This is a genomic window from Streptomyces sp. NPDC096105, assembly GCF_044763335.1.
Lineage (GTDB): Bacteria > Actinomycetota > Actinomycetes > Streptomycetales > Streptomycetaceae > Streptomyces.
Genome location: NZ_JBIWGC010000003.1, coordinates 450,123 through 493,054, shown reverse-complemented (window position 1 = coordinate 493,054; position 42,932 = coordinate 450,123). Strand labels below are relative to the sequence as shown.

Below are 42,932 nucleotides of genomic sequence, written 5' to 3'. Positions count from 1 at the left end.
ACGACAACGTCCTCCACCCCATGAAAGACGCCCTCAAAGCACGGGCCACCATCGGCGAGGTCTGCAACGCCCTGCGCGAGGTGTGGGGCACGTACGTGCCGAGCGACGCCTTCTGAGCATCGCTCCCGCAGGCCGGGACGGGGCCAAGGAGGGTCGCACGGCGTGCGACACTCCTTGCCATGTTCGGTGTCGTCGACCTTCCCACCTACCTGGCGGGCCTGGTGCTGATCATCCTGCTGCCGGGGCCCAACTCGCTGTACGTCCTGTCCGTCGCCGCCCGCCGCGGGGTTCGAGCCGGCTACACGGCCGCCGCCGGCGTCTGGTGCGGGGACGCCGTCCTGATGACGCTGTCGGCCGCCGGGGTCGCCTCCCTGCTCCAGGCGAACGCCGTGCTGTTCGGCATCGTGAAGTACGCCGGCGCCGGTTATCTGGCCTGGCTGGCCGTCGGGATGCTGCGCGCCGCGTGGGGCATGTGGCGCACCCGCGGGGAGGAGCGCGCGGAGCGGACCTCCGCCGCCGGGACGCCCGGTGAGCGTCCGTTCCGCCGGGCGCTGGTGGTCAGCCTGCTCAACCCGAAGGCGATCCTGTTCTTCATCGCCTTCTTCGTGCAGTTCGTCGACCCGGCCTACGCCTACCCGGCGCTCTCCTTCGTGGTGCTCGGCGCGCTCGCCCAGATCGCCAGCGTGCTCTACCTCAGCGCGCTGATCTTCGGCGGTACCCGGCTGGCCGCCGCGTTCCGCCGTCGCCGCCGGCTGTCGGCGGGCGCCACCTCGGCGGCCGGCGCCCTGTTCCTGGGCTTCGCGGTGAAGCTGTCGACGGCGAGCGCGTAGGGCGTACGGGATTCATGGCCCGGGCGCGCCGTCAGCGCCGGCCGAACCGGGCGAGGTAGGCGCCGAGCCCGTCCGGGGTGTCCCCGGCCCAGCCCACGTAGCCGTCCGGGCGGACCAGGAACAGGCCCGTGCCGTACGTCCGGTGGGACGGGCCGCGCACCAGCCGGACGCCCGCGGGCGGTTCGGGGGCGTCCCTGCCCAGCGCCAGCAGGGTCCAGTGCGGCCCCCGGAAGGCGTCGAAGAGGCGCACGCCGTCCGCCCGGCCGTCCGGCGCCCGGTCGCCCGCGCGCACCGGGCCGGGCTCCGTACGCGTCTCCGCGGTGAGCGAGGAGTCGCGGTACCCCAGGTCCAGTTGCAGGGTGGCCCCGCCGCGCCCGGCCTCGCCCCGGTGGATGCGGGTGGACAGGCCGAGCATGTCCGCGGCGACCGCCCGCCGCTCCTCCTCGTAGGTGTCGAGGAGCGCCGGGTCCGCCCCGTCGCACAGCACCGCGCCCAGCTTCCAGCCCAGGTTGTAGGCGTCCTGCACGGAGGTGTTGAGGCCCTGGCCGCCGGCCGGGGAGTGCACGTGCGCCGCGTCGCCCGCGAGGAACACCCGGCCGGTGCGGAAGCGGTCGGCGAGTGCGGCGCGCGGCCGGAAGCCGGAGGCCCACAGCACGTCCGTGACGTCCTCGGCGGCGAGGTGCGTACGGTCGGCCACGATCCGCCGCACCGCGTCGGGGGAGAGGTCCGCCCGGGCGCCCTCGCCGAACCGGGCGACCAGCTGGAAGTCGTCCGTCCCGGCGAGCGGGCAGAGGGTGAGGAACGCGTCCCGGCCCGCGCGGGGCGGGAACATGTGCCAGTGGTCGCGGTCCAGGCCGGTGATCCGCACGTCCGCCACCAGCATCGGCAGCGGGTCCACCGCCTCGCCGGTCATGCCGGCGCCGACCGCCCGGCGCACCGCCGAGCGTCCCCCGTCCGCGGCGACCAGGCAGGCGGCGCGCAGCGGCGGCCCGGAGGCGAAGTGGGCGGTCACGCCGTCCTCGTCCTGGGCGACGCCGGTGACCTCGCGGCCGTGGGCGACCTTGCCGCCCAGCTCCTCCAGCCGGTCCAGCAGGATCCGCTGGGTGCGCCACTGCGGCACCATCCAGCCCTCGTACGGCGCCTCCTCGGTGGGCTCCACCGGGTCCGCCAGGTGGTGCTCGCCCAGCCGCTTCCCGTCGCGCCAGAGCATCCCGACCGGGTAGCGGCCGCCGCCCGCCCGCACCCGGTCGAGCACGCCGAGGTCGTCGAAGACCTCCATCGTGCGCGGCTGGAGGCCCTTGCCGCGCGATCCGGGGAACAGTCCGTCCTCCCGCTCCACGACCAGCGCCGGCACTCCGCGCCGGGCGAGGTCGATGCCGAGGGTGAGTCCGGTCGGTCCCGCGCCCACGATCAGGACAGAGGTGTCGTTCACGGTCCGCCTCCTTAACAGCGTTAAGTGATCCGCCGTCCGAGCGTCTCCCTAACGGTGTTAAGTTGTCAAGCGTGAGCACCGAACGACGCGCGCCGCTGGACCGCCGACGGGTCGTGGGGACGGCACTGGAGTTGCTGAACGAGGTCGGCCTGGACGGCCTGACCCTGCGCGCCATCGCCAGGGAACTGGACGTCAAGGCGCCCGCCCTCTACTGGCACTTCAAGGACAAGCAGGCGCTGCTGGACGAGATGGCGACCGAGATGTTCCGCCGGATGCTCGACGGGGCGGAACCCGATCCGGACGACGGCTGGCGGGAGCGCTTGCTCAGGGTCAACCGGGTGCTGCGCCGGACGCTGCTCGGCTACCGCGACGGCGCCAAGGTGTTCAGCGGCACCCGTTTCACCGGCCTGGAGCACGCCGAGCAGCAGGAGGCCGACCTCCGTCTGCTCACGTCCGCGGGGCTCACCCTCACCCAGGCGGTACGGGCGCTCCAGACGACGTTCCTCTACACGCTCGGCTTCGTGGCCGAGGAGCAGGGCGTCGAACCGCGCCCGGGGGAGCGCCGTGCGGGCTTCGACGTCGAGGAACGCGCCCGCGCGATGGCCGGCCGGCCGCTCGCAGCCGAGGCCGGAGCCGCCCTCTTCGGCGACTACGACGAGCACTTCGAGGAGGGCCTCGCCCTGATCGTCGCCGGCATCGAGGCCCGCTACGGGCCGAGTTGATCAGTCCGCGCGCAGGAACGCCGACAGGGCTGCCTTCCCGAGGTACGTGAAGCGGGTGGCGCCCGCCAGGTGGGCCTCCAGGGCCTCGGCGACCCCCGGCCACTTGGGGTCGCCGAAGTCGTCCAGCACGACGATCCCGCCCGGGGCGGCGATCTCCTCCGCCCACCGCAGATCGCCCGCGACGCCCTCGGCCGAATGGTCGCCGTCGACGACGATCACACCGTAGCGGCGGTCCGAGACGGCGGCGCGGACCGCGGGGTCCTGCGAGAAACCCCGCTCGATCCGCGCGGCCAGGCCGGCCGGACCGGCCAGGGCGAGGTTGGTCCGCACCGTGCGCGCGTCGACCGGGGTGCCGGACGGGTCCGAGCGGCGGGGTGTGCCGGGCTGGAGCTGGATCCCGGCGAACGGGTCGACGATCGTCACGGACGGCTCACGGCCGTCGCGCTCCAGCATCCGGATCAGCCCCGCGCAGAACATGCCGTGGAGCGTGCCGATCTCCAGCACCTCGTCGTTCGGCGGGTCCAGCAGGGGGATCGTGCCGAGCTTGCCGCAGATGTTCATCGTGCCCCCGGCGATCCGCCCGGCCCCGAGCGACTCCAGGCCGACCAGCAGCCGGTAGGCCGTGGCGACGTTGCGCACGGCGGCGTCCCGGTCCCCGGCCAGCTCCGCCACCTCCGCGTGCAGCCGGCCCAGCGGTCCCGGCGACACCACCCGGGACAGGCCGCGCCCGGCGGGGCCGAGCAGCAGGTCGAGGGTGAGCTGCTGGCGCTCCACCGTCCCGGCGATCTCCCGCAGCCGCTCCCGGCCCGCGGCCTCCACGGCGCGCAGCCGCCGTTCGATGCGCCGGTCGACGAGGTCGGCGACCGGCCGCAGCAGCCGCCGGGCGGGGGAACTGGTCAGCAGGGCGTGGCTGTTCAAGGGCACGGGGACCTCGATCCGTCGGAGGGCGGTCGGGAGGGCCGGCGCGGCGTCAGCCGAGCAGGCGGCGCAGGTTCAGCCGGCCCCACAGGAGGCTGGCGGCGAACGACAGGGTCATCACCGTGACCAGCAGACCGGCCAGCAGCAGCGCGGCCGCGGGTCCGCTCAGGTCCGGCGACACGAGGGGGGCGGCGATCTCCTCGACGAACAGCACGTGCACCATGTACGCGCCGAGCGCCGCGCCGGCCAGTCTCCGCAGCGCCGGCCGCCACCGCTCCGGCACCCGCACCCTGCTGACCAGCAGCAGGACGCAGACGCACATGACGGCGACGAACAGGTGCGCGTTGGGCATCACGTAGTGGACCCGCGTGTTGTACCAGAGCGCCCCGGCCATGGAGAGCGGCAGCAGCACGAACAGCGGCCACCGCGGCCGTACCGTCCCGGCCGGCAGGGACAGCAGCAGCGCCCCGCCCACCGCGTAGACGATCGCGTAGAAGGCGAAACCCCAGGAGGAGGCGGGCATCTCCCGGCCCGTCACCTCGGCGGCCGTGGTCAGCACGCTGGGCGTCACCGCGATGCCGAGCAGCGCCGCGCCCAGCCCCCAGGGGCGACGGCCGGACCGCAGCAGGACCACGAAGGCCAGCAGCGCGATCACCGGGATGTAGTTGTACATGAACCACAGGTGGTAGGCGGGCCGCACCGAGCCGAAGAGGGAGTCCGCCGCCAGCTCCGTCATGGGCCGCTCGTTGCGGTCGCGCAGCCAGGCCCACGTCAGGTAGACGCCTGTCCACACGAAGAGCGGCACGAGGTTGTGGACGATCCGCCGCCGCATGTGCGCGCCGTCGCGCGGAGGCGCCCCCACGAGCACCGCCCAGCCGGCGACCGCGAAGTACACCGGGACGGCGAACGGGTTGACCGCCTCGGCGACGTGGCCCGCCCAGTAGGAGCCGGCGCCGTTCGCCGGGTCGTTGCCGGTGGCGTGGATGAACAGGGCGCCGACGTGGCCCACCATGATGGTCGCGGAGCAGACCAGCCGCAGAAGGTCGATGTCGTAACGGTGCTCCCGCGCGGCGGTCCGCGCCGGGGGAGAGCCGGTGCCGCTCTTCTGCTGCGGCATGCGTACGGCGATGTCGTCGGTCACCGCGCAACCGTGCACCCCTGGCATGTACGGGAGTTGACGGGACGGTGGCGCGCCCGTGGCCGGTGGGTTCCCGGTGGCACGCGGGACCGCCGGGAACGGCGCGGCGGCCCCGCGTCACCGCTTCCGGGTACCGCGGACCGCCCGCCCCACCTTCCGCCGGGCGCGCGCCGCGCGGACCCGCGCCCGGGTGGCGGGACTGCTGCCGGGCAGCCCCAGCTCGGCCAGGCGCAGGGCGGGGAAGTACGGGGCGGGACTGTCCGCGAGGTGGGCGCGCAGCCACTCCTCCGCGGGCCCCCGCAGCGCCGGATACGTCCGGGGCTGCATGCAGAAGCCCATGGTCCGCACCAGCGGCTCCAGCGACGCGGGCGCCGCGCCCAGCACGGCCGGGGTCTCGTCCCGCTCCAGGTCCGGCACCAGATGGTCGACCAGCGTCAGCGGTATCCGGTTGCTGTTCTGGTACGGCCGCAGCCGGTCCAGCACCAGGGCCGTCCCCACCCGCGCCACCGGCACGTCGTAGTAGGCGGACGCGGTCACCATCGCCGTGGAGAAGCAGCCGACGACCAGCTCGGGCCGGGCGTGGTGGTACAGCGTCTCCGCGAGCAGCGGCGCGTCCAGCACGGTGAGCCGCACGCCCGCGTCGGCCGCCGCCTTGTGCAGCGCCGCCGAGTAGCCGGCGGGGGCGGTCGGGTGGGGCTTGAAGACGATCGAGCGGTGCCCGGCGCGCACGGCCCCGGTGAGCATGCGCACGTGCAGGTCCTCCTCCTCGCGCGCGCTCAGGATGTCGATCGCCGCCAGGTACTGGCCGAGCAGCACGGCCGTCGGCCGCTCCTCGCGCACGGGCGCGAGGAGCGGGTCGTCCGCCGCCTCCCGGGCGACCTCGTCCAGCACCGCGCGGAACGCCCCGTCCGGCACGATCACCGGCTCCACGCCGTACTCGGACAGCAGCAGCGGCCGCAGCCCGGGGACCAGGTCGAGGTGGAGCAGCCGCCGGACGCGCCGGCCGAGGGTCAGCGGCAGCCTCTCCCGGGTCGGGCCGTAGCTCATCAGACCGTCCGCGTAGACGTCGACGGACGCCTCGGAGAAGATCGCGACCAGCGCGCGGGCCGGGTTGGCCTGGATCGACTCGACGGCCAGATCGACCCGTTCGTCCTCGTCGATGTCCCACAGCAGCCGCAGCGCCCGCTGCCACAGCACCGTGTCCGCGCCGCGCGGGCCCCAGGCGCTCGGGTGGTACGGGCTGATCGCCTCGTTCCAGCTCACCACCGTGTCGAAGCGGGCGGCCAGCGGGCCGTAGCCGTGCATCTCGTCCAGGCGCAGCGCGGTCTCCGGGACGGCCGCGTTGTGCGAGACCAGAAGGATCCGGCGGGCCTGGCCGCGCGGTCCGAACAGGCCCGCGTCCAGCGCCGCGGCCAGGGTGGCGGCGCCGTAGAGGGTCGAGACCTGGAACATCTGCGTGGTGCGGTGCATGGGTCAGGCAGCCTTCCGCCCGTCGCGCAGGCGGCCGAGGAGCCTGCTCCGGGTGCTGTCGATGGTGGTCAGGGTCTCCTCCAGCGCGTGCTGGGGCATGCGCAGCAGCGCCTCCCGCGCCTCCTGCCGCAGCCGCCGGGCCGCCGACGGCTCGTACGCGTCCGCCTTGCCGAGGTGGAAGGCGATCATGGCGCAGTAGGTGCGGACGGCCTTCGGGAGGAAGCGGTCGCACTCCGGGTCGCCCTGCACGTCCCGCAGCAGCAGGTCGTACGCCGGGATGAAGTCGAGCTGGCGGGAGTCCTTGATCTGGGTGAGGGAGGTCGCGACGCCCCGCCGGTAGAACACCCCGTGCAGTCCGAGGGACGCGTAGGTGCGCGCCGTCAGGTGCAGCCGCCAGATCCACAGCCGGTCCTCGGCGGTGCGCAGTTCGGTGACGAAGCGCATCCCGCCGTCGTCGAAGAGACGGCGGCGGTAGATGCCCGCCCAGACGAACGGGTAGTCGACCATGGTCTCCGTGTCGACGGGCGTGATCCCGTCGCGCGGGTCCATCACCGCGTTCCGCACCGGGGCCGGGGGCCGCTTGACCACCCGCTCGGTGCCGGTGGCCTGCACATGATCCGTGCGGGCGAAGTCGCAGCCCAGCTCGTCCATCGCCCGCACCATCGCGGCGAGATGCCCCGGGCCGTACCAGTCGTCGCCGTCGAGGAAGGCGAGGTACTCCCCGTCGGCCGCGTCGATGCCGGAGTTCCGCGCCTGGGCGATCCCCCGGTTGGTGTCGTGCCGGATCACCCGCGTGCCCGGCAGCCTCTCCGCCCACCGGTCGATCACCCAGGGCGTGGCGTCCGTGGAGCAGTCGTCGACGATCAGGAACTCGACGTCCGGGTGCGCGTTGGCGGCGAGACTGCGCAGGGTGCTCTCCGCGAACGCCTCCACGTTGTGCATTGGGACGACGACGGACAGTTTCGGCACGGGGTTTCTCTCTTTCGGGACGGGAAGCGGCGGCGGTCGCGGTGGCTCGGGCCGGGCCGAACACCTCCCTCAGCTCGTCGAGGTCCGCCCGCGTGGTCTCCCACAGGGGCCGCTGCGCGGCGTTCACGTCCGCCACGGCGGCCGGGTGGTGGTCGAGGACCGCGGACGCCCGCTCCGGGAACAGCGGGCCGAGGTCCCGGTCGTGCACCGGCGGTCCCCGCTCCTCGCGGCCGGTGCCGGACAGGAAGCAGGCGAGCTTCGGGTGCGGGACCGTCCTCGCTCCGGACGCCGAATGTGCCCCGGCACGGCGGTCCGCCGATGGCGTCCGGGTGGACATCCGGTGAACAGTCATCGGCCAACAGCCGACCCGCGTCCGGGTGTTCGCACGCAGACGGCACCCGGCCGGACCCGGCGCGGATACCCGGACACTTCTGGGCGCCTTCGCCCCGCCGGGCCGGGGCGGGCCCCCGGCACCGTGGTGACCGGCGGAGGGACGCGTCCCCGCCGCGCGCGGGACGGCCTGTGACATCGTTCAGCCCCGCACGGCCGTGCGCACCCGCCGCACCATCCGCCGGGCGATCCGGCTCCGCGACAGGAACACCACCTGCCTCGGCACACCCCCCGGCAACCCCAACGCGGTGAGCCGCCTCCGCGGAAACCACCGCCGGTCCCACGCCCCCGCCGCGAGATACCGCTCCGCGACGGCACGCAGCGAAGGATGCACCTGCGGCCGCACGGTGAAGGCGAGGGTGCTCAGAAGCCCCCGCAGACCGTCGCCGGCGGCCCCGTTCCCGGCGGCGGGCCGAGGACCCGCGGGCGCGTCCCCGCCGCCGCGCGGGACCGGCGGCGTGTCGCCGCCCTCGACCCGTGCGACTTCACCGCCGGACCCGGCACCGGGCACCGTGCCCGCCTCCGGCAGCGCAGGCCCCGCCCCGGACTCCGCCCCCGGCAGCACCGCCTCCGCCAGGACCAGGGCGACCCGGTGCGGATGGTGATACGGCGTCAGCCGGTCCAGCAGGCGCTCCGTGCCGACGCGGGCGACCGGGAGGCCGTACAGGGCGGACGCCGTGAACAAGGCGGTCGACGAGCAGCCGACGACCAGCGCCGGGCGGCACGCCTCGTACAGCGCCTCCGCCGGGACGGGGGTGTCCAGGACCGTGAGGTCCACGCCCAGGCGTTCCGCCTCGGCCCGCGGCGCGCTGCCGTGCCGGACCGGGGAGGCGGGGTGGGGCGCGAACACCACGTGGCGGTGGCCGCGTCCGGCCGCCGCCCGCACCATCTCCGCGTGCAGCGCGTCCTCCCCGCCCGGGTCGGTGATCCCGAGGGCGGAGAGACACTGTCCGGCCACCAGCGCCGCCCCCTCCGGTACGCCCTTCACCGCCGAGGCGATCTCACCCGCCACCGCCCGGAAGGCCTCCGCCGGCACCGCCCGCGCCGGCGCCCCGAACTCGCTCAGCAGCAGCGGTGTCAGGCCCGGCACCAGGTCGAGGTGCAGCACCTGCCGCACCCGCGTGCCGATCAGCGGGTCGAGCTTGCCCCGTGTGGGCCCGTAGTCCGCCGGTCCGCCCGCGCAGACGTGCAGGGGCGCGCCCGTGAACACGCGGGCCACCGCCTGCGCCGGCGGGGCGTCCGGGGCGCCCAGGACCAGCTCCACGCGGTCGTCCCCGAGCGCCCACAGCCGCCGGACGTGCCGTTCGAGCAGCGGGACGTCCTCCGTGCGGGGCGTCCAGACCGCCGGGTGGAAGGGCCGTATCGCCTCGTTCCAGGACAGCACCGCGTCGAAGCGGGCGCGCAGCCGGGCGAAGCCCGGCACCTCGTCCCACGGCGGGGCCGCCTCCGGCACCGGCGCGTCGTCGCACACCAGCAGCATCCGGCACCCCGCGTCCGGCAGCAGCCCCGCCTCGACCGCGGCCGCCATCACGACGACCGCCGACGGAGTGGCCGCACAGAAGATCTGCGTGCCGGCGGTCCTCACGCGGCCCCCTTCCCCGCGCGCAGCGGCGCCCGCCGCAGCCGCCGCAGCCGCGACGCCCGCCCGGCGTCCATCGAGTCCAGCACCTCGTCCAGCACGTCCCGCGGCAGCCGCCGCAACGCGTCCGCGCACAGCGTCCGCAGCCGTGAGGCCACCGCCGGCTCGAACTTGTCCCGCTCGGCCAGATGACGGTCGATCACCGCGCAGTACGTCCGCACCGCCTTCGGCAGCAGCCGGTCCGCGTCCCGGTCCGCCGCCGTCTCCGCCACCACCCGGTCGAAGGCGGGGACGAAGTCCAGTTGCCGTTCGTCCCCGATCCGGGTGAGGGAGGAGGCGACGCCCTTGCGGTAGAACACGCCCAGCAGGCCCACCACGGCGAACGACTCCGCCTCCCGGTGCAGCCGCCAGATCCACGGCCGGTCCTCGGCGGTGCGCAGCCCGTCGGGGAAGTGCAGCAGCCCCCGCTCCAGCAGCCGCCGGTGGTAGACGCCGGCCCACGCCTGCGGGTAGTCCACCGCGGTGGTCCGGTCGGCGGGCAGGATCGCCGCCCGCGGGTCCAGCACCTCGTCCCGCGGCCCGACCGGCGCCCGGTGCACGGTCCGGGCACGCCCGGTGACCCGTACGTGGTCGGTGCGCAGGAAGTCGCAGCCCAGCTCCTCCGCCGCGGCGACCAGCCGGGACAGGTGGCCGGGGGCGTACCAGTCGTCGCCGTCCAGGAAGGTCAGGTACTCGCCGCCCGCCGCGTCCAGGCCGGTGTTGCGCGCGGTGGCGATCCCGCCGGCGCGCTCCCGGCGGATGTGACGGACCCGCGCGACACGGGCCAGCTCCTCGGCGGCCCGCTCGACGAGTACCGGGGTGTCGTCCTCCGAACCGTCGTCGACCAGGACGAACTCGAAATCCGCGCGGGCATTCGCGCGCAGACTTCTGAGCGCGTCCTGCGCGTACGGACGGACATTGCGAAAAGGCACGATCACGGAAAGCTTCGGCACCCGGAAAACATTAGGAGACCGCCCGGAGCGCTTTCCGTCCGCCGGCCGTACGGGCGGTGAACTCCGTGTGTCGGTCCGGTGGATCGCGTCTGACTCCGCCATTTTCCCGGCCGGGTTCGGCTCTCGGTGGGGTGTTGTTAACGTTTCGTTGAGGCGCGGTTGGGCCGTTCGCGGAATTCGCTTCCTAACTTCTCCGGTGTGCCAGCAAGTGCAACGAAGCCCCTCAGGGTGGCGGTCCTCGCGGATTCCGACACCCGCTGGAAATGGGGCACGCTCACCGCGAAACGCATCGCGCCGCGCGACATCCGCCTGGACGGATATCTGCTGCGGGGCCGCGCCACGCCCACCGCCCGCCAGCTCGGCGAGGTCGGCGTCCGCGCGGACTCCCTGCGGGAGGTCACCGCGACCGAGTTCCTGCACGCCCTGCGCGAGGAGACGTACGGGTCGTACGACGTTCTCGTGCTCGCGCTGGTCGGCGGCGGGGTGCAGGCGATGCTGCACGGGCTGGGACGCGTCTGGGCCGGCCGGCCCCGCCGTCCCGTCGTCGTCACCGGCTACGTCGGCGTCGTCTACGAGAAGCTCACCGACGGTCTGCTGCTGCGCCACGGCGCCGACCTGGTGCTGGCCAACTCCCGCCAGGACGCGGAGCGTTTCCGCGCCGTCTACGAGGGGGTCGGCGCCGACGCCGACGCGGTCACCGAGGTCGCGCTGCCGTTCCTCGGCGGCGCGCCCCACACCGGCGACCACGAGCCCTACCGGGTGGTGTTCGCCGCCCAGCCGTCCGTGCCGGACACCCGCGCGGACCGCACGTACCTGCTGAACCGGCTGGTCGAGCACGCCCGCCGCCACCCCGAGCGCGAGGTGCTGCTGAAGCTGCGCTCCCGGCCCGGCGAACACACCACGCACATCGAGGAACTGCCCTACCAGAAGCTGGCCCGCGGCCTCGCCCTCCCCGCCAACCTGCGCCTGGTCTACGGGCACATGGGCGAGGTCCTGGACCGCACCGACCTCCTCGTCACCGTCAGCTCGACGGCCGCCCTGGAGGCGCTGCACCGGCGCGTCCCCACCGCCGTCCTCACCGACCTCGGCATCCGCGAGGCGCTCGGCAACCACCACTTCGTGGGCTCCGGCTGCCTCGCCTCCTGGGACCAGCTCGACGCCGGACACCGCCCGGTGCCCGACGAGGAGTGGCTGGCCCGCCAGGGCGTCGCGGCGGACGGCTCGTACGCGACGGCCTTCGACGCGGCCCGCGCCCGCATCGCCGAGCTGCTCGACGAGCCCGGCGGACTCCCGCCGCTCACCCCGTACTACACGCCCGTCACCGCGCCCGGCTACCTGCCCGGCATCCTCGCCCGCCACCACCTCGGCCCCGACGGGACGCCGCTGCCCGGCGCGCCCGCCGCAGGCCGGGACCCCGGGCCGGTCCGGCGGATCGTGCGCCGCACCGCACGCGGCGCCTACCGCCACGGCGTGCAGCGCGTGGCTCCCGCGATCCGCCGGATGGGCGAGCTGTGACCGCCCCGACCCCCCTTCGAGGAGCTGACCCCATGTCCGACTCTCCGGCGGCCCGCCGGGTGCTCGCCGTGATACCCGCACGCGGCGGCTCCAAGGGCGTCCCCGCGAAGAACCTCGCCCCCGTCGGCGGCGTGCCCCTGGTGGCCCGCGCCGTACGGGAGTGCCGCGCCGCCCGGCACGTCACGGACGTGGTGGTCTCCACCGACGACGCGGCCATCGCCGAGACCGCGCGGCAGGCGGGCGCCGAGGTCGTGCCGCGGCCCGCGGACCTCGCCGGGGACACCGCCACCTCCGAGGCGGCCGTGCTGCACGCCCTGGACGCCTACGAGGCGCTGCACGGCGCGCGGGTGGACGTCGTCCTGCTCGTGCAGTGCACCAGCCCCTTCCTCACCCGCGAGGACGTCGACGGGGTGGCCGCCGCGGTCGCCCACGGCGGCGCCGACACGGCGGTGACGGTCGCCCCCTTCCACGGCTTCGTCTGGCGTCACGGCCCCGGCAGCGGCGACCCGGCGGCCGGCGGCGGACACGGCGTCAACCATGACAAGGCCGTCCGCCCCCGCCGCCAGGACCGCCCCCAGGACTTCCTGGAGACCGGCGCCGCCTACGCCATGGACGCCGCCGGCCTGCGCGAGCACGGCCACCGCTTCTTCGGCCGCACCGACCTCGTGCGCACCGACCCGGCGCGCGTCCTGGAGGTCGACGACCCGCACGACCTCGCACGGGCCCGCGCCCTCGCGCCGCTCCTCGACGCCGGCCGGACCGGCCTGCCCACCGCCGGTGACATCGACGCGGTGGTCCTCGACTTCGACGGCACCCAGACCGACGACCGGGTGCTGATCGACGCGGACGGACGGGAGTTCGTCTCCGTGCACCGCGGCGACGGCCTCGGCGTCGCCGCCCTGCGCCGCAGCGGCCTGAAGCTGCTGATCCTGTCCACCGAGCAGAACCCGGTCGTCGCCGCCCGCGCACGCAAGCTGAAGCTCCCCGTGCTGCACGGCGTCGACCGCAAGGACCTCGCCCTCAAGCAGTGGTGCGAGGAGCAGGGCATCGCGCCCGAGCGCGTGCTCTACGTCGGCAACGACGTCAACGACCTCCCGTGCTTCGCCCTCGTCGGCTGGCCCGTGGCGGTCGCGAGCGCCCACGACGCCGTACGCGGCGCCGCCCGCGCGGTCACCACCCTCCCCGGCGGTGACGGCGCGATCCGAGAGATCGCCGGCTGGATCCTCGGTCCCTCTCTCGAAACCCTCCCCCAGTAAGGAAACCCCTGGTCATGAGCGACTCCCGTATCCGCACCCTCGGTTCCCGCGAGGCCGGCCCCGGCCGCCCCGTCTACGTCACCGGCGAGATCGGCATCAACCACAACGGCGACCTCGAGAACGCCTTCAAGCTGATCGACGCCGCCGCCGAGGCCGGCTGCGACGCCGTCAAGTTCCAGAAGCGCACCCCGGAGATCTGCACCCCGCGCGACCAGTGGGACATCGAGCGCGACACCCCCTGGGGCCGGATGACGTACATCGACTACCGGCACCGCGTGGAGTTCGGCGAGGACGAGTACCGGCAGATCGACGCCTACTGCAAGGAGAAGGGCATCGACTGGTTCGCCTCCCCGTGGGACACCGAGGCCGTCGCCTTCCTGGAGAAGTTCGACGTGCCCGCCCACAAGGTGGCCTCCGCCTCCCTGACCGACGACGAGCTGCTGCGCGAACTGCGCGCCACCGGCCGCACGGTCATCCTCTCCACCGGCATGTCCACCCCGAAGCAGATCCGCCACGCCGTCGAGGTGCTGGGCAGCGACAACATCCTGCTCTGCCACGCCACCTCCACCTACCCGGCGAAGGCGGAGGAGCTGAACCTGCGGGTCATCCACACCCTCCAGCAGGAGTACCCGAACGTCCCGATCGGCTACTCCGGCCACGAGACCGGCCTGCAGACCACCCTCGCCGCGGTCGCCCTCGGCGCCTGCTTCGTCGAGCGGCACATCACCCTCGACCGCGCCATGTGGGGCTCCGACCAGGCCGCCTCCGTCGAGCCGCAGGGCCTGGCCCGCCTGGTCCGCGACATCCGCACCATCGAGGCCTCCCTCGGCGACGGCGTGAAGAAGGTCTACGACTCCGAGCTCGGCCCGATGAAGAAGCTGCGCCGCGTGGCCGGTGTCGTCGCCGAGGCGGAGATCGCCACGGCCGCCGGCGAGCCCGTGGCCGTCTGACCCGCCCCCACCCACCCCTACGACGGGAACGGTCGTACGTCGATGAGCCCCCGCGCCGGCCGCACCGGCCCCCGCACGCTCGCCTTCGTGGAGAGCCCGGTACAGCTGCTCAACGTGCTGGAGTGGGCGCACGCCCACGCGCCCGGCGCGGGACTCGCACTCGTCGTGCTGTCCCCGGTCGACCCGATGACCCGCGGCCAGCTCCGCCGCATGGCGGAGCTGGCCCGCGAGGAGGGGCACGACGTCCGCTGGGAGGAGGCGCGCGGGGGAGCGGGCGCCCCGCTGCGCACCATAGGCGGCCTCGCCGCGCCGCTGCGCCGGGCCCGGCGGGTCGTCCTCGGCGACCCGTTCTCCCGGTACGTGCAACTGCTGCTGACCATCACCCGGGCCCCCGAGGTGGTGGTCGTCGACGACGGCACGGCGACCATGGAGTTCGCCGGCCAGCTCGCCCGCGGCGAACGCCTGGTGCGCTGGCACCGCAAGGGCGGCCGCCCCGGCCCCCGCGACCTGGTCCTCGCCCCGGTGTCCGCCGCCGCCCGGCGCCGGCTCACCCCCGGCGAGGACCGCACGGTGGAGGTCTTCACCTCCATGCCGATGGCGGACGTCCCGCCCGGCGTCACCGTCCGCGCCCACACCTTCGCCTGGACCCGCGACCGCTTCGGACCGCCGCGCGTCACCCGGGGCGCCGACCTGGTGGGCACCTCCCTGGTGGAGACGGGCGTGGTGGACGCCGACGCCTACGTGCGGGCGGTCGGCGTCCTCGCCCGGACGCACGGCGCCCGGCGCTACTTCGCGCACCGCCGCGAGACCACCGAGAAGCTGCACCGGCTGGCCGTGGAGACCGGCCTGGAGATCGTCCGCCCCGAGCTGCCCCTCGAACTGGTCGCCCGCCGCGGTCCCGTCGGCCGTACGGTCGTCAGCTTCCCCTCCACCGTCGTCCACACCCTGCCGCTCGCCCTGGCCGGCACAGATGTGCGGATCGAGGTGTGCGACATCGACCCGGCGTGGCTCACCGCCCACGCCTCCCCGCGCGCCCGGGGCTTCCTCGCCGACGTCGCCGGCACCGCGCGGGACGCCCACCAGCTGCGCGCCGTCGCCCCGCACCGCCGCACGGATCCCGGCCCGGCGGCCCCGCGCCCCTGCTGAACCCGCCCCGGACCCACCCGGGCCCGGCGCCCGCTGTCCGCCGGATGAACCGGTCAGCGTGGGTTGGGCCGAGCGTGGTAACCGTGGAAGTACGGATGGTGCCGACGCCCGCGCGGGGAGTGTGACCGGCCTCATGGCCCGGCAGGCCGGAACGCCCCTACCCTCACAAAAGGGCGGTGAGTGTACCCATCTCACTGAACAGCTATGCGTAGGGCAGCCGGATTTTCTCCCTCCAACGGGCTGATTTTTCTTGATCAGGGGACAGCGGAGCGCTTCGGAGCCCTACTCTTCAAAGGGTGAAGCCACTGATGTCACTGGAGTCCGAGATCGATCTCCCCGGGGGAGCGGTGCTCCCCGGCGCGCTGCCCGAGGCGCTGCGCGCGGAACTCGTGGCGTTCCGGCGAGACCTCCACATGCACCCGGAGCTCGGCAACCAGGAGTTCCGTACCACCGCCGCGATCAAGGAACGCCTGCAGCGCGCGGGCCTGCGCCCCCGGGTGCTCTCCAGCGGGACCGGGGTGATCTGTGACATCGGGACGGACGAGGAGGCCGGCACCGACGCGGCGATGCTCGCCCTGCGCGCCGACATCGACGCCCTGCCCATCCCCGACATGAAGGCAGGCTGCGCCTACCGGTCCACCGTCCCCGACCGCGCCCACGCCTGCGGTCACGACGTGCACACCACCGTGGTGCTGGGCGCCGGCCTGGTGCTGGCCGAACTGCACCGCCAGGGCCTGCTGCCCCGCCCGGTCCGGCTGATCTTCCAGCCCGCCGAGGAGGTGCTGCCCGGCGGCGCCGCCGAGGCCATCGCCGACGGCGCGCTCGACGGCGTGGGCCGGATCCTCGCCGTGCACTGCGACCCGCGCGTCGACGCCGGGAGGATCGGGCTGCGCCAGGGCGCCATCACCTCCGCCTGCGACCGGCTGGAGATCGCCCTGGAGGGCCCCGGCGGCCACACCGCCCGCCCGCACCTGACGACCGACCTGGTCACCGCCGCCGCCCGGGTCGTCACCGACGTGCCCGCGCTGGTCGGCCGCCGGGTCGACAGCCGCAGCGGGCTCGCCGTCACCTGGGGCCGGGTCGAGTCCGGCCACGCGCCCAACGTCATCCCGCAGCACGCCGAGCTCTCCGGCACCATCCGCTGCCTGGACCTGGAGACCTGGCGGCAGGCGCCGGACATCGTGGTCGAGGCCATCGACGAGGTGGCCAATCTGCACCGCGCCAAGTCGCAGATCACCTACGTGCGCGGCGTCCCGCCGGTCGTCAACGAGGCCGGGGCCACCGAGCTGCTGCGCGACGCGATGATCGCCCGGCGCGGCACGGAGTCCGTCGAGGGCACCGAACAGAGCCTCGGCGGCGAGGACTTCTCCTGGTACCTGGAGCGCGTCCCCGGCGCCATGGCCCGCCTCGGCGTCCGCACCCCCGGCGAGCGGATCGTGCGCGACCTGCACCAGGGCGACTTCGACGTGGACGAGCACGCCATCACGGTCGGCGTGGAACTGTTCACCGCCGCCGCCCTGCTGGACGCCCTGCGATAACGGCGCACGCGGGACGAGGGCGGCCGTGTCCCCGGCGGACACGGCCGCCCTCGCGTGCGTCACCTGCCCCGGCTCCCTCCGCTTGCGGCCCGGCCCCGGGGGGTGCAGCGTGGGCCCCGTGCAGACGCGTACGCCCGCCCGGCCCCCCTGCGGCCCCACGGCTCACAAGGGCGTGACCGGCCATCGGCACGAATGGATAACGGCCCCGCACGACCCCGTTCCCAGGAGTGTCTACGCGCGTTAATGTGCGCCGAACCGAGCACCCGCTGCGGGGCTTTGGAGAATGGGGAACTTCAGATGCGTCGGATATCCACACTGACCCGCGTAGCGGTGGGGGTCGCTTCGCTCGCGCTCGCCGCCACCGCCTGCGGCGGAACCAGCAGTGACAACGGTGACAGCGGGGGTTCCAAGGACGACCTCGGCGCCGCCATCGCCTACGACATCGGCGGCAAGGGCGACCAGTCCTTCAACGACGCCGCGTTCGCCGGCCTCGCCAAGGCCAAGGAGGAATTCGGCTTCAAGACCGCCGACGTCGAGCCCACCGAGGGCGAGACCGACGCGGACAAGGAGCAGCGCCTGGCCTCGCTGGCCCGCCAGGGCTACAACCCGGTCATCGGCGTGGGCTTCGCCTACGGCCCCGCGATGGAGGCCGTGGCCGCCAAGTACCCCGACACCACCTTCGGCATCGTCGACTCCGTCGTCGAGGGCGAGAACGTCGCCTCCCTGGTCTTCGCCGAGGAGCAGGCCTCCTACCTCGCCGGCGTCGCCGCCGCCAAGGCCACCAAGAGCGACACCGTCGGCTTCGTCGGCGGTGTGGACATCCCGCTGATCCACAAGTTCCGCGCCGGCTACGAGCAGGGCGTCAAGGACACCGACCCCAAGGTCCGGGTGATCTCCCAGTTCCTCACCCAGACGGCGGAGGAGGGCGGCTTCTCCAGCCCCGACAAGGGCAAGGCCGCCGCCGAGGGCCAGATCGAGAAGGGCGCCGACGTCATCTACCAGGCGGCCGGCCTCTCCGGCCAGGGCGTCATCGAGGCCGCGGCCAAGGCGAAGGTCTGGGCGATCGGCGTCGACTCCGACCAGTACAACCAGGAAGCCCTCGCCGGCTACAAGGACTACATCCTCACCTCCGCCCTGAAGGACGTCGGCGGCGCGGTGTACACGCTGACCAAGTCCGTCCAGGACGGCGAGCCGCTCACCGGCACCCAGGTCTTCGACCTCAAGGTGGACGGCGTCGGCCTCTCCGACAGCAACCCGAGGATGGCCGAGGTCGCCGGCCTGAAGGAGGCCGTGGACGAGGCCAAGAAGGGCATCACCGACGGCGCCATCAAGGTGAACACGGAGTGATCCCCGCGCCGGGCCGTCCCCGGCACTGACCTCCCGTACGAAGCGGGCGGGCGCACACGGCGCCCGCCCGCTTCGCCGTACCCCCTCCGTACCTCTCCGTGCCCCCTCCGTGTCTCCTTCGGGCCCCTCGGAAAGCGCCGGACGCTCACCCAAAGCCACCCTCCGTTCGCGAACAGCAACACCTTGTCCCAGTGGCCGGAACCAGGTTGAACACGGGCGCATAACAAGGTGGACAGAAGGGGTTTTCAGGCAGGTCTACGCGCGTTAATCTGCGGCGAAGCCAGCGCCGTAGCTGTACCGTCCCGGCGCTTTGTACGACTAGGAGCACCACACATGCGCCGGATTTCCCGGATCACGGTCGCAGGCGCAGCGACCGCCTCCCTGGCCCTCGCCCTCTCCGCCTGCGGCGGCACCTCGACCTCCTCGGGCTCCTCGGAGTCAAAGGAGGGCAAGGGCCTCGCCATCGCGTACGACGTCGGCGGCCGCGGCGACCAGTCCTTCAACGACGCCGCCTTCGCGGGCCTGCAGCAGGCCAAGAAGGAGTTCGGCTACGAGACGGCCGACGTCGAGCCCACCGACGGCGAGACGGACGCCGACAAGGAGCAGCGCCTCGTCTCGCTGGCGAAGCAGGGCTACAACCCGGTGGTCGGCGTCGGCTACGCCTACGCGTCCGCCGTCAAGGGCGCCGCGGAGAAGTTCCCCGACACCACCTTCGGCATCGTCGACGACGCCACCGTCGAGGCGGAGAACGTCGCCGACCTGGTGTTCTCCGAGGAGCAGGCCTCCTACCTGGCCGGCGTCGCCGCGGCCAAGACCACCAAGACCGACGTCGTCGGCTTCGTGGGCGGTGTGGACATCCCGCTGATCCACAAGTTCCGCGCCGGCTACGAGCAGGGCGTCAAGGACACCGACCCCAAGGTCAAGGTCATCTCGCAGTTCCTCACGCAGACCGCGGAGGAGGGCGGCTTCTCCAGCCCGGACAAGGGCAAGAGCGCGGCCGAGGGCCAGATGGAGAAGAAGGCCGACGTGGTCTACGCGGCCGCCGGTCTGTCCGGTCAGGGCGTCATCGAGGCCGCCGCCGCCAACAAGGTGTGGGCGATCGGTGTCGACTCCGACCAGTACAAGCAGGAAGCCCTCGCCAAGTACAAGGACTCGATCCTCACCTCGGCGATGAAGGATGTCGCCAAGGCGGTGTACAACCTGGCGAAGTCGGTCGAGGACGGCAAGCCCGCGACCGGTATCGTCAAGGGCGATCTGAAGACGGGTGAGGTGAGCCTGTCGAACTCCAACCCGAAGTTCGCGGACGACGCCGAGCTCCAGAAAGCCATAGAGACGGCCAAGGAGAAGATCATCAGCGGCGAGATCAAGGTCAAGTCGAGCTGAGTCACACCCTGAACCACCGCGGGGTCGCGACCGCTCGACGGGGTGCGAGGAGCCCGGCTCCTCGCACCCCGTCGGCCGGGTGTGCCACCCTTTTGTCTGCCGAAGGGGCGCTACGCGCGTAGACGGCCCCCGTCCCCAGGAGAGTGCGTCATCAACGCGTCCAGCAGCCCTCCGGCCGGAGCGGCGGCCCACACCACGGTGACCGCCGTGGAGCTCGCCGGCATCACCAAGCGCTTCCCCGGAGTCGTCGCCAACCACGACATCCACCTGACCGTCCGCAAGGGCACCGTCCACGCCCTCGTCGGCGAGAACGGCGCCGGCAAGTCGACCCTGATGAAGATCCTCTACGGCATGCAGAAGCCGGACGAGGGGACCATCACGGTCCACGGCGAACAGGTGAACTTCTCCTCGCCCGCCGACGCCATCGCCCGCGGCATCGGCATGGTGCACCAGCACTTCATGCTGGCCGACAACCTCACCGTCCTCGAGAACGTCGTCCTCGGCAGCGAGAAGCTCCACGGCATCGGCGGCAAGGCCCGCCGCCGCATCAAGGAGCTGTCCGAGCGCTACGGCCTGGACGTGCGCCCCGACGTCCTGGTCGAGGAGCTGGGCGTCGCCGCCCGCCAGCGCGTGGAGATCCTCAAGGTCCTCTACCGCGGCGCCACCACCCTGATCCTCGACGAGCCGACCGCCGTGCTCGTCCCGCAGGAGGTCGACGCGCTCTTCGACAACCTGCGCGAGCTCAAGGCCGAGGGCCTGTCCGTCATCTTCATCTCCCACAAGCTGGGCGAGGTGCTGTCCGTCGCCGACGACATCACCGTCATCCGCCGCGGCACCACGGTCGGCACCGCCGTGCCGTCCGAGACCACCCCGCGCCAGCTCGCCGAGCTGATGGTCGGCAGCGAGCTGCCCACGCCGGAGACGGCCGAGTCCACGGTCACCGACCGGCCCGTCGTCACCGTCGACAAGCTGCGCCTGGCCGCCCCCGGCGGCAAGGCCCTCCTCGACGACATCAGCTTCACCATTCACGAGGGCGAGGTCCTGGGCATCGCCGGCGTCGAGGGCAACGGCCAGACCGAACTGGTCGACGCCCTCATCGGCCTGCGCCACGCCGACTCCGGCGTCATCCGGCTGGCCGGCGAGGAGATCACCGCCTGGCCCACGCGCAAGCGCCGCGAGGAGGGCATCGGCTACATCCCCGAGGACCGCCACCGCCACGGCCTGCTCCTCGAAGCCCCCCTCTGGGAGAACCGCATCCTCGGCCACGTCACCGAGCGGCCCAACGCCAAGGGCATCTGGCTGGACCCGAAGGCCGCCCAGGAGGACACCCGCCGGATCGTCACCGAGTACGACGTCCGCACCCCCGGCATCGACGTCACCGCGGCCTCCCTGTCCGGCGGCAACCAGCAGAAGCTGATCGTCGGCCGGGAGATGAGCCACAAGCCGCGCTTCCTGATCGCCGCCCACCCCACCCGCGGCGTGGACGTCGGCGCGCAGGCCGCGATCTGGGACCACATCCGCGAGGCCCGCCGCGAGGGCCTGGCCGTGCTGCTGATCTCCGCCGACCTGGACGAGCTGATCGGCCTGTCCGACACCCTCCGCGTGATCTACGACGGCAAGCTGGTCGCCGACGCCGACCCGGCCACCATCACCCCGGAGGAACTCGGCACCGCCATGACCGGCGCCGCCGAGGGCCACCTCGAACACGAAGAGACACCTGCCGAGACCCAGGCCGACCTGTCCAAGTCCGCCGAGTCTCCGGAAGACGAGGCCCGCTGATGAAGAAGTTCGACAAGGAGCGCGTGCTCCTCGCGGTGGCCGGCCCGGTCATCGCGCTCGCCGTGGCCTTCGTGCTGAGCGCGATCGTGCTGGTCGCCTCCGGCAAGAACCCGGTCGAACCGTTCGCCCTCATGTTCGAGCAGGCCGGGTACTCGGACGTCCAGGTGCTGATCCTCAACCAGGCCTCGATGTACTACATCGCGGCCCTGGCGGTGGCCATCGGCTTCCGGATGAACCTGTTCAACATCGGCGTCGACGGCCAGTACCAGCTCGGCGCGATGATGGCCGCCATCGTCGGCGCGCACGCCAACCTCCCGGCGTTCCTCCAGGTCCCGCTGCTGCTGCTGACCGCCGTGTGCACCGGCGCCTTCTGGGCGGGCATCGCCGGCGTCCTCAAGGTCACCCGCGGCGTCAGCGAGGTCGTCGCCACGATCATGCTCAACGCGATCGCCACCTCGCTGATCGTCTACATGTGGAAGCCGGACGTCTTCGGCGTCAAGATCGGCAACAACAGCACCACCGGCGAGATGTACGAGTCCGGCTGGATCCCGGGCATCGACCTCGGCGCGGCCGGCGAGATCTACGGCCTGGTGATCCTCGCCGTCCTCCTCGGCATCGGCTACTGGATCGTCCTCAACCGCACCCGTTTCGGCTTCGACCTGCGCGCCTCCGGCGCCTCCAGCTCCGCCGCGGCCGCCAGCGGCGTCGACCCCAAGCGCATGGTCCTCACCGCCATGCTGCTCTCCGGCGCCATCGCCGGCCTCGCGGGCCTGCCGATCCTGCTCGGCGACTCCCACACCTACAACCTCAACTTCCCCACCGGCATCGGCTTCCTCGGCATCGGCATCGCCCTGCTCGGCCGCAACAGCCCGGTCGGGATCGTCTTCGCCGCCCTGCTGTGGGCCTGGCTCGACAAGGCGTCGCCCGAGCTGGACTTCCACGGCTACGACAAGGAGATCGCGGTCATCATGCAGGGCCTGATCGTCCTCTCGGTGGTCGTCTCCTATGAGGCCGTCCGCGAGTGGGGCCTGCGCCGCCAGCAGCGCCGGGTCGGCGCCGAACTCGCCGCGGGACACGTCCTGGGCGCCGACAACAACACCACGAAGGAGGTGGCCGGCCGATGACCGCTCCGACCACAGCGACCGACGTCAACCAGCCGTCGCTGGAGCACGCCCCGCAGACCGGCCGCCGCATGTCGCTGCCCGTCCTGATGCTCGTCATCGCCGGAGGGCTGGCGCTGACCTCGATCGTGCGCCTGATCACCGGCGCCGACGGCATCACCAACGTCAGCCAGATGTCCACCGCGCTCCAGCTCGCCGTGCCGATCGGCCTCGCCGGCCTCGGCGGCCTGTGGGCCGAGCGCGCGGGCGTGGTGAACATCGGCCTCGAAGGCATGCTGATCCTGGGCACCTGGTTCGGCGCCTGGGCCGGATTCCAGTGGGGTCCGTGGACCGGCGTCCTCGTCGGCATCATCGGCGGCTGCCTCGGCGGCCTGCTGCACGCGATCGTGACCGTCACCTTCAACGTCAACCACATCGTCTCCGGTGTGGCGATCAACATCCTCGCCCTCGGCGCCACCCGCTACCTGGCCCCGCTCGCCTTCGAGGGCCACCAGGGCGGCTCCGCCAAGCAGTCCCCGGCGGTCGAGTCCCTCGGCCACTTCACCGTGCCGGGACTGTCCGACTGGCTGACCGACCTCAACGCCAAGGGCTGGTTCTTCGTCTCCGACATCGCCGGCCTGCTCGGCGGCCTGGTCACCGACGTCTCCTGGCTGACCCTGATCGCCGTCGCGCTCATCCCCGCCACCTGGTGGATCCTGTGGCGCACCCCGTTCGGCCTGCGGCTGCGCTCCTGCGGCGAGAACCCGGTGGCCGCCGAGTCCCTCGGCGTCAACGTCTACAAGTACAAGTACCTCGCCGTGATCATCTCCGGCGGACTGGCCGGCCTCGGCGGCGTCTTCCTGTCCATCGTGGCCAACCCCTTCTACCTGGAGGGCCAGACCAGCGGCCGCGGCTACATCGGCCTCGCCGCGATGATCTTCGGCAACTGGATGCCGGGCGGCCTCGCCATCGGCGCCGGCCTCTTCGGCTACACCGACAGCCTCAACCTGCGCGGCGGCTCCACCAACGTGCACGCCCTGCTGCTGCTCGGCGCGCTGCTGCTGGTCATCGGCGCGATCTGGCTGGCCGTCCGCAAGAAGTACGTCCACGCGGTGATCACCCTGATCGTCGGCGCCCTCGTCTTCGCCTGGTACGCCGGCACCAACGAGGTCCCGAGCCAGGTCGTCGCCGCCACGCCGTACGTCATCACCCTGGTCGTCCTCGCCCTCTCCGCCCAGCGGCTGCGCATGCCGAAGGCGGACGGCATGCAGTACCGGAAGGGACAGGGCAAGTGACCGCGGCCGGCGAGGTCGACTGGGAGGCGCTGCGCGCGGCGGCGCGGGACGCCATGTCCCACGCCTACGCCCCCTATTCGGGATACCCGGTCGGCGTCGCGGCCCGGGTCGACGACGGACGCACGGTCACCGGCTGCAACGTCGAGAACGCCAGTTACGGACTCGGCCTGTGCGCCGAGTGCGGACTCGTCTCGGAGCTGCAGCGCACCGGGGGCGGCCGGCTCACGCACTTCACGTGCGTGGACGGCGGCGGCGAGATCCTCGTCCCGTGCGGCCGCTGCCGCCAGCTGCTGTACGAGTTCGGCGGCCCCGGACTGCTGCTGGAGACGCCCGAGGGCATCCTGCCCCTGTCCGAGATGCTGCCCCAGGCCTTCGGCCCCCAGCACCTCACCAAGTAACTCCCGTGCGGCCCCTCCCGACGGCGCCCGGCACCCCGGGCGGCGTCGAGCGGAGGGGCCGCGCTCTTCGCACTCCGGAAGGAACGCCAGCCATGGCCATGGACGTCATCTCCGTCATCCGCACCAAGCGGGACCGCGGCGAACTCACCGACGAGCAGATCGACTGGGTCATCGACGCGTACACCCGCGGGGAGGTGGCCGACGAGCAGATGTCGGCCCTCGCCATGGCGATCCTGCTCAACGGCATGAACCGCCGGGAGATCGCCCGCTGGACCGCCGCGATGATCGCCTCCGGCGAGCGCATGGACTTCACGTCCCTGTCCCGCCCCACCGCCGACAAGCACTCCACGGGCGGCGTCGGCGACAAGATCACCCTGCCGCTCGCGCCGCTGGTCGCCGCCTGCGGCGCGGCCGTCCCGCAGCTCTCCGGCCGCGGCCTCGGCCACACCGGCGGCACCCTCGACAAGCTGGAGTCCGTCCCCGGCTGGCGCGCCCTGCTCTCCAACGAGGAGATGCTGTCCGTGCTGGACACCACCGGCGCGGTGATCTGCGCGGCCGGCGACGGGCTCGCTCCCGCCGACAAGAAGCTCTACGCCCTGCGCGACGTCACCGGCACCGTCGAGGCGATCCCGCTCATCGCCTCCTCGATCATGTCCAAGAAGATCGCCGAGGGCACCGGCTCGCTGGTCCTGGACGTGAAGGTCGGCTCCGGCGCCTTCATGAAGACGATCGAGGACGCCCGCGAGCTGGCCTCGACCATGGTGGGCCTCGGCACCGACCACGGCGTGCGGACGGTCGCCCTGCTCACCGACATGTCCACCCCCCTGGGGCTCACGGCGGGCAACGCCCTGGAGGTCCGCGAGTCGGTGGAGGTCCTGGCGGGCGGCGGCCCCGCGGACGTCGTCGAGCTGACCCTCGCCCTGGCCCGCGAGATGCTCGACGCGGCCGGTCTGAAGGACGCCGACCCGGCGAAGGCCCTCGCCGACGGCTCCGCGATGGACGTCTGGCGCCGCATGATCAGCGCCCAGGGCGGCGACCCGGACGCGGACCTCCCGGTCGCCCGCGAGCAGCACGTGGTGAAGGCGCCGTCCTCCGGCGTCCTGACCCGCCTGGACGCCTACGACATCGGCGTCGCCGCCTGGCGCCTCGGCGCGGGCCGCGCCCGCAAGGAGGACCCGGTGCAGGCGGGCGCGGGCGTCGAGATGCACGCCAAGCCCGGCGACCGCGTGACCGAGGGCCAGCCCCTCCTCACCCTCCACACGGACACCCCGGACCGCTTCGACCACGCGCTCCGCTCCCTGGAGGGCGCCTACGACATCGCGTCCGCCGACACGGACGTCACGACGGGCCCGGTCGTCCTGGAACGCATCGTCTGACCAGCGCTTTCCCCTTCCGGGTGAACGGGACCGGTGGACCCCCGCCGGTCCCGTTCGTCGTGTGCAATTCCCCCATGGACGTGCTGGACGGCGATTACCTCGACTACATCGACGCCGACGACGAGTGGGAGGAACTCCTCTGGCTCTGGCAGAGGACGCAGGCGCCCAAAGGCTGCCGGGTGGAGCTCGTCGAAGGGATCGTCACTGTGACGCCTCTGGCCAGGGTGAGCCACCAGGTCGTCGCCGCTCGGGTGCACCGGCGGCTCTGCGCGGCCGGTCCGGCGTGGGGTGTTCACCAGTGGTGGCCGGTCGCCGTGCCGTCCCGGCTCGGGATCTACCTGCCGGACATCACCGTCGTACCGGAGGAACAGCACCACGGAGCCGAGGAAGGATGCCTGCCGGCGACGGAGGCCGCGCTCGTGGTGGAGATCGCCTCGAGAGCCACCGCCCGTGTCGACCGGACGGTCAAGGCCCGCGCCTATGCCGAGGCCGGAGTGCCGCTCTACCTCCTGCTCGACGGCCTGGCCCCGGGCGGACCCCGGGGCACGCTCCACGGTGCGCCGGAGAAGGGCGCCTACCGCGTGCTGAGCAGTGTCGCGTTCGGCGAGCCCGTCGAGCTTCCCGCCCCCTTCGACCTGGTCATCGACACCGCCGAGTTCCCGGAGGCCTGATCACCCCAGCACCGCCGCCACCGTCACCAGGACCGGGACCGACAGGGCCGTCGAGACGAGGACGGCCTCGCGGGCCAGTCGTTCGCCCACGCGGTAGCTGCTCGCGTAGGTGAAGATGTTCTGGGCGGCCGGGAGGGCCGAGGTGACCACCACGTCCAGCAGCTGTGCGCCGTGCAGGCCGAAGACGCCGGCCGCCAGTGCCCAGGCGGCCAGCGGCTGGACCACGGCCTTCAGGCCCACGGCCAGCAGCACCGCCCCGCGGTCGCCGCTCCGCAGCGGCAGGGTGCTGCCGCGCAGGGAGATGCCGAAGGCGAGGAGCACCGCCGGGACCGCCATGTCGCCGATCAGCCGCACCGGGTCCCACACCGGGCCGGGGATCTCCACCCCCGACGCCGCCACCGCGACCCCCGCGAGCGACCCCAGCGCGACCGGATTGCGCACGGGGGTCAGCAGCCGCCGCCACAGGGGCTGTTTCCCGCCCGCCGTGGACAGGTCCAGGACGGTCAGCGCGATCGGGGTGACCACGACGAGCTGGAACAGCAGCACCGGCGCCACCAGCGAGGCGTCGCCCAGCACGTACACGGCGATCGGGATGCCCAGGTTGCCGGAGTTGACGTAGCCGGAGCACAGGGCGCCGATGGTGGTGCGGCCCACGCCCCAGCCACGCGCGACGCCCACCGCGACGAAGACGCCCGCCACCGCGGCCGTGCTCAGCGCGGTCACCAGCAGACGGCCGGAGAAGACCACCGACAGGTCCGCGCGGGCGAGCGTGGTGAACAGCAGCGCCGGGGACGCCACGTGGAACGCCAGGGTGGTCAGCACCTCGCCGCCCTGCGCGCCGAGATCCCCCCGCCGGCCGATGACGTAGCCGACGCCGATGACGACGGCGATCACCAGGAACCCGCTCAGCACCCCCTGCACGGCGGCTCCCCGTGGCGGTGGAGGACACCGGACACCAGGGGCGGCGATGATCTGTGGCGCATACAGCCAACCCTCCGGGGAGGGCCGCGCCCGGGTCAATGTGATCCTCGGCGCCGCGCGATGAGTTACGGGCCCCCGGCCGGTCTACCGGTCGTGGACGCCATGACACCGCCCGTGCTCGTGCTCAGCGGCCCCCTCACCGCGGACGAGGTGAGCGGACCGTGCCAGGCGCTGCGCGCCCTGCTGGAGGGCGGGGGGCGCGGCGGTGTCGTGGTGTGCGACGTCGCCGGGCTGGGGCCGCCGGGACTGGCCGCCGTGAACCTGCTGGCCCGGCTGCAGCTCACCGCCCGCCGGGCCGGCGGGCGGATCCGGCTGCGCGCCCCCTCCCCGGCGCTATGCGCCCTGCTCGACCTCGTCGGTCTCCGCTTCGAGACGGAGGGGCAGCCCGAACAGCGGGAACCACCGCTGGGTGTCCAGGAAGCAGTGGAACCCGGTGATCCGGCCGTCTGAGATCTCCAGCGCCTGCACCGCCCACGGCGTGTGTCCGCCGTTCTCCGGGTCGGGCTTGTACTGCGCGAACCCGGGCAGGCCGTTGACCTCGACGGGCACCAGCCGCGAGTTCGCGCACGCGGCGCCCAGCGTCGTCATGAAGCCCGTGATGTCGTCGGCGCCGGTCAGCCACAGGTCGAACGGCGGCATCGTCATGACCGCGTCCTCGTGCAGCAGCGCGGTCAGCGCCGACATGTCGTACCCCTCGAAGGCGGCCACGTAGCGGTCGAGGAGCTTCTTCTGGTCCTCGTCCAGCGGGTCGGAGACCGCCGCGTCGGCGCCCGCCTCCCGGCGCTCGGCGAGCGTCGCCCGGGCCCGCTGCAGCGCGCTGTTGACCGACGCGACCGACGTGCCGAGCAGCTCGGCGACCTCGCTCGCCTTCCAGGCCAGCACCTCGCGCAGGATCAGCACCGCCCGCTGCCTGGCGGGCAGTTGCTGCAGCGCCGCCATGAACGCCAGCCGCACGGACTCCTTGGCGACCGCGGCCTCCGCCGGGTCGGCGGGGGTGGGCAGCACCCGGTCGTCGGGCATGGGCTCCAGCCATGTGTGGTCGGGGCGGGGGGAGAGGGCGGCCCGCGCCAGCGGCGTGGACTCCGTCAGGTCCATCGGGCGGGCGCGCTTGTTGCCCGCGGACAGCATGTCCAGGCAGACGTTGGTCGCGATGCGGTAGAGCCAGGAGCGGAGGCTGGACCGGCCCTCGAACTTGTCGAGGTTGCGCCAGGCGCGGACCATCGTGTCCTGCACCGCGTCCTCGGCCTCGAAGGCCGAGCCGAGCATCCGGTAGCAGTATCCGGTCAGCTCGACCCGGTACTGCTCCAGCGTGGCGTCCGGATCCGTCGTCACCGTGCCGTTCGTCATCTCCACCCACCCCAGGTGCCTCGTGGTGGCGCGCCGTCGCGCCCACCACCTCGGAAGCTACCGCAGCCCACTGACAACGGCCCCCGGAGTGGACGGATCCGCAGGTGAAGGGCAGGGCGGGGCCGGCCGTGCGTACGCCCCCGGGACAGCCGTCAGGCGGTGCGGACCTCCCCGGCGCGGACCGCCGCCCGGGTCCCGGCCAGGGTGATCCCCGCGACGCCCGTCACGGCCACGAGCCCGACCGCCACCGTCCCGGCCCAGCCGCCCGCGTGGAAGGCCAGCGCGCCCACCGTGCTGCCGGCGCTCGACCCGATGTAGTACGCGGACTGGTACAGCGCCGCCGCCTGCGCCCGGCCCTCCGTCGCGGTCCTGCCCACCGCCGACGACGCCACCGCGTGCCCCGCGAAGAACCCGGCCGTGATCAGCACCAGGCCCAGCAGCACCACCGGCAGCGACCCGGCCAGCGACAGCAGCAGCCCGGCCGCGGTGGTCGCGCCGCCCGCGTACAGGGCGCCCCGGCGGCCGAGCCGGCTCACCAGCCGTCCGGTCGCGGACGCCGCGACCGTGCCGACCAGGTACACCAGGAACACCGACCCCGCGACGCCCTGCGGCAGCGAGAACGGCTCCTCGGTCAGCCGGTACCCGATGACCGTGTACACGCCCCCGAACACCGTCATGAACAGCGCGCCGATCGCGAACAGCCGCCGCAGCAGCGGGTCGGCCAGGTGACGGCGGACCGTGCCGGCCAGCACGCGCGGCGCGAGCGACCCGGGCCTGAAGTGCCGCGGCGCCGGCAGCAGCAGCCGGAAGGCCGCCGCGCACGCCACCGCGACGACGCCGATCACGCCGACGGCGATCCGCCAGCCCCACTCCTGCGCGACCCATCCGGTGATCACCCGGCCGCTCATCCCGCCGACGCTGTTGCCGGCCACGAACAGCCCGATCGCGGTCACCAGCGCCTTCGGCGTGACCTCCTCCGCGAGGTACGCCGTCGCCGACGCGGGCAGCCCGGCCAGCGCCGCGCCCTGCAGCGCCCGCAGCGCCACCAGCGCCCCGAGCGACGGGGCGAACGGCACCAGCAGCCCGAGGGTCACCGCGACGGCCAGCGAGGCCGTCATCACCGTGCGCCGTCCGAACCGTTCGGACAGGGCGCTCATCGGCAGCACGAACAGCGCCAGACCGCCGGTCGCCGCCGACACCGTCCAGCTCGCGTCGCTCGCACTGACCGTGAAGTCGCCGGACACCAGCGGGAGAAGGGCCTGGGTGGAGTAGAGGAGCGCGAAGGTCGCGACGCCCGCGAGGAACAGGGCGAGACTCATCCGGCGGTAGCCGGGGCCGCCCGGGGACATCCGGGTCTCGTCGGCGGGCGGCGGGGAGGAGGGAACGGATGCGAGGGCGTCCACGCGGGTGGACGCCCCGGTACTGGCGGGAGTCATGCCTCGAACGTACGGAGGTCTTCGCTCATCCGTCCAATGCATGGAATCGCCATAATCGTTCCCATGGAGCATCAGCAGAGGTCAGCCGGTCGCCTGTCACGGACCGGTGACATACGAGACAGGGAAGAGATGGCGCGGCTGCTCGCGCCGCGCCTCGCCCACTTCGCCGGGGTGGCCCGCACCGAGCACGTCACGCGGGCCGCCCAGGAGATGCAGGTGCCGCAGTCCACCCTCTCCCGCGCCCTGGTCCGGCTGGAGGAGGACCTCGGCGTCGAGCTGTTCGCCCGGCACGGCCGCACCGTCTCCCTCACCCCGGCCGGCCGCACCTTCCTCGCCTCCGTCGACCGCGCCCTGGACGAGATCGGACGCGCCGCCGAGGAGGTCCGCGCCGACGCCGACCCCGCCACCGGCAAGGTCGCCTTCGGCTTCCTGCACACCATGGGCGCCGAGACCGTGCCCGGCCTGCTGCACGCCTTCCGCGCGGACCACCCGGGCATCCGCTTCAGCCTGGTGCAGAACCACGGCGAGGCCATGCTGGAGGGACTGCGCGCGGGCGAGCTCGACCTGTGCCTGACCTCGCCCGTGCCGTCCGCCCCGGACCTGGTGGCCCGCCGCCTCGACGAGCAGAAGCTGCGGCTGGTCGTCCCCGCCGACCACCGCCTCGCCGACCGCCGCCGGATCCGCCTGGCCGAGGCCGCCGACGAGACCTTCGTGACCCTGGAACCCGGCTACGGGCTGCGCCGCATCACCGACGACCTGTGCGCCCGGGCCGGCTTCGCGCCGCGCATCGCCTTCGAGGGCGAGGAGGCCGAGACCCTGCGCGGGCTGGTCGCGGCCGGCCTGGGCGTGGCCCTGCTGCCCCCGCCCCCCTTCCCCCGCCCCGGAGTGGCCGAACTGACGGTGACCGCCCCCAGGGCGGCCCGCGAGATCGGCGTGGCCTGGCCGGCGGGCCGCCCGGACACGCCCCCGGTGGCGGCGTTCAAGAAGTTCCTGCTGTCGAAGCGGGGGAGCCTGCTGCCGGGGTAGCGGGGGCGGCCTCAGTGCCGTAACGACTTCCCGAACCCCGCCGCCAGCGGCATCCGCAGCCCCAGCGGCGGGGGTGCCGCCAGCGCGTCCTGCACCGGGCGGGAGAAGGCCCGCCCGAACAGCGCGCCCACCACGAAGTCCTCGGCGAGCGACAGCACTTCCTCGCGGTACTGGCTCAACCCGTGGCCGTCCGCGTGCACTTCGAAGCGGCACACCTCACGGTTGGCCTTCTTCGCCCGTGCCGCCAGCCGGAAGGACAGTTCGGGGTCGGTCCGCGCGTCGTTCGTGCCGTGCACGATCAGCACCTGCCGGCCGGCGAGCTGCCTCACCGGTTCGGCCGGGGCCGTCCCGTCCTCCTCCGGCAGCCAGGGGGCCAGCGCCACCACGGAGGTGACGGCCTCGTGGCCCGCCGCGCGCAGCGCCGCCCTGCCGCCCATGCCGAGGCCCGCCAGGCAGACGGGCACGTCCCCGTAGCGCCGCAGGGCCTCGTCGGCGGCCCAGGCGGCGTCGTGCGCGAGGTGCGCCTCGTCGCCGTTCCAGCCGCGGTAGCGGTAGTGGACGGCGTGGACGGCGAGATGCCGGTCCCGTCCCGCGCGGGCCAGCCGGCGCCCCAGACCGCGTACGGAGACCGCCGCCATCGGCGACGGTCTGCGGGCGGAGGCCTCCTCCCCGTTCGGGAGCAGCAGCACCACCCCGTTCACCGTGGCCGGCTCCGCGCCGAGCGCCCTCCCCAGCCGGGCCGTGCGCACCGGCGTCGCTTGCTGTGCCATGGCAGAACATTCTCAGAAGACAGGGTGTACGCGACCCGTCCGTGCGGTCACCTTTCCGTATCGGCACCTTCGCGCGCCGGGCGATCTACGCGCGTAGGAGTTATGGTGCGGACATGACGAGCCAGACCATCGCGAACGCTCCGACCGCGGACCAGATCCGCCGGGCGCCCAAGGTTCTGCTGCACGACCACCTCGACGGCGGACTGCGCCCCGGCACCGTCGTCGACCTGGCCCGGGAGACGGGCTACACCGACCTGCCCCACACCGACCCCGACAAGCTCGCCCTGTGGTTCCACCAGGCCGCCGACTCCGGCTCCCTGGAGCGGTACCTGGAGACGTTCTCGCACACCGTCGGCGTCATGCAGACCCGCGACGCGCTCGTCCGGGTCGCCGCCGAGTGCGCCGAGGACCTCGCCGAGGACGGCGTCGTCTACGCGGAGGTGCGCTACGCGCCCGAGCAGCACCTCGACGGCGGGCTGACCCTGGAGGAGGTCGTCGAGGCCGTCGACGAGGGCTTCCGCCAGGGCGAGCGGCGGGCCCGGGAGAACGGCCACCGCATCCGCGTCGGCGCCCTGCTCACCGCGATGCGGCACGCCGCCCGCGCCCTGGAGATCGCCGAACTCGCCAACCGCTACCGCGACCTGGGCGTCGTCGGCTTCGACATCGCGGGCGCCGAGGCCGGCTACCCGCCCACCCGGCACCTCGACGCCTTCGAGTACCTGAAGCGGGAGAACAACCACTTCACGATCCACGCCGGCGAGGCGTTCGGGCTGCCGTCGATCTGGCAGGCGCTCCAGTGGTGCGGCGCGGACCGGCTCGGGCACGGGGTGCGGATCATCGACGACATCCGGGTGCGCGACGACGGCACCGTGGAGCTCGGCCGGCTCGCCGCCTACGTCCGCGACAAGCGCGTCCCGCTGGAGCTGTGCCCCAGCTCCAACCTCCAGACCGGCGCCGCCGCCTCGTACGCCGAGCACCCGATCGGACTGCTGCGCCGGCTGCACTTCCGGGCCACGGTGAACACCGACAACCGGCTGATGTCCCACACCAGCATGAGCCGCGAGTTCGAGCACCTGGTCGAGGCTTTCGGATACACGCTCGGCGACATGCAGTGGTTCACCGTCAATGCGATGAAGTCCGCGTTCATTCCTTTCGATGAACGGCTGGCGATGATCAATGACGTGATCAAGCCCGGATACGCAGGGCTGAAATCCGAATGGCTGTTCCGTCAGACCGCTTCCACCAGCGGTTCCTCCCCCACGGACGGCTGAAAAGCGCGTCACCGGGAAAGGTGAACGCGCAACGCTTTCACCGTCCGTCCGTATTTCGATGTTTGCGGCGGGCGGGGATGCCTGATTACGGTCACAGCACCGCTCACATCCCCGTATCCCATTTCGAGGACGTCTTTCATGAAGCAGTCTGCTGTCAAGACCCTCGGTGTCGCCGCTCTCGGTGCCGCCTTCGCCGCCGCCGGTGCGGGCGCCGCCCAGGCGGCCCCGGCCCTGCCGGACGCCCCGGGGCTGGACACCGTCACCCGGGCCGTGCCGGCGGACCAGGTGTCCAGCGCGCTGCCGGGCCCGGCCGAGGCGCTGTCGACGGGCCAGGACGCGGCCGGCAAGGGCCTCGGGACCGCCAAGCCGGTCGCCGACGAACTGGGCTCCAAGGTCCCGGGCGCCGGTCTCCTCGGCGGTCTGCCGCTGAACCAGCTGCCGACCCAGGGCCTCAACGTCAACGGCGTCCCGGTGGGCGGCGGCCGCTGACCTCCCCGGTCGACGACGGGCCGATGGGGCGCACCCGGAAACGGGCCGCGCCCCATCGGCGTGCTCGGAGGCGCACGGCCCCGCGCGAGACCTCAGGGAGATGATGCCGCGCAGGGACCGGGCGGACGGCGCGCGGCGCCTCGGGGGTGAGGGCGCCGCGCGGCCGCCCTACCAGGCCGTGCGGGCCTTGTCCTCCGAGGGCAACAGGATCCACAGCGCCAGGTACAGCAGGAACTGCGGGCCCGGGAGCAGGCACGAGACCAGGAACACGACACGCATCGTCTTCGCGGAGGTGCCGAACCGCCGGGCCAGTGCGGCGCAGACACCGCCGATCATCCGGCCGTCGGTCGGGCGGGCGAGGCTGCTCATCGCGACTCCTTCGTGAACGGTGCGAGGCCTCCTGTCCGGCTGCCTCCGTACCTCCACGTTACGGAGACGAAGGGGGCAAAGCGTCACTCCACGGGGCGATCCCGACCCTGGGAATCGTCGGGGTCCGTCCCTGAGGGGCCTCCTCCCGCAGGACGGCCCCGTCCGCCCCGGGGACCACCCGGCGGCGCAGCCGGGCACGTCCCGCGGGCACCACGGCGGCGTGGGCGAGCGCGGCGCCCGCCGTGTTCAGCAGCAGCGAGTCGACGTCCACCACCTGGCCCGGCACCGCGGTCTGCAGCAGTTCCACGGCCAGCGACACCAGGGCGACCGCGGCCACGGTGCGGATCAGCGAGCCCAGCCGGGACACGGCCAGCCGGCCCCCGGCCATCGGCAGCAGCACGCCCAGCGGCGCGAGCAGCGCCATCGACTCCCCGGTCCGGCGCAGCCCCGTCGCCCAGCCCCGCGCGAAGTCGGCCCGGATCCCGTCCAGCGGCCGCAGATTGGCGGGCATCACCCACGGAACGTCCAGGGGGCGCAGCGTGTACCAGGCGACGAACGCCAGATGCGCGGCCAGGAGGACGCCTCCGGTCACACGGATACGGGATGCGGCGGTGCCGCCGATGAAGCCTTGACGCTGCACGACCCCCAAGACGCGGCATGCGCCTCGGCCGGTTCCGGGACGTCACCCGTTCAACGGCCGAGGCCTGCACCACATCGCGGCGCCGCCCCTCCGGGCGCCCGCCGGGTCAGCCTCCGACGGCCTCCGCGGAGGGCGGCTTCCCGGCCGCCGGACGGGCCCGTACGTCGTCCGTGCACCGGTAGCGGCGCGGCGTCGCGTCGTCGGGGCCGCCCAGGATCACCGAGCCGTCGCCCTCGGCCGCGGCCGAGTCGGAGAAGGTGCACACGATCTGCGCGAGCGCCGTGGCCGACAGCCCGGCGGGCGGCGCGCTCAGCCGCAGCGTGTCCTCCGGGTCGCCGGCCCGCGGCCCGGTCACGGTCGTCCCGGGCCGTACCCGCGTGGTGTAGCCGGCCTCCCGTTCGGCGGCCGTCGGCTCCCGCGTCAGCTCGTCCATCAGGCCCTGCGCGACCAGCACCCGGCGCGCGTCCGTGGCGCCGTCCCCCACCCGCACCGCCCGGTCCACGGCCACCAGCGACGGCCCGCACACCAGGAACACCTGCACCGCCAGCCCGCCCGCGGCCCGGCCGGACCCTTCCGGCTCGCCCAGCGAGCAGCGCACCCGCGAGGGCGCCGGACCGAAGTCGGTCGGCACCTCCGTGGCCCGGATGCCGCAGCCGGACAGCAGCGCGCCCAGCACCGCGACCCCCACGACGGCCGGCGGGGCCGCCTTCCGTCGTCCTCTCATCAGGCGTCCCCCTCGGCGCCCTCGGTCCCGGCGTCGCCGGCCTTCTCCCCGGATCCGGCGGCGGACACGTCCCGCGGCAGCCGCAGGGTGAACACGGCGCCGCCCTCGGGCGAGTTGACCGCCGTGATCTCGCCGCCGTGGATGTGCGCGTTCTCCAGCGCGATGGACAGGCCCAGACCGCTGCCCTCGGAGCGCGGCCGGGAGGCGCTGGCCTTGTAGAAGCGGTCGAAGACGTGCGGCAGGACCTCCTCCGGGATGCCCGGCCCGTGGTCCCGCACCTGGATGACGACCGTGCCGTCCGCCGCGTCCGCCCCCTCGGCGCCCTCGGCGCCCTCGGCGGGCTCCTCCCGCACGGACACCCGTACCGGCGAACCGCCGTGCTTGAGCGCGTTGCCGATCAGGTTGGCGAGGATGACGTCCAGCCGGCGCGGGTCGAGCCGGGCGTGGATGCCGCGCTCGGCGTCCAGTTCCACCGCGTCCAGCCAGGCCCGTGCGTCGATGCAGGCGGTGATCTGGTCGGCGACGTCGACGTCGTCGAGGACCAGCCGGGCGGTGCCCGCGTCGAAGCGGGTGACCTCCATCAGGTTCTCCACCAGGTTGTTCAGCCGCCGCGTCTCGCTCACGACCAGCCGCACCGCGGGCTGGATCATCGGGTCGATGCCGCCGCCCTCGAACTCCAGCTCCTCCTCGAGGACCTCGGTGACCGCGGTGATCGCGGTCAGCGGGGTGCGCAGCTCGTGGCTCATGTCCGCGACGAACCTGCGGGACGCCTCGTCCCGCGCCGCCATGTCCGCGACCCGCTTCTCCAGTGCCTCGGCGGCCTTGTTGAACGTCCGTGAGAGATCGGCCAGTTCGTCGGTGCCCGACACCCTCAGCCGGGTGTCCAGCTTCCCCTCCCCGAGCCGCCGCGCGGCGGTCCCCAGCCGCTGCACCGGCTTCAGCACGGTCGTCGCGGCGGCGTGCGCGAGGAGGGCGGAACCTATCAGCGCCAGACCGGTGGCGATCCCCAGCGACCAGGCCAGCGAGCTCAGGTCCTTCGCCTCCGGCTCCAGCGACTTCAGCATGTAGCCGGTGGTCCCGCCGCCGATCACCTTGGTCCCGGCCACCAGGTACGGGGTGCCGTCCTCGACGATCCGCTGCCAGTACAGGCGGTGCGGGTACGCGTTGCCGGACGTGACCTTCTGCCGCTCGGTCACCGCCTCGCGCAGCGACTCCGGCACATCGCCCAGCGAGAAGCCGTTCAGCCCGCCCGAACTGCCGTACACCGTCTGGCCCTCGGGGTTCTCGGCGACGAGCAGCACGGTGAAGCGCTGGCTGCTGTTGGCCATCTGCCCGGCCGTGCGCTGCAGTTCGTCCTGTGCGGGGTGCTCGGGCAGCGAGCCCGCGCGGTTCTGCATCTCCTTCTCGAAGTCGCGCAGCACCGCGTCCTGCGTGCGGGTCAGCACCGACTCGCGGTTCAGCCAGTACGCGATCCCGGACGCGGACACGGCGGCGGTCAGCGCGACCAGGCCGAACACGACGACCAGCCGCAGGCGCAGGCTCGTGAAGCGCAGCCGCGACCAGACTCCCTTGCGCGCCGCGGACCAGCCGCGGCTCTCCCCCTGGTGCTCCTGTGTCACTGAGGCGGATCCAGCCGGTAGCCGACACCGCGGACGGTGCGGATCAGCGTCGGGGACGACGGCACGTCCTCGACCTTGGCCCGCAGCCGCTGGACGCACGCGTCCACCAGACGCGAGTCGCCGAGGTAGTCGTGTTCCCACACCAGCCGCAGCAACTGCTGGCGGGACAGCGCCTGTCCGGGCCGCCGGCTCAGCTCCAGCAGCAGCCGCAGCTCGGTCGGTGTGAGCTGGAGGTCCTCGCCGTTCTTCGTCACCGTCATCGCCGCGCGGTCGATGACCAGGCTGCCGAAGCTCGCCGAGTCGCTGGACTCGCGTTCCCCGCGCCGCAGCACCGCACGGATCCGGGCGTCCAGCACCCGGCCCTGCACGGGCTTGACCACGTAGTCGTCGGCGCCGGACTCCAGGCCGACCACGACGTCGATGTCGTCGCTGCGCGCGGTGAGCAGGATGATCGGCAGCTGGTCCGTGCGCCGGATGCGACGGCACACCTCGAAGCCGTCGATGCCGGGCAGCATCACGTCCAGCACGATCAAGTCCGGCCGGTGCTCGCGCAGCAGCTTCAGACCGTCCTCACCACTGGCAGCGGTCGCCACGCGGTGACCCTGGCGCGTCAGTGAGAGCTCCAGGGCCGTGCGGATGGCGTCGTCGTCCTCGATCAGCAACAGGGAAGGCACGGGCTCATTCTGGCCCATGGAGGGCTTCCTGTTCGACCCGTGCGCCGGGCACGCCCCTTGGGTCCGATACGTGCCGTTTCGCGTCCCGTGAGCGGTGAAGGAAGTGTGCGGTCACGGCGGCCGGCCCCTGTGACACGTCTGTGACAGTCGGCGGACACGGCCATGAAAGTGGCGCGGCAAGCTTTTGCACAGCACAACGGCAGGCAGAACACCGGAAGTCCACGACGGGAGGCGCGAGATGAACACGCTGCACGGCACCAGCACCAGCGCAGTGGTCACGCGTCTGCACGACGTGCACCGGGGTTCCGAGAAGTCCGGCGCCGCGGGCATGCGGGGGTGCGCTCGCGGCGCCGGGCGTCAGCACACCGCGATCATGACGGTGGTTGACGCGTCCACGGGGGACACCGACGGGGGAAGCGCGTACAGGGAGGAACCGGGGGAGCGCCGCTCGGTGAGCGAGGCGGAGTTCACCGCCTACGTCCAGGAGCGCCGCGCCTCCCTGTACGCCACCGCCTACCACCTGACCGGTGACCGCTTCGAGGCCGAGGACCTGCTGCAGAGCGCGCTGTTCTCGACCTACCGGGCGTGGGACCGGATCAGCGACAAGGCGGCGGTCGGCGGATACCTCCGCCGCACCATGACCAACCTGCACATCAGCGCGTGGCGCCGCCGCAAGCTGAACGAGTACCCGACCGAGGAGCTGCCGGAGACGGCCGGCGACACGGACGCGATGCGCGGCACCGAGCTGCGCGCCGTGCTGTGGCAGGCGCTGGCCCGGCTTCCCGAACTCCAGCGCACCATGCTGGTCCTGCGCTACTACGAGGGCCGCACGGACCCGGAGATCGCGGACATCCTCAACATCAGTGTCGGCACGGTGAAGTCCAGCATCTGGCGGTCGCTCCGCCGGCTGCGCGAGGACGAGGTCCTCAGCTTCGGCCGTGACGAGGAGAACGCCTTCGGGGAGCTCGTCGCCTGAAGGCCCGGGGGACCAGGGGGGACCCAGGGGGACCGGGGGCGTGAAACGGGGGAACCGCCAGGACGTCGGGGGGCGTCCGCGCGGTGAACGGGGGATCGGGGGATCCGGGGGGAACGAGGAGGGGGGAACAAGGGGGGGCACCACGGGGGGGGTGCGGAAACAGCGGGACTGCGAAGGGCCGGGGGGCCCGTCACGCGGTCCCGCTTTTTCGTGTCGTGCTGCCTGGGCCGAAGCGCGTCCCGCGGCCGCTCAGGGGGTGCCCGTCGGCGCCGGACGTCCGGCGACCGCCGCGGCGGCCAGCCGGCTCAGCGCCTCCTCGCGGTCGCAGGCGTACGCGCCCAGCGCCGTCTGGCGGGCGATGATCGACCGCTCGAGGCGCATCAGCCGCCAGCCGCGCCGCAGCAGGAACGGCACCGACTTGCGGCCCTCCTTCAGGTCCCGCAGGAAGCGCCGCCGGAACGTCCGCACCGGACCACGGTTCAGGCACAGCGCGTCGGCCAGCAGACCCAGCTCCCGGCAGCGCTCCACGATCTCCGCGGCGAAGATGCCCTCGGCGATGAACAGCGGCGTCCCGCCGATGTCCACGGTCGTCTCACCGGTGCGCGCGCTCAGCGAGATGTCGTACACCGGGATCTGCGCGCTGCCCGTCCTGCACAGCCGCTCGATCGCGGCGACCGCGGTGTCCGCGTCCCAGGAGGCGGGGTCGTCCCAGTCGATGTCGCAGGTGCCCGCCACCAGCGGCAGCGTCGGGTCGTCGCCCTCCTTGTAGAAGTCGTCCAGGCGCAGCACCGGGAGACCGGAGCGGGCCGATACGAGGGACTTGCCGGAGCCGGAGGGGCCGCAGAGCAGCACGACTCGCGCGGATATGGGCGACTGGGAACTCACAGGACACCAGTGTGAGGCATCGCGCGGGCGGCGTACGACCCGGCGGCCCGACTTTGAAGCGCGCGTCACCTCTCCACTACGCTGCGCGTCGGACCGTTGACCCTGCGAAGTCAAGAGGTGGCACAGCGATGGCCCGACACAAGGCACCCAGGACGTCCGCCGTCCGGCGGGGTACGGCCGTTCTCGCGGCGGCCGGGGTGGCGCTCGGCGTCGGGGCGGCGGCCGCGTCCGCCGCCGAGGCGCGGCTGCTGCCCGACGACGCCGGCCAGGTCGTGGGGACGGTCGCGGACCTCAAGCCCAACCCGCTCGCGGGCACCGGCGTGGACCCGCTCGACAACGGCGTCGCGACGCAGGTCGCCGACTTCCGCGCGGTGGACTCGCGCGAGGTCACCGGCCCGGTCGCCCAGGCGGAGTCGGTGGACGGCATCCCGGGGGTGGCCCTGGCCACGGACGCGCTCGGGAGCTGACCGGGCGCGCGCAGGACACGGCGGAGCGCCGTGCCCCTCCCGGGCGGAGGAGGGGCACGGCGCTCCCGCTGTGCGGGCCGGGGCGCGGCTCAGTAGGCGGAGCCGGACGCGCCCAGCGAGCCCGTCGGGTGCCAGACCGTCTTGGTCTCCAGGAAGGCCGTCATGCGGTCCGTGCCGGGTGCCGCCGCCCAGTCGTCCACAGGCTGTGGACGCAGGACGCGCTTCAGGTTGTCCGCCGCCGCGACCTCCAGCTCCTTCGCCAGCACCTCGTCGGCGCCCGCGAGGTCGATCGCGTTGACGTCCTGGTGCGCGGCGAGCGGCGCGGCGATCTCCGCCGTACGGCCGGAGAGGATGTTGACCACACCGCCGGGCAGGTCGGAGGTGGCCAGCACCTCGCCGAGCGAGAGCGCCGGAAGCGGGTGCTTCTCGCTCGCGACCACCACCGCCGTGTTGCCCGTCGCGATCACCGGGGCGACCACGGAGACCAGGCCCAGGAACGACGACTCCCGCGGGGCCAGGACGGCGACCACGCCGGTCGGCTCCGGGGAGGACAGGTTGAAGAACGGGCCCGCGACCGGGTTGCCGCCGCCCACCACCTGGGCGATCTTGTCGGTCCAGCCGGCGTACCAGACCCAGCGGTCGATCGCCGCGTCCACCTGCGCCGCGGCCTTCGCCTTCGCCAGGCCCTCGGCCTCGCCGACCTCCCGGACGTACTGCTCCCGGCGGCCCTCCAGCATCTCCGCGATCCGGTACAGGATCTGGCCGCGGTTGTACGCCGTCGCGCCGGACCAGGCGCCGAACGCCTTGCGGGCCGCGACCACCGCGTCACGGGCGTCCTTGCGGGACGACTGCGGTGCGTTGGCCAGCCACTTGCCCTTGGCGTCAGTCACCTCGTACACCCGGCCGCTCTCGGAACGCGGGAACTTCCCGCCGACGTACAGCTTGTAGGTCTTGAAGACGGAGAGGCGCTCGTTCTTCTCGGTCTTCTCGTTCTTGTCAGACATCGAGGTACGCCTCCAGGCCGTGGCGGCCGCCCTCGCGGCCGAAGCCCGACTCCTTGTAACCGCCGAACGGCGAGGTCGGGTCGAACTTGTTGAACGTGTTGGACCAGATCACGCCCGCGCGGAGCTTGTTCGCCACCGCCAGGATCCGCGAACCCTTCTCGGTCCAGATGCCCGCCGACAGGCCGTACGGGGTGTTGTTGGCCTTGGCGACCGCCTCGTCCGGCGTGCGGAACGTCAAGACGGACAGGACCGGGCCGAAGATCTCGTCGCGGGCGATGGTGTGCGCCTGGGTGACGTTCGTGAAGAGCGTCGGGGCGAACCAGTAGCCGCTCTCCGGCAGTTCGCAGGCCGGGGACCAGCGCTCGGCGCCCTCCGCCTCGCCCTGCTCCGCCAGCGCGGTGATCCGCGCCAGCTGCTCCGCGGAGTTGATCGCGCCGATGTCGGTGTTCTTGTCCAGCGGGTCGCCGAGGCGCAGCGTGGACAGCCGGCGCTTCAGGGAGGCCAGCAGCTCGTCGTGGACCGACTCCTGGACCAGCAGGCGCGAGCCCGCGCAGCAGACCTGGCCCTGGTTGAAGAAGATGCCGTTGACGATGCCCTCGACCGCCTGGTCGATCGGCGCGTCGTCGAAGACGATGTTGGCGCCCTTGCCGCCCAGTTCCAGGGTCAGCTTCTTGCGGGTGCCCGCGACCGTGCGCGCGATCTCCTTGCCGACGGCGGTCGAGCCGGTGAAGGCGACCTTGTTCACGTCCGGGTGGGCGACCAGCGCGGCTCCGGCGCGGCCGTCACCGGTGACGATGTTGACGACGCCCCTCGGCAGACCCGCCTGACGGCAGATGTCCGCGAAGAACAGGGCGGAGAGGGGGGTGGTCTCGGCGGGCTTCAGTACGACGGTGTTGCCTGTCGCGAGCGCCGGGGCGATCTTCCAGGCCAGCATCAGCAGCGGGAAGTTCCAGGGGATGACCTGACCGGCCACGCCGAGAGGCCGCGGGTTCGCGCCGTAGCCGGCGTGCTCCAGCTTGTCGGCCCAGCCCGCGTAGTAGAAGAAGTGCGCGGCGACCAGCGGGAGGTCCGCGTCGCGGGTCTCCTTGATCGGCTTGCCGTTGTCCAGCGTCTCCAGGACGGCCAGCTCGCGGCTGCGCTCCTGGATGAGGCGGGCGATGCGGAAGAGGTACTTCGCGCGCTCGGAGCCGGGCAGCGCGGACCACTTCTCGAACGCCCTGCGGGCGGCCTTCACGGCCCGGTCGACGTCTTCCTCCGTGGCCTCGGCGACCTCGGAGAGCACCTCCTCGGTGGAGGGGGAGACGGTCTTGAAGACCTTGCCGCCGGCCGCCTCGGTGAACTCGCCGTCGATGAACAGGCCGTAGGACGGGGCGATGTCGACGACCGAGCGGGACTCGGGCGCCGGGGCGTAGTCGAAAACAGGTGCCATGGTGATCAGTCCACCGTCACGTAGTCGGGGCCGGAGTAGCGGCCGGTGGCCAGCTTCTGACGCTGCAGCAGCAGGTCGTTCAGCAGCGAGGAGGCGCCGAAGCGGAACCAGTGGTTGTCCAGCCAGTCCTCGCCCGCGGTCTCGTTGACCAGGACCAGGAACTTGATCGCGTCCTTGCTGGTGCGGATGCCGCCGGCCGGCTTCACACCGACCTGGACGCCGGTCTGCGCGCGGAAGTCGCGCACCGCCTCCAGCATCAGGAGGGTGTTCGCCGGGGTCGCGTTCACCGCGACCTTGCCGGTCGAGGTCTTGATGAAGTCCGCCCCGGCCAGCATGCCGAGCCAGCTCGCGCGGCGGATGTTGTCGTACGTCGACAGCTCGCCGGTCTCGAAGATGACCTTCAGGCGGGCGTCCGTCCCGCAGGCCTCCTTCACGGCGGTGATCTCGTCGTACACCTTCCCGTAGTTCCCCGCGAGGAACGCGCCGCGGTCGATGACCATGTCGATCTCGTCCGCGCCGGCGGCGACGGCCTCACGGACGTCCGCCAGCTTCACGGAGATCGCGGCGCGTCCGGCCGGGAACGCGGTGGCGACGGAGGCGACCTTGACGCCGGAGCCGGCGACGGCCTCCT

The 42,932-nt window shown here is 73.1% G+C and carries 41 protein-coding genes (1 of these 41 only partly in view); 21 read left to right on the top strand and 20 right to left on the bottom strand.

Annotated elements, in window-relative coordinates:
* Positions 1–179: 179 nt before the first annotated feature.
* Positions 180–830, top strand: a complete 651-nt coding sequence (gene leuE, locus ACIQ8B_RS07770; RefSeq protein ID WP_403546020.1) for a leucine efflux protein LeuE — start codon at positions 180–182, stop codon at positions 828–830.
* A 31-nt stretch (positions 831–861) separates the two neighbouring features.
* On the opposite strand, the gene ACIQ8B_RS07765 is transcribed toward leuE, so the two are convergent.
* Positions 862–2,262 carry an FAD-dependent monooxygenase gene (locus tag ACIQ8B_RS07765; RefSeq protein WP_403546018.1) on the bottom strand — a complete coding sequence of 467 codons (1,401 nt, stop codon included), beginning with the start codon at positions 2,260–2,262 and terminating at the stop codon, positions 862–864.
* A 71-nt stretch (positions 2,263–2,333) separates the two neighbouring features.
* Here ACIQ8B_RS07765 and ACIQ8B_RS07760 point away from each other — a divergent pair, with 71 nt between their 5' ends.
* Positions 2,334–2,984 (top strand): TetR/AcrR family transcriptional regulator C-terminal domain-containing protein, encoded by a 651-nt coding sequence (locus ACIQ8B_RS07760; RefSeq protein WP_403546016.1) that lies wholly within the window; start codon positions 2,334–2,336, stop codon positions 2,982–2,984.
* Here the strand turns inward: ACIQ8B_RS07760 and ACIQ8B_RS07755 are convergent, their stop codons facing one another.
* The 6 genes from ACIQ8B_RS07755 to ACIQ8B_RS07730 all read right to left on the bottom strand — a co-directional run bounded on the left by ACIQ8B_RS07755 (position 2,985) and on the right by ACIQ8B_RS07730 (position 10,440).
* Positions 2,985–3,902, bottom strand: coding sequence for a class I SAM-dependent methyltransferase (locus tag ACIQ8B_RS07755; protein WP_290011634.1), 918 nt, complete (start codon positions 3,900–3,902; stop codon positions 2,985–2,987).
* A gap of 52 nt (positions 3,903–3,954) precedes the next feature.
* Entirely contained in the window at positions 3,955–5,043 is a 1,089-nt protein-coding gene (locus ACIQ8B_RS07750) for an acyltransferase (RefSeq protein ID WP_290011633.1), read from the bottom strand.
* Between the two features lie 114 nt (positions 5,044–5,157).
* A complete protein-coding gene (locus ACIQ8B_RS07745) occupies positions 5,158–6,510 on the bottom strand; it encodes a polysialyltransferase family glycosyltransferase (RefSeq protein WP_290011632.1) in 1,353 nt (450 codons plus the stop codon).
* A 3-nt stretch (positions 6,511–6,513) separates the two neighbouring features.
* A complete protein-coding gene (locus tag ACIQ8B_RS07740) occupies positions 6,514–7,479 on the bottom strand; it encodes a glycosyltransferase family 2 protein (RefSeq protein ID WP_403546013.1) in 966 nt (321 codons plus the stop codon).
* Positions 7,480–8,011: 532 nt separating this feature from the next.
* Positions 8,012–9,454, bottom strand: a complete 1,443-nt coding sequence (locus ACIQ8B_RS07735; RefSeq protein WP_403546011.1) for a polysialyltransferase family glycosyltransferase — start codon at positions 9,452–9,454, stop codon at positions 8,012–8,014.
* Positions 9,451–10,440, bottom strand: a complete 990-nt coding sequence (locus tag ACIQ8B_RS07730) for a glycosyltransferase family 2 protein (RefSeq protein WP_403546009.1) — start codon at positions 10,438–10,440, stop codon at positions 9,451–9,453. Before ACIQ8B_RS07730 ends, ACIQ8B_RS07735 begins: the two co-directional genes overlap by 4 nt.
* 198 nt (positions 10,441–10,638) lie before the next feature.
* Here ACIQ8B_RS07730 and ACIQ8B_RS07725 point away from each other — a divergent pair, with 198 nt between their 5' ends.
* From ACIQ8B_RS07725 to ACIQ8B_RS07665, 13 genes are all read left to right on the top strand, one after another.
* Positions 10,639–11,955 carry a DUF6716 putative glycosyltransferase gene (locus ACIQ8B_RS07725; RefSeq protein WP_403546007.1) on the top strand — a complete coding sequence of 439 codons (1,317 nt, stop codon included), beginning with the start codon at positions 10,639–10,641 and terminating at the stop codon, positions 11,953–11,955.
* 32 nt (positions 11,956–11,987) lie between these two features.
* Entirely contained in the window at positions 11,988–13,211 is a 1,224-nt protein-coding gene (locus ACIQ8B_RS07720) for a cytidylyltransferase domain-containing protein (RefSeq protein ID WP_403546005.1), read from the top strand.
* A 14-nt stretch (positions 13,212–13,225) separates the two neighbouring features.
* The gene (locus ACIQ8B_RS07715) at positions 13,226–14,161 is read left to right on the top strand and encodes an N-acetylneuraminate synthase family protein (protein ID WP_106412759.1); all 936 of its coding nucleotides are present in this window, start codon (positions 13,226–13,228) and stop codon (positions 14,159–14,161) included.
* Positions 14,162–14,203: 42 nt separating this feature from the next.
* Positions 14,204–15,307, top strand: a complete 1,104-nt coding sequence (locus ACIQ8B_RS07710) for a hypothetical protein (RefSeq protein ID WP_290011626.1) — start codon at positions 14,204–14,206, stop codon at positions 15,305–15,307.
* Between the two features lie 308 nt (positions 15,308–15,615).
* Positions 15,616–16,845, top strand: coding sequence for a M20 family metallopeptidase (locus ACIQ8B_RS07705; RefSeq protein ID WP_106412757.1), 1,230 nt, complete (start codon positions 15,616–15,618; stop codon positions 16,843–16,845).
* A gap of 297 nt (positions 16,846–17,142) precedes the next feature.
* Entirely contained in the window at positions 17,143–18,192 is a 1,050-nt protein-coding gene (locus ACIQ8B_RS07700; RefSeq protein ID WP_403546002.1) for a BMP family protein, read from the top strand.
* 333 nt (positions 18,193–18,525) lie between these two features.
* Positions 18,526–19,575, top strand: coding sequence for a BMP family protein (locus ACIQ8B_RS07695; RefSeq protein WP_290011624.1), 1,050 nt, complete (start codon positions 18,526–18,528; stop codon positions 19,573–19,575).
* Positions 19,576–19,773: 198 nt separating this feature from the next.
* On the top strand, positions 19,774–21,354 hold the full coding sequence (locus ACIQ8B_RS07690) for an ABC transporter ATP-binding protein (protein WP_403546000.1): 1,581 nt from the start codon (positions 19,774–19,776) through the stop codon (positions 21,352–21,354).
* Positions 21,354–22,478 carry an ABC transporter permease gene (locus tag ACIQ8B_RS07685; RefSeq protein WP_106412753.1) on the top strand — a complete coding sequence of 375 codons (1,125 nt, stop codon included), beginning with the start codon at positions 21,354–21,356 and terminating at the stop codon, positions 22,476–22,478. The genes ACIQ8B_RS07690 and ACIQ8B_RS07685 overlap by 1 nt, the downstream gene beginning before the upstream one ends.
* Entirely contained in the window at positions 22,475–23,749 is a 1,275-nt protein-coding gene (locus ACIQ8B_RS07680; RefSeq protein ID WP_365414747.1) for an ABC transporter permease, read from the top strand. Before ACIQ8B_RS07685 ends, ACIQ8B_RS07680 begins: the two co-directional genes overlap by 4 nt.
* Positions 23,746–24,147 (top strand): cytidine deaminase, encoded by a 402-nt coding sequence (locus ACIQ8B_RS07675; protein ID WP_290011378.1) that lies wholly within the window; start codon positions 23,746–23,748, stop codon positions 24,145–24,147. The genes ACIQ8B_RS07680 and ACIQ8B_RS07675 overlap by 4 nt, the downstream gene beginning before the upstream one ends.
* A gap of 98 nt (positions 24,148–24,245) precedes the next feature.
* Positions 24,246–25,523 carry a thymidine phosphorylase gene (locus tag ACIQ8B_RS07670; RefSeq protein ID WP_198602715.1) on the top strand — a complete coding sequence of 426 codons (1,278 nt, stop codon included), beginning with the start codon at positions 24,246–24,248 and terminating at the stop codon, positions 25,521–25,523.
* Positions 25,524–25,597: 74 nt separating this feature from the next.
* The gene (locus ACIQ8B_RS07665; RefSeq protein WP_403545997.1) at positions 25,598–26,194 is read left to right on the top strand and encodes a Uma2 family endonuclease; all 597 of its coding nucleotides are present in this window, start codon (positions 25,598–25,600) and stop codon (positions 26,192–26,194) included.
* Here the strand turns inward: ACIQ8B_RS07665 and ACIQ8B_RS07660 are convergent, their stop codons facing one another.
* Entirely contained in the window at positions 26,195–27,115 is a 921-nt protein-coding gene (locus ACIQ8B_RS07660; protein ID WP_403545995.1) for an AEC family transporter, read from the bottom strand.
* Positions 27,116–27,277: 162 nt separating this feature from the next.
* On the opposite strand from ACIQ8B_RS07660, the gene ACIQ8B_RS07655 reads away from it, so the two are divergent.
* Complete coding sequence (locus ACIQ8B_RS07655) at positions 27,278–27,625, top strand: STAS domain-containing protein (RefSeq protein ID WP_403545993.1); 348 nt, start codon at positions 27,278–27,280, stop codon at positions 27,623–27,625.
* Here ACIQ8B_RS07655 and ACIQ8B_RS07650 read toward each other — a convergent pair.
* Together ACIQ8B_RS07650 and ACIQ8B_RS07645 are read right to left on the bottom strand one after the other, a co-directional pair.
* Positions 27,509–28,522, bottom strand: a complete 1,014-nt coding sequence (locus ACIQ8B_RS07650) for a sigma-70 family RNA polymerase sigma factor (protein WP_106416272.1) — start codon at positions 28,520–28,522, stop codon at positions 27,509–27,511. The genes ACIQ8B_RS07655 and ACIQ8B_RS07650 overlap by 117 nt on opposite strands.
* A gap of 152 nt (positions 28,523–28,674) precedes the next feature.
* The gene (locus tag ACIQ8B_RS07645; protein ID WP_403545991.1) at positions 28,675–29,958 is read right to left on the bottom strand and encodes an MFS transporter; all 1,284 of its coding nucleotides are present in this window, start codon (positions 29,956–29,958) and stop codon (positions 28,675–28,677) included.
* A 63-nt stretch (positions 29,959–30,021) separates the two neighbouring features.
* Between ACIQ8B_RS07645 and ACIQ8B_RS07640 the strand changes: the two genes are divergently transcribed.
* Complete coding sequence (locus ACIQ8B_RS07640; RefSeq protein ID WP_403545989.1) at positions 30,022–30,984, top strand: LysR substrate-binding domain-containing protein; 963 nt, start codon at positions 30,022–30,024, stop codon at positions 30,982–30,984.
* A gap of 11 nt (positions 30,985–30,995) precedes the next feature.
* On the opposite strand, the gene ACIQ8B_RS07635 is transcribed toward ACIQ8B_RS07640, so the two are convergent.
* The gene (locus ACIQ8B_RS07635; protein WP_403545987.1) at positions 30,996–31,754 is read right to left on the bottom strand and encodes an alpha/beta hydrolase; all 759 of its coding nucleotides are present in this window, start codon (positions 31,752–31,754) and stop codon (positions 30,996–30,998) included.
* A gap of 113 nt (positions 31,755–31,867) precedes the next feature.
* Between ACIQ8B_RS07635 and ACIQ8B_RS07630 the strand changes: the two genes are divergently transcribed.
* Positions 31,868–33,025, top strand: a complete 1,158-nt coding sequence (locus ACIQ8B_RS07630) for an adenosine deaminase (RefSeq protein ID WP_403545985.1) — start codon at positions 31,868–31,870, stop codon at positions 33,023–33,025.
* A 138-nt stretch (positions 33,026–33,163) separates the two neighbouring features.
* Positions 33,164–33,514, top strand: coding sequence for an ATP-binding protein (locus ACIQ8B_RS07625; protein WP_403545983.1), 351 nt, complete (start codon positions 33,164–33,166; stop codon positions 33,512–33,514).
* A 168-nt stretch (positions 33,515–33,682) separates the two neighbouring features.
* On the opposite strand, the gene ACIQ8B_RS07620 is transcribed toward ACIQ8B_RS07625, so the two are convergent.
* The 5 genes from ACIQ8B_RS07620 to afsQ1 form a co-directional block, all read right to left on the bottom strand.
* Positions 33,683–33,883 (bottom strand): PspC domain-containing protein, encoded by a 201-nt coding sequence (locus tag ACIQ8B_RS07620; protein WP_290011387.1) that lies wholly within the window; start codon positions 33,881–33,883, stop codon positions 33,683–33,685.
* Positions 33,884–33,941: 58 nt separating this feature from the next.
* Complete coding sequence (locus ACIQ8B_RS07615; protein WP_403545981.1) at positions 33,942–34,523, bottom strand: VanZ family protein; 582 nt, start codon at positions 34,521–34,523, stop codon at positions 33,942–33,944.
* A 106-nt stretch (positions 34,524–34,629) separates the two neighbouring features.
* Positions 34,630–35,247: a hypothetical protein gene (locus ACIQ8B_RS07610; RefSeq protein ID WP_403545979.1), complete on the bottom strand. Its 618-nt coding sequence runs from the start codon at positions 35,245–35,247 to the stop codon at positions 34,630–34,632.
* Positions 35,247–36,866 (bottom strand): ATP-binding protein, encoded by a 1,620-nt coding sequence (locus tag ACIQ8B_RS07605; RefSeq protein WP_403545977.1) that lies wholly within the window; start codon positions 36,864–36,866, stop codon positions 35,247–35,249. The genes ACIQ8B_RS07610 and ACIQ8B_RS07605 overlap by 1 nt, the downstream gene beginning before the upstream one ends.
* On the bottom strand, positions 36,863–37,540 hold the full coding sequence (gene afsQ1, locus ACIQ8B_RS07600) for a two-component system response regulator AfsQ1 (protein ID WP_106416271.1): 678 nt from the start codon (positions 37,538–37,540) through the stop codon (positions 36,863–36,865). Before afsQ1 ends, ACIQ8B_RS07605 begins: the two co-directional genes overlap by 4 nt.
* Before the next feature lie 238 nt (positions 37,541–37,778).
* Between afsQ1 and ACIQ8B_RS07595 the strand changes: the two genes are divergently transcribed.
* Positions 37,779–38,516: a SigE family RNA polymerase sigma factor gene (locus ACIQ8B_RS07595; RefSeq protein WP_128127398.1), complete on the top strand. Its 738-nt coding sequence runs from the start codon at positions 37,779–37,781 to the stop codon at positions 38,514–38,516.
* 249 nt (positions 38,517–38,765) lie between these two features.
* On the opposite strand, the gene ACIQ8B_RS07590 is transcribed toward ACIQ8B_RS07595, so the two are convergent.
* On the bottom strand, positions 38,766–39,470 hold the full coding sequence (locus ACIQ8B_RS07590) for a uridine kinase (RefSeq protein WP_290011392.1): 705 nt from the start codon (positions 39,468–39,470) through the stop codon (positions 38,766–38,768).
* A gap of 59 nt (positions 39,471–39,529) precedes the next feature.
* On the opposite strand from ACIQ8B_RS07590, the gene ACIQ8B_RS07585 reads away from it, so the two are divergent.
* The gene (locus ACIQ8B_RS07585) at positions 39,530–39,868 is read left to right on the top strand and encodes a hypothetical protein (protein ID WP_290011393.1); all 339 of its coding nucleotides are present in this window, start codon (positions 39,530–39,532) and stop codon (positions 39,866–39,868) included.
* Positions 39,869–39,957: 89 nt separating this feature from the next.
* Here the strand turns inward: ACIQ8B_RS07585 and ACIQ8B_RS07580 are convergent, their stop codons facing one another.
* The 3 genes in view from ACIQ8B_RS07580 to deoC are tightly spaced (at most 5 nt apart) and all read right to left on the bottom strand, a layout consistent with a single transcriptional unit that may run on beyond the window.
* Positions 39,958–40,872 carry an aldehyde dehydrogenase family protein gene (locus tag ACIQ8B_RS07580; protein ID WP_290011394.1) on the bottom strand — a complete coding sequence of 305 codons (915 nt, stop codon included), beginning with the start codon at positions 40,870–40,872 and terminating at the stop codon, positions 39,958–39,960.
* Positions 40,865–42,301 (bottom strand): aldehyde dehydrogenase family protein, encoded by a 1,437-nt coding sequence (locus ACIQ8B_RS07575; protein WP_403545973.1) that lies wholly within the window; start codon positions 42,299–42,301, stop codon positions 40,865–40,867. Before ACIQ8B_RS07575 ends, ACIQ8B_RS07580 begins: the two co-directional genes overlap by 8 nt.
* A gap of 5 nt (positions 42,302–42,306) precedes the next feature.
* Positions 42,307–42,932: the 3' portion of a deoxyribose-phosphate aldolase gene (deoC, locus tag ACIQ8B_RS07570; RefSeq protein ID WP_290011408.1), read on the bottom strand. It continues 328 nt past the right edge of the window; 626 of the gene's 954 nt are visible here — the last part of the coding sequence; its start codon lies off the right edge, out of view — the gene reads right to left on this strand; its stop codon occupies positions 42,307–42,309.

Excerpts from the sequence above, each read along its gene's own strand:
- ACIQ8B_RS07625 (WP_403545983.1), top strand. The coding sequence starts at position 33,164 with ATGAAGCAGTCTGCTGTCAAGACCCTCGGTGTCGCCGCTCTCGGTGCC.
- ACIQ8B_RS07640 (WP_403545989.1), top strand. The coding sequence starts at position 30,022 with ATGGAGCATCAGCAGAGGTCAGCCGGTCGCCTGTCACGGACCGGTGAC.
- ACIQ8B_RS07680 (WP_365414747.1), top strand. The coding sequence starts at position 22,475 with ATGACCGCTCCGACCACAGCGACCGACGTCAACCAGCCGTCGCTGGAG.
- ACIQ8B_RS07695 (WP_290011624.1), top strand. The coding sequence starts at position 18,526 with ATGCGCCGGATTTCCCGGATCACGGTCGCAGGCGCAGCGACCGCCTCC.
- ACIQ8B_RS07715 (WP_106412759.1), top strand. The coding sequence starts at position 13,226 with ATGAGCGACTCCCGTATCCGCACCCTCGGTTCCCGCGAGGCCGGCCCC.
- ACIQ8B_RS07580 (WP_290011394.1), bottom strand. The coding sequence starts at position 40,872 with ATGTCTGACAAGAACGAGAAGACCGAGAAGAACGAGCGCCTCTCCGTC.
- ACIQ8B_RS07710 (WP_290011626.1), top strand. The coding sequence starts at position 14,204 with ATGAGCCCCCGCGCCGGCCGCACCGGCCCCCGCACGCTCGCCTTCGTG.
- ACIQ8B_RS07610 (WP_403545979.1), bottom strand. The coding sequence starts at position 35,247 with ATGAGAGGACGACGGAAGGCGGCCCCGCCGGCCGTCGTGGGGGTCGCG.
- ACIQ8B_RS07670 (WP_198602715.1), top strand. The coding sequence starts at position 24,246 with ATGGACGTCATCTCCGTCATCCGCACCAAGCGGGACCGCGGCGAACTC.
- ACIQ8B_RS07685 (WP_106412753.1), top strand. The coding sequence starts at position 21,354 with ATGAAGAAGTTCGACAAGGAGCGCGTGCTCCTCGCGGTGGCCGGCCCG.
- ACIQ8B_RS07645 (WP_403545991.1), bottom strand. The coding sequence starts at position 29,958 with ATGACTCCCGCCAGTACCGGGGCGTCCACCCGCGTGGACGCCCTCGCA.
- ACIQ8B_RS07575 (WP_403545973.1), bottom strand. The coding sequence starts at position 42,301 with ATGGCACCTGTTTTCGACTACGCCCCGGCGCCCGAGTCCCGCTCGGTC.
- ACIQ8B_RS07700 (WP_403546002.1), top strand. The coding sequence starts at position 17,143 with ATGCGTCGGATATCCACACTGACCCGCGTAGCGGTGGGGGTCGCTTCG.
- ACIQ8B_RS07585 (WP_290011393.1), top strand. The coding sequence starts at position 39,530 with ATGGCCCGACACAAGGCACCCAGGACGTCCGCCGTCCGGCGGGGTACG.
- ACIQ8B_RS07630 (WP_403545985.1), top strand. The coding sequence starts at position 31,868 with ATGACGAGCCAGACCATCGCGAACGCTCCGACCGCGGACCAGATCCGC.
- ACIQ8B_RS07720 (WP_403546005.1), top strand. The coding sequence starts at position 11,988 with ATGTCCGACTCTCCGGCGGCCCGCCGGGTGCTCGCCGTGATACCCGCA.
- ACIQ8B_RS07595 (WP_128127398.1), top strand. The coding sequence starts at position 37,779 with ATGAACACGCTGCACGGCACCAGCACCAGCGCAGTGGTCACGCGTCTG.
- ACIQ8B_RS07745 (WP_290011632.1), bottom strand. The coding sequence starts at position 6,510 with ATGCACCGCACCACGCAGATGTTCCAGGTCTCGACCCTCTACGGCGCC.
- ACIQ8B_RS07655 (WP_403545993.1), top strand. The coding sequence starts at position 27,278 with ATGACACCGCCCGTGCTCGTGCTCAGCGGCCCCCTCACCGCGGACGAG.
- ACIQ8B_RS07650 (WP_106416272.1), bottom strand. The coding sequence starts at position 28,522 with ATGACGAACGGCACGGTGACGACGGATCCGGACGCCACGCTGGAGCAG.
- ACIQ8B_RS07635 (WP_403545987.1), bottom strand. The coding sequence starts at position 31,754 with ATGGCACAGCAAGCGACGCCGGTGCGCACGGCCCGGCTGGGGAGGGCG.
- ACIQ8B_RS07620 (WP_290011387.1), bottom strand. The coding sequence starts at position 33,883 with ATGAGCAGCCTCGCCCGCCCGACCGACGGCCGGATGATCGGCGGTGTC.
- ACIQ8B_RS07665 (WP_403545997.1), top strand. The coding sequence starts at position 25,598 with ATGGACGTGCTGGACGGCGATTACCTCGACTACATCGACGCCGACGAC.
- ACIQ8B_RS07705 (WP_106412757.1), top strand. The coding sequence starts at position 15,616 with ATGTCACTGGAGTCCGAGATCGATCTCCCCGGGGGAGCGGTGCTCCCC.
- leuE (WP_403546020.1), top strand. The coding sequence starts at position 180 with ATGTTCGGTGTCGTCGACCTTCCCACCTACCTGGCGGGCCTGGTGCTG.